The following is a 57671-nucleotide window of genomic DNA, read 5'->3' as shown; positions in this document are numbered from 1 at the left end:
AGTACGAGATAAAACGACAATGTCTTCGAGATCCACTTGCTTCTCTACGAGTGTTAAAATTTGTGCTAAAGCTCCCTTAATGGTACCGACGTCTTCGGTTACCTCAAAGTACTCGACATCATTTTCCTGTTGAGAAATAGACTTCGTGATTTCCATGGTTTGAAATTGGTTGAATTCATAAGAAAAAAAATGATTGATAAAATCTAAAACTCCAGCTGAAGAACGATAATTTTTATTTAAAAGCAAAGTAGCCGCATTTTCTTCATACTCTTTAAACTTATTAACAAAAATCTCTGATCTGGCGCCACGAAACAAATAGATGCTTTGTTGAGGATCGCCAACCAGAAAATTGGCCTTAGATTTAATAAGAGACTTTAATATTTCTTCTTGTAAGGGACTTGTGTCTTGGTACTCATCAATCATCCAAAAGTCCCATGGTTCAGAAAACTCGTCAAATATATTGGGATCTACCTTCAAATTTTCTAAAACTAAGAGTTCAATATCCTTTAAGGTCATACCTGATTCTTTTTTCTTTAATTCCCTTACTTCAGATGCAAATTCTTTTCCCAATATTTCCAAAAGGCTGATCGTCGTGTGGTATTTAACAAAAAGATTTTTTATGAGGTAACCACGCTGACTTATTAAAAGTAATTCATCGATGGCTAGAATAAAATCTGTTTGTTTTGAATACAAATCAACATCAGACTCTTTTGCCCTTCTGGGTTTATTACCCATAGAATCCAGCCACTCTTTGATCCAAATGAAGTCTAAGTTATCTGCATGGTGACTTCTCATTTTTTTAAAGGTTTCCAACCAGATTAGCCATGACTTAGAAAGCTTTTCGTTCATAAGCTGAGAACTTGAACTATCCAGTTTTTTGAGAAGCTCATTTATTCTTGAATTCACTCTGAGCGCGAATTTTTCTTGAGGGTAAAAACGACTCTGAATCTCAAGGGATAGCAAATGAAAATATTCCACACAAAATATCATCAAATCAGAAATGGAATAGAACTGAATAAGCTCACTATACGCTTCATTATTAACCAGAAGGTTTCTTAAAATCTTTTTATAAATATGATATTCTTCTTTTTCAGAAATGATTTCTAAGTCAGACTTTAAACCCAATTTATTTAGACTTTGCTTAATCACAAGATGCAACACCCCGTGAATCGTTGAAATATGTATCAAACTTTTGTTATTAACATATACAAAAAAGTCCTCGTTATTTTCTTCAATGGCTTTTTTGAGTAATCTTTCTTTAAGTTCTTGAGTGGCCTTCTTAGTAAAGGTGGTAATTACCACCTTTGGTAACTTATGATGAAGCCTTCTGAAATCATCATAAAACCGATAAAGCTCATTGACTAAGGTGGTTGTCTTCCCAGCACCGGCACCGGCTCTAATAATTTTTTTTAATTCAAGTGGGGGGCTCGACAAAGCTTGCTCCAATCACACCTCTTACATATCTCTTCTTCCTTTGGCTGTGGAATGTACTTATGTAAAAGCATTTCATTTAATAAAATGATTAATTTTTTTTCAAAGTCTAAAAATAATTCTTTTTTTTCTTCTGCAGAAATTAAGTTTTTCCTAATTTGATCAGGTTCAATAGCAAAGCCTTTTTTGATATTCCATTTATTGATAACCCAAAACTGAGCCAATTCCACTTCCCTCTTGAGGTTTTCAACCCATCCTTTTTCCACAGCTAAAACGTAAAACAACAATTGCCAATGATCTTCTTTAAGCCAGTTTTGAAAGGTCAGGGCCTGGGTTGATCCTAATTTATAATCAATTACCCAGGCTTTTTGTGTCTTTTCATCAATCAATATTCTATCAATACTTCCTTTTAATAAGAATCCCTTCTCTGGTTTTTCATTTGCCCATTTTTGGTTTTGCAGATCAAAGTAGACGGCCCATTTGGCCTCACATTGATAAGTTGAAAGACCTGGATGATTCCTTTTTAAAGTTAATTCGTGATCGATAAATTTAGTCACGGATTGGTAGTATTTTTTGCTTACGACTCTCCAAAAATCCTTGGAAACCGTAGGCGGAATCTCCTTCTCAAAATGTTGTTGCAGAAAATTTCTTCTTTGTTCATCAGAATTATTTTCTTGCCAAAAACTAAAAAAAATATTTTGATCCTCAATAATTTTTTGAAAAACATGATGATACCAGAGGCCTTTTTCTTTGCTTGAAATATCAATTTCTTCAATGTCGGTTTCGTTCAATTTGAGTTCTTTTTCCATAAAGAATTTAAAGCTGCAATCGATATACTTTTTAATGGAGGAAGGGGAAAGGCTGGTTTCGTAATTTATGCCCCCCTCATTGCTGTTTGCTTTTTTAACAAAAACGAGTGGGTCCATTTTTTGATACTGATCCCAGGTCGTTTGCTTTTGAATATCTCTATGCTTTTCTAAAATTTTATTCTCAAAGGCCATTCTTTGCCAAAGGAAACAGGGGTTGGTAATTTCCCCTAAAAGATCTCTTTGAGCATAGGAAAAAATCATTTCTTTATTTGTTTTTTCTTTAATTGTTTCAAGTTCATAGGACTTAAAATTAAATTCAGGATGATCTAAGTAATATCCCAAATCTGATGCTAAACTTAAAATATCTAAAGGTTCAATCTGATAACGATGCTGCTGACTAAAATGAGTCTCTTCAGCCCCTAGCACATAGACATAGTCTGCAGGAAAGGACTGGCTTGACATCAAGCTATCTATTTTAATACCCACAGAATTCTCTTCCATTTTCATCTCCATTTGATAGAAACTCAACTTGAGCCATTCGAACCAATCGTTTACAGGAAATAGGATTGTGGAAGAGTTTTCTGCTAATAATTGAGTGATGATAAAATCAAACTGCTCTTGGTTTAATTCAGATTCGAACAAATTTGAAAATTTATTTAGAAAATTTTCGAGGGTGACTTCTTCTTCGGGGTTCAAGTGTTGATTTGCAAAACCACTCCCCAATTCTTTTTCAATAAAACCAGGTAGATATTCAATTAACTTGGCGATCAGCTCGTTATAAGTCAAAAAAGGCGACGAAAATAAACTTCTCATCTGCTGGTATGGATATTGATTTTTTGAACTATTCAAAAAAAGAATTTTTTCTAAATCAACTGCTGTGGCCGTTTTTTGATAAAACTTTATTTTTGCCATCATTCTTTGCACTTGAGGTAACGAGACAACTGGCAACACCTTATCCTTTTTTACTGGAACTTTCTCTAACCTAAACAGTGGAGATAATTGCCGCCAGTACATTTCAATTTCTGGAGCCAAAATTTGAATTTTTTCTGGTGGGATCCCCTGATTCAGCCATTCTTTGACTTGCCCAACAACATCTCTGCATTCGGCGACCGAGTTAGAAAACTGACGGAGCTGTATGGATTTTTCACTTATTTCTTCGGTTATCTTTTTTTTAAACTCTTTGGAACATTTGGAATTTAGATACTCATAGGGTTTTAAAAGGTAATCATATCTATGATTAAAACCATAATCAGCTTCAAAGATAAGAACATCTTTAGTTTTAGAAATTTGATAAATAAGCTCTGCCTCTTTATGTGAAATTTCCGAGCCTAAATCAAAATAGAATTTAGATTGTTTAAAATAAGTTAAATCAAGAGTTTTATTTTGTAGCAAAGTCGTTACCCAGTCAAAAGGAATTGTTTTTTGATTTATCAAAATTTTGGCTATTAATTGATTCACTAACAACTCTGATTTGAGTTGAAATTTTCTTCGATCAAACACATCCATCCACTCTATAAATCTTTCGGAATTTAAATCAAATGAATCATCTAAAATCATTCCAATAAAATAATTTAAATCTTTGCATTTTTTCTGATAGTCAATGAGATCTAACTGTATTTGTGTTTTATATTTTTCGAGAATATTTTTAACTAAAATCAAGAAAGTCTCATTGGAAATGATTTTATACTCATTAAATTCCCTATGAAAAATAGAAGTCCATAAATCTCTTATGCGTAAAATTGTCGAGCTTAAATTATACCCTTTTTCCTTTAAATTCTTTTCCTGAAGTTCCGTTTTTGTTTTAAGATTGGGGATAACCCACGAATTGCTGACGGTATCCATTTCAGAAAAATGTTTTTCAACAATTTTTTTATTATTGTACTTAATTATTTCTAACATTGGACTTCAATTTTCAAGTTATCTGCGCTGCTTTAATTTTCGTTTTTTACCGTCACTGCCATAAAAATTAAAATTCGCATCCACAGAAAGGTTCATGCTTAGACCTATCATAATGCGATTTTCTGGTGTTTGGCCAGGATACTCTCCTGTTTCTACATTGTAGTAGGCCGCATCAAGATTAAGAAATAAAAAACTCAAGCCAGCTCCAAAAGTAGCATACCCCTGATTGGTACCCATTCTTAAATCAATAAATGGCAGAGCAATCTCAAGACCTGTATGAATTTTATTTCCAATTTGCACTCCCGTATCATTAATATGTTTGTATTCCAAACCCGCAGAAATATCTAATCCTGGCAAATCTAGAACGGCCCCTACACCCGCTTGAAGATTATCTTTAATTCGAGGTGGAGCATCGTTACCTGTGGTCTTTGTAAAAGCCGTCGAACCTATATCCTGCCAAACAAGGGAGAAAGAGGGTGTCAGCGGCGATGGGAGTTTCATCATTAAAGCGAGATCTCCGCCATAACCCACGCCCTTGTTTTCAAACTCATCTCTTAAAGTATTTGAGTTTCCTGCGGCGATAGTGCTTAAACCAATGGTTTGATTCCCTCCCCAGCGATTGATTCGTTTGATGGCAACCCCCATCGAAGTCAATGGTGCAATAGGAAAGGCTCCCGCGATGATAATCCCATAGTCATTCAAAAAATTCATATCAATATTGGGAAAAGCTGTATTTCTTAAAATCATCGAAATTTTCCCATCATCATAGGCTGAAATACCAAAATTTGGCATCACCGCTGACAATCTTGCATTCACTCCTAACCAGATTTTTTTTCCAAAATACTTATCGTAGTCTGAGCTTGAACTAACTCCCTGAGAGCTGCTGAAATTTTTGTAAGCATCTAAACCGTTAACTCCCAAACCTAAACTAGCCATCTCAACAGAGATTCCACTCACATATCCTAAGGCCGCTGGATTGACAGAAGGAGCATCCGTATCTTTAACAAAATTTAAATAAACATTTCCCATTCCCAATGCCCGAATAGGTCTGTTGTACTCATATAATTCCATAGCTTGAACTCTGCAAGACATTCCAAAGTTCACCACTAATAAACTCACAAACAGATTCACAAAAAAGTTCATCAACAGCCGAAATAAGAAAACAGAATGAGATGATTTTTTGTTCTTCATACGTTATTCCTCATGGACAAACCAAACATGGGAAAGTGCACCCTGAAGAAGTTTCTATCCCTTTGTCGCTAGATTTTAGAAGATTTCTAGTGACTGTGGCGTTAAAAGAAGAGCTATTTGGATCGGTAATTTCACAGGCGGAGCCACAAGTAGCTTTGATGGTATCAAGATCTGTTAATGCCGAAGAGTTTCCTGATAGAACCGCTGTCACCGCGGTTAAATTGTCCAGAACGAGTCCCATCCCAGAAATCACATGCCTTAAAGAATCGTCTGATATTTTTGTTGAATCGCAAGAATCATAAGTGGCATCGGCACTTCCATCTTGATCGGTGTCCGCACTGGCTCTAAGATAAGTACCCATCTTTGCCATTCCTAATATAGCCATAAATAAATTTTGCTCAGATGATCTTAAGGAAGCCGAAGCTCCAAAAGTCTCGATCACCTTTTGAGCCTCATAGCACTTATCAGGAACGACACTCACAGATGTAAATTTTTGCATAAAAAATAAAAAAGGGGACCCCGTAGAAGAAGCTAAAGAGTTCACAAAGGTTACAAAATTTAATCCACATTTTGAAGCATAGGCTCCTGCCAGGTCTTCCCTTGGGCAAATTTTCATTCCATCGACTTTTTCACAACGTAAATAATAAGTGCTGTCCTTTGTTTGAATTTCCAGAAGTTTAGTAATAGCCGTATCATAATCCAAGGTATTCAAAGCAGATCTGGCATCCTGATAAAGCGCTTCTGAAGTGTCCTTCTTGGCTGTCAATTTAAATAAATTACCGCCACACCCTAGGATGAAAAATAAAAAAAATATTCCAATTATTTTTGTCCCCATGAACACCTTTACCTCTTAGAGCGTTTATCATTATATATCTTATCAACCTTGTCACTATTAGAATCGAAATGTGAACTTAGCAACATTACGTCGATCTTCCTTAGGAGAACTGGAAGTTCCGATTTCTTCTCCATAGGTGGCCACTTGAAATTGAAATCTTTCGGAAGCTAATTCAAAACCACCGGTGAAATACCTTTGATTGTAACCAGCCCGCAAGAAAAATACGTCTCCGAAATTGACTTCAAAACCCGCATGATAAAGTTTCGATGGATCTTCTTCATCTTTTGCCGTGAGTACTCCTTGATATTCAATGGACCAAATGCTTCTTACATTTGGCTTATGTATGACCTGAAAGGAAAGCCCCACATCCATATCCTGGAGAGTTGTGTCTGGTTTTAAATTAGTTGTTAACCGGTTAAAATAAGTTTTATCATATTTCGTATTCCCAACATCTCTGACCACAACCCCCAGGGTGGGAAGATTATTCCAAGGAGCTGTCAATAGCATACCCACATCAGCTCCCATGCCCAGCCCTTGTTTTATTTTATCTTGAGCCACCAAGGAGGGCGTATCCAAAGATCCAGTGGAGTCCAAGGCCGTTTCTTTCAGTTCTATCCTGCTAATTAACTTACCAACAAAACCAAATTTAACTCTGCCATCCCAAAACCTAAAATCGTATCCAAGCAATAAACTGATATCATCCCGGTAAAAAGTATTTACGGACGTCGCAGACTCTGCCAAGGCATTCAAATCATATTTTGCCAAAATTCCTATACCAAAATTCTTAGCCACGAAGGATGGAAACACCTGTCCCCGGGCATGGTAATAGTCACCAGGAGTCAGTGCCACCGCTGGTAAAACATCTGAAATCGAAAAAGGATTGCTGTAACTTTTTGCTCGGTAAGTATTCATGGCGTTAGTTCCCAAATCGAGTTCAGGATCAAATATCGTACCAAAATAATTTCTTAATTTTCCTAACCCTGCAGGATTCACCACAAGCCCTGTCTCGTCATTTACCGTCGCTACCTGAGTATTTCCCATTCCTAAGGGCCTTATCCCATTATAAAACTCTACCCTTTCACTAGCTAAAGAATGAATAGAAATTGCTAAAAAAACTAAGAAAAATCCTTTTTTCATCCTTAAATTATGCCCTAATTTTGCCTAAAATTTAATTTTATTTCTTAACAAGACTCCACCTTTGATGAGTTCTTATTGAATTCTCATTGTTAGACGGGCCCTAAGGCCTGTTCCTAGAGTAATTTCTTGAATCCCTTTATTTTGTTTTTAGAATAACTTTATAACTCAAACTAGAGATATAATTTAGTGAGATCGTACTAGTCGAAATACAAATGAACGGCAGAGGTAAAAATGAAAGTATTAACAAAAGTCTTCCGAGTTTTATTTATAAGCGTTTTATTTTTTTATACTCCTTTTATTCTAAGCTCCTGCGGTTCAGAAAAGGACGTTGATAAAATCGGAAATGCCCAACAATGTTTAAACGAAGCGACCTCCAGCACTGCCATGGATTGCGTCACTAAGGTTGACGGCCTTACCTCGACAGGTTCTTACAACATACGATGTGCTGCCGCTTTTGTCAGAGAAGGATTTGCAAATCCAACTAAGTACACAACCGCTTTTGATTCCCTCAAAGGGAGTTCCGGAACTTCAGGATTTATGGGTCTAATAACCTTTTCATCAGCAAAAAGCATCGCCACGGATACCGCCAATGCGAACACCACTTTTAACGATTGTTTCAAGGCCGGGGCAAAAGGGAAAACATTAATTTCTTCCTTTGGTTATCTTTCTACAGCTCTTTTAAATTATTTCGCTTCCATTCTTGGCACTACGGAATGCTCCACACCTTCAACCTCAGGTTACGACCTTACAAGTTGTATTGCCTCGGCAAAGGCAGTGAATCCTGCTACTGATCTAGAAAAAGCTACAAAACTAGCTCTAATCGTTTCTTCTACAGAATCAGATTCCTCCGATGCTGGGAAAGTCCAAAGCAGCGTAGGTTCCGTGATCATTTCAACCTACACGATCAGTTGTTCTGGTAAAGGAGCCAATCAAGATCTTTGTGATAAACTCAGTGCCTCGATCACTGCGGGGGGTGGGACCAGCAGTCCACGCGGTGTCGCTATCTCCTTTTTTAAAACCAATTTGGGCTTAACATTTTAATGATTCAATTTAGCAAATTTAGCAATTTAGTAATCTTAGAAATCCAGAACCAAGGGCCTGTCTAAAAAAGAATGAAAATTGAAAATCTCGAGATTCAGTTTAACACGCAAAATGTAGCTCAGCTTCAAATGAGTCGCTTACAAAAAGATTATTTCGAGGTTTTACAACAAGAACGTCGCATTTCAAGTACGGTTCGATTTTATTACAAACAAGGATGGTTAGTTCACTTCAGCGATCTGTATTCTCTTATCTACAACCTCACTCAATATCGCATTATACTTAATCCAGAATTTATGGAATATTTCAAAAAATTAACGATACGCCAAGAATCTAAAAAATATCACTTGGTAGAGCCCTCAACGCCTAAAGAATTAGAATTAACTGAAATTAAAAATCTCCCTTTTTTCCGAAGTTTAAAATCAGAGGTTCGTGATTTCCTTTTAAAAAATGCAAGAATCTATTCCTATCCCACCTATACCCTTCTTATTCAGCAAAATGATCTAGATAGAGATATGTATATTCTTCTTGAGGGACAGGCTTCCATCTATAAAAAAACCAAACAAGGAGAACGCTATTGTATTGCCTCCTTGGTTCCAGGTTGCCTTTTTGGTGAATATGGATTCTTCTTAAATGAACCACGCCTTGCTGATGTCATTGCCACCTCGCCTGTTCGTGTTTTAAAGATTCCCTACCTTCCTGAAATTTTTGATCCCTGGATAAAAAAACAAGTTGCAGAGAACCTTAAACATCGTTTCTGGATCATCCATGGAATATTGAATTCAACTGTCCTTTCTCTTTTGCCTGAGGATACGGTGGATCAATTAATCCACCGTGGTATCGTTAAAGAAGTAAAAGCAAATCAAATCTTATTTAAAGAGAATACCCCAGGAACTCAATTTTATGTTGTAATTCAAGGATCCATTCAAATTCAAAAAAACTTAAAAAACTTAAATATAATGAAACAAGGTGATTGCTTTGGTGAGCTCGCCCTCTTTACCAATCAAGGCATTCGAACCGCTACCGCCATAACCAAAACTGATGGACTACTTCTTGAAATCAACGCTTCTGATTTTTTTGATCTCCTCGCGGATAATTTATTTTTAGCAAAAGAAATCGAAGCCATAGCCTACCAACGAATTCGCAACGATCAAAAGCATAAAAATAGCTGAGAGACGTCGAGTCATAGAGTTGCAAAATCTTTAATGACTCTGAATATTTACTTTAATAGCATGGTTGTGAATTATTAATCAGGAGAGATTATGAGCTTAAATTATAGCCATCAAGAAACAAATCAAATTGAAGGTCATTTAAATGGTCCTTTATTTCAAAATGCTCTGCAAACCATTGAGGAAGCCGCAAAAATTGTGAATTGCGATCGTAATGTTTTAGAAAGGCTTAAGAAGCCAAGAAGGTGCGTCACCGTTTCTGTCCCGGTAAGAATGGATGACTATTCGGTTAAGGTTTTTACTGGTTACCGCGTTCAGTATAACGCCACACTTGGTCCTTACAAAGGGGGGATTCGCTATCACCAAAACGTAGATCTTCCTGAGGTGGTTGGTCTGGCGGCTCTGATGACCTTTAAAAATTCGGTGTTAGGCTTGCCATTAGGTGGAGCTAAGGGTGGAGTTTGTGTAGACCCCACGAAATTATCTCGAACAGAAAATCAAAATTTAACACGCAGGTACGCTTCAGAAATTTCTTCTTTTATTGGTCCAACCAAGGATATTCCTGCACCCGATGTGGGTACAAATCCACAAACCATGGCTTGGTTTATGGACACCTATTCTCAAGAGCAAGGAGGCTATTCTCAGCCTGGAGTGGTTACTGGTAAACCGGTTGAAATTGGTGGTTCCTTGGGACGTCATCACGCCACAGGACTTGGAGTTGTTTTTGTTGCTGAAAAAGCTTTTGAATATTGCAGAATACCTTTTTCAGGGTCACGTGTTGTTGTCCAGGGATTTGGAAATGTGGGATCCTTTGCTGCCCTTTTTTCTTACCAACGAGGTGCCAAAGTTTTAGCTGTGAGCGATGTTACTGGAGGGATTTTTAATGGCGAGGGCTTAAATATTCCTGATCTTATTGAATATGTGAAAAACAACAAGTCCATTAAAGATTTTCCTAAATCCCAACCCATTAGCAACGAAGAACTATTGGAACTAGATTGCGAAGGCCTATTCCCTTGTGCCCTTGAAGGTCAAATTGATACTCATAATGCAGAAAAAATCAAAGCCAGAGTGATTGTTGAAGGTGCAAACGGACCTGTCTCCAGTGCTGCTACAAAAATTCTACATAAAAGAAATATTTTTATTGCACCGGATGTTGTGGCAAATGGTGGAGGAGTGATTGTTTCTTATTTTGAATGGGTTCAGGATATCATGTCCTTTTTTTGGGACGAGCATGAAATCGACGGCCGATTAAAATCAATCATAACTAAGGCTTTTGATAATATCGTTGTGTTCAAAAACGAGAAAAATGTGGATATGCGAAGTGCAGCAATGGCCGTTTCCATTCAAAGATTAGAAAAGGCCATGCTCCTCAGAGGACTTTACCCAAGATAATGATGATGCAAAATTTAGAAACAACTTTAGATAAATATAAACCGTGGATGTGGGTTCCTCCTTCAGTCTCTCATAAATGGATGGAACCACTTTTAAAAACTCTTTGTTTTATTGATGAAGATTTATCTGGCGCCTCTCAAGAGTGGAAAACTTGGAACTCTTTTGACTGGAAAGGTTTTCACTTTAGGAATCCTCTTGGCATTGCTGGGGGGGTGGATAAAACAGGATCCAATATTGCCAATTGGTGGGATTTGGGCGTTGGCTTTCTTGAAATAGGAACAGTGACCCCTTATTATCAAGCTCCTAATCCTGGGAAAATTATTGCCAGAAACGCGAAAGATTTTTGCCTTTGGAATAAGATGGGATTCCCCCATCCTGGCTATAAAGAAACCTTTGTTAATTTAGAAAAAAATTTTGAAAATCGCCAAACTCCTATACTTGTTAATATTGGAAAGAACAGATGGGTTCCTAATGAAAAAGCTCATGAGGATTATATTTTATTAATTCACCAATTACATGCCTACACTGACATTTTTGTCGTTAATATTTCGAGCCCAAACACTGTAGGATTACGGGAACTTTTCCAAAGGGACAGGCTCAAGCCCTTTCTCAGTTCTATTTATGAAACAGCTAAACTTTACTCTAAGCCTGTACTGTTAAAGCTCAGCCCCGATGAAGATTCCAGCCAACTGAACCTCATTATTGAAATTAGCTTAGCTGTAGGAATCGACGGTTTTATTGTTTCTAACACGACCCTACAGCGCGACACTCAATCCTCCTTTCCGAAAGAAGGGGGGATGTCTGGAAAATTTTTAGCGCCCCTAAGTAAAAAAATTCTCAAAATGATTGTCACGGAGCTTGGCCCACAAAAAAAAGAAAAATTAATAATTAACGCCGGCGGTATTTTTAATTTTTCCGATTTGCAAGAGAGACAAGATCTTGGCGCTGATTTATTCCAAATCTATAGCGGAATTGTTTTTAATGGGCCCTATATTTTTAAAAAAATAGCCAGAGAGTATTTCCTGAAGTATAGTCAATCTAATGAGAAAACCTAAATTAAAGAAAATTCACTGGATTCCTGTAGTAGCTGGACTTTTAAGGAAGGATCAACACATTTTGGTTGGTCAACGCCCAGAAAATCATTCACTGGCAGGACTTTGGGAATTTCCTGGTGGAAAAATTGAAATTGGCGAATCTCCAGAGGTTGCTCTCGCTCGAGAGCTGAATGAAGAACTTGGTATTACTGCTGAAATTGGAAGCTTAAAATTGGCTTGCACTCATTCTTATGGTGATGTTGGAATTATCATTCTTTTTTATGAAATTAATTACTGGAAAGGTGAACCAAAGGCCAAACATCATCTGGCTTTAGAGTGGATTTATCCTCAAGAGCTAAAATTAAGACCCATTCCTGAAGCTAATAAAAAAATATTAGCTGAAATCTTTAAAGCCTTGGGGGTCTAATGAGTCGGATTTTAATTGTAACAGAACAATTAAATTCGCCAGTTATTATCTCTCATATTGAATCTATAAAAAATCTTGGCCACGAGGCCACTGTTGTCACTTCAAAAAATCAGAAAAATTATGTTATAGACAATATGGAAACTCTTTACTTTTTTTCTAAATGGAGCTTCAAAGAATGGCTTCAGTTTTTTCCTGTGTTTTTCTCGGTCAGACCCCAGTTGATCCATTTTCTTATTGAATCCAACGAAAAACTAACAGCACAAAATCTTTTACTTGAAATTTGTCATGCTCTTGGCATTCCTATTTTCACCCATTTTTTAAATTTAACTTATATCAATCAAAAAAGTAAAAATTTAACTCTGTATGTATATAAATCAGATCTTATTACTTGTGCTCACAGACAAAGTCTTATGGGCCTCAGAGGTTTAAACACCCGAAATAAAAAACAAATTAGAGGACTTATCCCTCCCGTTCTCAACATGGATTCTGGAAAAAAACATCCCTACAGAGAATCAATTTCAATTGAAAACCTAAGCTATTTTTTAAAGAGAAATCAGAATATTCTTCTTATTCCCTTCAAAACTGAAATTTTTAACTTAAGAACCCTCTATCGAAAAATCCTCTTAAAGACCTTAGAATACAATCCTGTTATTTTTGTTGGCCCAGTGGATGAACTTTCTATTCATGAAAAAAAAGCCATTGATTCTCAACTGGTTTTAGCCAATTCACGTAACAAGCATGAATGGACTTATTTTTCAGCGAAAAGTTTTTCTGAATCTCTTGCTTTATTTCCGGCTCACTCTAAAATTTTAATTTCTGGACTGCCACTAACTATCCAAGAAGTTTCAGAAATTTTTGAACAAACTATTTTGAACAAACAAATAGTCATTATGGACGAATTTCAAGCCGAACTTTACAGCGGACTTTGGCAAGATAAGGTCAATTGTTTCGTTGTTGCCAATTACCAAACTGTCAAAAGCTTAGATCATCTATTTAAAACCCCCTATTTAGACTCTTTTGACATTAAATCTATTAATACCGATGTAATCAAATCTGAAATTATGGATGCTCCCATTAATGAATTTAACCGATTACTAAACAAGGTATTGAGTTTAAACTATGAAAAAAGATAATAAACCACCTAGAGTTTGCATCATTAGCCGACGATTTCATATTTTAAGCAGATCCTCGGACCATGGTTTTATTTGGGCCATCGCAAAAGGTCTAGCCCAACTTGGACATCAGGTAACAGTGATTTCCTATTCTAGTCCCATGAACCAATTTAAAGTAGAGCGAGATCAACTAACGGCGTATTTTCTTAATGATGAAGGTTCCAAATTCAAACGCACTTCTTTTGAAAAATCGGTCTACCAACATTTTGTTGAGATTCACAAACAACAGGCTTTTGACTTAGTCCACTCTTTGGATGCCTCAGGAAATCTTGTCGCTAAAAATAAAAAAAATTTAAAAATTGCCTTCGCCTATGATGTAGAAGCCACACAAATGTCACAAATTTTTGCCATTCTGGGAATGCGCCAAGAGACCCTGAGTGGCCTGCTCACGACAGCTTTCGCCTTAGTTTATAAATTTTTAACTACCTATTTCGGTAGCGACAGAGAGCTCTTAAAATACGCCGATGGGGTTTTTGTGACTCATCCCATGCAACGAATCATGTTGGAACGGTATTACCTCTACCCTGATTATCATATTTATTCTGTACCCTATGGTATTGAAGTCGGAGACCTCACTCCAAAGGAAAAATCTTTGGAGTTAAAAAGAATTTTAAATCTACCCGAAAACTCTCATATTGCAGTTACTATTTCTGATATGAGTGATTTTATGGAAATTAAAAATATTCTCTATGCCTTTGAAACCGTAGCCATTAAAAAACCAAATGCTTATTTGGTTATCATTGGAAACGGCCCTTCTTTTCAAAAAATTGAATTTCTGATTCTTTCTCTGGCTCTTGGCAGTAGGGTGATCCTCACTGGGGCACTTAAAGATCATGAGCTTTTAGATTATATCATTATCAGTGATACTTATGTTAATTTAAGCTCTCGATCCACCGGGTTTGAACCTACACAAATTGAAGCCATGGCCCAGAAAAAAGTTATTATTGGTTCTGAAGTAAGTCCTATTTCTAATGTTGTTGAAGATGGTATTGATGGTTTTTTAATTCGTCCCGCTGATACAGACTCTCTGGCTAATCTACTCATTGAAATTTTTTCGGGCTCTCTCCCAACGGAAGAAATTGGTGAAAAGGCAAGGCAAAAAGTACTGGAAATGTTTGATACCCAAAAGATGATTTTGACAGTAAACAGCTCTTATCAGAAAATAATTCAAAATAAACGGTCGTAATGCAGTTTGTCCAGGCAGAATCTTCTTTTCCATTTGAAAAAGTTTTATATAATCAATTAGTTATAAAATTGCGCCTAAAAAAATTGAACAGAGGAAGTCACTATGGCATTAACAAAATCTGATTTAATCAACATTATTTCTGAAAAAGCTGGGATCACCAGAGTAAAGGCAGAAACCGTAGTCAATACTATTTTTGATACAATGATCGAATCTTTAATGAAAGATGATCGCATTGAAATCAGAGGCTTTGGTTCTTTTGTAAATAGAAAATATAATGCCTATAAAGCTAGAAACCCAAGGACAAGACAAATCATTGATGTTGGAGAAAAGAAAATTCCCTTTTTTAAAGTGGGTAAAGAGCTAAAAGAAGACATCAATACCCAAACAAAAAAAGAAAAGCCTTAAAACGCAAACTCGCCTTTAAAGATCTTTAAGTACCTCAGCTTTAATTTGCTCAATATTTCCCAAGCCTGACACTTTCTTATATTTAGGAGCATGGTCCTCTTTACGTTGAGACCAACTTAAATAGTAATCAATTAGGGGCTTTGTTTGGTGGTGATAGATATCCAAGCGTTTTTTTACGGTTTCTTCATTGTCATCTTCTCTCTGAACCAGATCTTCCCCAGTGATATCATCTTTTCCTGAAACTTTTGGAGGATTGAATTTAACATGATAGGTTCTTCCAGAAGCAAGGTGAACTCTTCGCCCACTCATTCTAGTAATGATTTCTTCATCGGGAACATGAATTTCCAGAACAGCATCAATATGAATTCCAGCTAATTTTAACGCCTCTGCTTGGGGAATTGTTCGTGGAAATCCATCAAATAAAAACCCATTCCGACATTCAGGAGTTTTAATTTTATCTGCAACAATTTGAATAATAATCTCATCAGGTACTAGCTGCCCTGAATCCACCAAAGATTTTAATTTGAGCCCCATGGGACTTTGCGCTTTAATCTCCGCTCGCAGGATTTCACCAGTTGAAATTTGAGGAATATTGTATTTCTCTTTGATGAACTGTGCTTGTGTCCCTTTTCCTGCACCAGGGGGACCTAATAAAATCAACCGCATAATCTTTCCTTTAAAATATTTCTAATAGACTTCTTTCATAACTGAACCGAAATATCATAGATTAACTTCACCCAACCTGTCTATAGATCCTTTGTAATAATTACTTTTTCCCAAGAGAGTCAAAACTCCAAGAATTTCTAAAAATTAGAAATGTCAAATGCAAGACAGTCCTGTTTTTTTTTCATGTTCATAAAATTCATCTTCATTTTAAGCTCAAATCAGCTGGCACTCAATTTGTTATAGAGACAGTAGTGACTTGTGGGGAGGACATCATGTTTAATTGGGGAACTTTATTTTTTTTATCATTAATGATGACATTACTGATTCATTCACCAAATGCGAGTGCGAAGGAAAAATCAAAATCAATTTATACTTCCAACTCTCAATTAAGAGGATTTAACTCAAATTATTATTGCAAAGAGTTTAGCATCAACCCTCCCACTAGAAAAAATTGGCGTGACTATATGATGGCGGAACTTTCCCCTGAGAAATACCCCCTATTTTTTGAAGATAATCCCGCTGATGGCGCTCCTTCGGACTTAATTAAGTTCTGTCCAAATTATCCCAACTTGAATGTAGATCAAAAGAAAATCATCCTCCTGCGATTGTTCGATGGCATGGTATTCTTTGAAAGCACTTGCAATGAAACAGCAAAAGGACGAGGCCCCAATGGTATCGCCAATGGCGTTCTTCAACTCCACCTAGGCAGAGAAGATGACTACGCAAGGGGTTGCAGACAATACGACTCCAGAGATCCCAAACGATCTTTTTCATGCAGTCTTAAGATGCTTCATGATCAGGTGAATAACAGCAATAGGATATTTTCTAGTGGATCCTATTGGGAAGTCTTAAGACCTCTCGGCCGTTCAAAAAAAGCCTCGGCCATTGCCAACCATTTATGGTACTATCCACTTTGTCACAAAATGCCTAAAGACTAAATATTGATAAAACTAGAATTGAAAAATTACCAGACACAGAAAAATCATAGAAAAAAGCTGGATGATGTGTGCGAAAACACTTGAAATTTTAAACCGATGACATTTATTGTCTTAGTGTAAAAATCTCTACAGGTGAAAAACTTAAAGTAAAACGTTATACAAGTATTTAATTAGACTAGAGCTGTGGCATCATGGGAAATAAATCCCAACACTTTTGCTATCTATATCTATTATGATCAGGTGAAATATGAAAAAAATGAATTTAGTTTTAAAACCCGTAATTTTAACAAAGTCCGTACTTTTTTTATGGCTTTCTTTTATATCTGTTACAAATAAAACTTTTGCCAACTCCGCCAATTCCAAATGTTCTTATTTTTATTTATCGTTATTACAACAAACTCAATCTAACCATGGCCATTTTGTGGATGGGGGCCAAATTGTTGATCAGAAAATATCAAATATCTATATTGAATCCAAGAATTCTGGTTCCTTAAATCAACCACCTAAAGGTAAAAATGTAGAAAGAGTTCAGGAAAACGATATCTCGGTTGACTTAACTAAGTTGTCACCAATGTCATCTTTAGACTTAAAAAAAAGAGCTAAAGAAATGGCCCCATCGCTTTACTATGTCACCAGTGGAGCTGGTTTGTGGTCACGCGGCGCTGGACAAGTTAAGGCCTTAGTTCCCTTCAACCTCAAAGAAGTCTTATCCCTTGAAAAAGTTAACTTACTGGAAAAATTTTCATTAATTGCAACAGCCAGTTCTCCAGACGCCGCAATTAAAGCTGCTGGAAAAGAAATTCCAAATGAAGAATTAGAAAAAGCAAATTATGCAGAAAGACTTGTTTCAGATGCAAAAAATCAAATTAACAAACTTCTCAAAGAAGCACGTGAAGATAAAAGGGCCCTAACACCTCTTGATATGAAATTAGCTAATGTGGCCTTACTTAGCGAATTTGCGGAAACTTATGTACCATTTGATATCTGGACAAGTCAACAAACTCACCAGGATATCGCTCAATATTTAAATGAGTTTAATCAAAACTTTCATACCAAGACTTTTCATGCTGATTTAACCACTAATGAAAAAATAATTTCTGCACTTAGAAAATATATAAATGATTCTAAAAAACGTAATGAAACTCATCTCTTTGGAATGCAAATTGGAGTTCATGCTTTAAATCCAAGTACAGGAGATCCTTTAATTGATACGGTTGCCATTGGTGAAGGGGCCGGTATGCTAAAAACCTATTTAGATAAGTCAGGACGAACACAACAATTACAAAAAATGGGTAAACAAAACTTACTATTTGATAATATTGAAGTTGTTACCGATTTAGAATCTGTTATAGCCGCGCACTCTATATCAAAAACACCCACATCCGTCGTTGTTGTCGAGCAGCGTTCTGGCTATTCTGGTGGTAACCCTTTTAAAGTTACAAAAGAAGATGGCAGTACCTCAATCGAACTACATGAACAATCAGCATTGCCAACTGAATTTGCAACGGGCAATTCATATTTTAACTCAAATACGATTGTTATGAGTTTAGATACAGCTCCATTTTATACGCTTGGATTTGAGACTAAAACCGATAAAGGTCATAAAATTGTGCGCGTGAAATTAAATGCCGGTGACGTCACAAAAACAACCAAAACAGCGGCCATTCTGGGTCGAATCGGAATCGACTATGAAAACTTCAAAAACTATATTGAATATGCAACTAATGGCGGAAGCTTGATTCAGGCCTTTCAAAATATTTGGGTGAGAGCCCTAAATACAGTAAGCACCCCATGAACTCTATTTTTCTGGGAGAGCTTTGACCGCTAGTACAATGATTTACCCTTAACACGTAAATCATTTCTGCATTAGTAAAACTCGAGGAAAAAATCTGAACTAAAATTGAAATATTGCCAGATACAGAAAAACCATAGAAAAAAGCTTTAAATCATTAATGTTTTTAAAACCAAACAAAGCCATAAACAATCTCTCAAGACCCAGAGCAATCCCCGCACAGGGAGGGAGACCTGTACTTAAGTGAAAAATAAATTCTTCGTCTACTGTAATTTGGGCTAAGGAATTTTGTTTTTTGAGTTCATTATCTAAATGAAATCGATTCAGCTGTTCTTGCATATCGTTTAACTCAAAAAAAGCATTGGCTAGCTCATATCCCTGCCAATAAACCTCAAATCTTTCCGCCCAACCCTGTTCATTTGTCCGAGCTAAGGCTGCTGCATAAGGAGGATATTTTTCTAAGAATGTAATCGCTTGAGGATTCAGTTTGGTTTCAATTTTTTCAAAGGTAATCATTGAAAACAAATCCTCAATAGTTCGAACTCCCAAATAATTTAAATGATGATTCTTACAAAAGAGTTCCAACTCTGATTGGTTTGTCGCGGGATTAAATGAAAAATGATAATACTCTGAAAATATCTCTTGAAAACTTACTGACTTAAATTCCAGTTCCTTCTTACTCACAACAAGAGGCAAGTTTGTTTGTATAAAACCGATTAAGTCTTGAACATCTTTTTTGATTTCTTCTAAATTTGAAAAATTTCGATACCACTCCAGAATCCAAAATTCAGGACTGTGCTTTTCTGAAGATTCATTATTTCTAAAACTTTTTGTAATTTCAAAAATCTTTGGAACACCCGTGGTCAGAACTTTCTTAAGATGAAGTTCAGGACTGGTGGGCAAATATTTCTTAAAACTTTTATTTCCTAATTTTAAGTTGATCTCAAAAGGTTCTAAACTAGGTTCCGATCCTGGATGATTCACGATCAGGGGCGTGGATAACTCGATAAATTTTTTTTCTTTAAAAAAACTCCTGACTAAATGAAGATATTCAGACCACAATTGAAATATTTCCCATTTTTCATGGGGGATAAATTCCTTGTATTTTGTCGGGGCCAAATAGGGAGTTAGCAAGGTTATATCCAGTTGTTCATTTTTTTCATTGATTTCGATAATATCTCCGCTAATCAAAATTTCTTTCCAAAACTGGAGATTTTTAATAGGGAATACCACCAAATTTTGATTCTTGAAGAAATGTTCTTCTTGAAAGCTTTTTAGTTCTATTTTCTGGCTGGCCTCATCATCCAATATTCCAAGGAAGCGTCCCCAATATTTAGCTTGAGGATTAAACCTTGGATAAGGAGACCATTGAGTTTGTAAAAACACATTTCTTTTTGATTTTTCATCCATAAAATAAGTTAATACCAAGATGGTTTTTCAAAGGGTAGAATATTTAATTGCAAGGGTCCCAGTTGTTTTTTTTGTGAATGTTGCAGAAGCAGTTGGATGATTTCCTGGGAAGTCAAATTTGGGAATTGAAGCATCCATTTTGCAACGATTCGAGCCACGATAGGCGATGACATGCTGGTTCCCGAAATTCTTTTCTTTATATCCTTTTTCAAACAATCACGATGAAGGGTGTTTTTCATGTTTGAAATTTCGGACAAGGTAAGTCCAGAAGTTTCTAATTGATTCAAATCAGAAGTTTGACACATTTGAGAAGGAAACAAAGAGTTTACTTCCACACCCAAAGTAACCACAAAAGTGCCCTCGCTCAATACAAGGTTCGAAAAAGAAGCTAAGTTTTGATGTTCATCCAAAGCGCCAACACAAACTAAATTTAACGCACTAATTCCACATGGAATTTGTAAATTAACTTTATCATCAACCCATTTTCCGTCATTTCCAGCAGCGGCTACAAAAATAACATTGCTGTTTTTTTCCATGAAAGTCTTTACTTGTGCCATCCATAGCTTGTAGTTATCTTCGCCAGAAATAAGTTGATCGAACAAACTCGCTGTTTCAGATTTTTTTAGAGCCAAGGAAAGATTAATAACCCGAGATCCTTCCTTTATCGCCATGGACATCGCTGATAATATGTTTTTAAAAACCATTTCCGTTGAATTTTGTGAAAAATCTTTTTTCCCTTGTTTATATTTTACATTCATTGGTAGCACTCTGTAGCCGATAATTCCAATTTGAGGCTCATCATAAACCATTAATCCTGCCACATGAGTCCCATGGTACGCGCCTGAGTCTATTTCTTGTTGGATATTTCTTGAGGGATCCAAATAAATCCCTAAAGCCTGATCTGATTTTACAACCTCTTCAGCCATCAGCCGACCTCTGCGAGTGGATTCAGTGTCTTTTAATTTCACCTCAGGATTTAAATCCAAGGTGCGAGCAACATAAGGCGACGGCCAGTAATCCTGTCCAACAAAATCATAACCAAATCCTATTGGTTTACCCTGACTATCTAAATTAAAATGAATATTGTTTTTTAAAAGTGGGTGATTGTAATCGATCCCACTATCTATCTCAGCGACGAGTATTTTATGATTTTGATTATTTAAAATAAAATTTCTATTTTCGGGCTTTGGATTGGCGGCTTGCCATTCTTTACCCTTCGCAATCGTTTGATCGTCAATCTCTTCACAGCCTATTAACAGGCCTACTAAAAATAAAACAAGGGACCTAAACAAATTAGATTTTTTGACTCTTAATTTCCTCATAGAGTGGGAAGATATTTGATAACTATACAACTGGACAAGGGATAAATTAGGACTTATAAGGTTAATTCGTTGCAGGGTGTTGTCATTTAGGTAGTAAAAAAAACCCTTGTATGATACTAAGTAAAGCAAAATTTACACTTTAAAAAAGGATGCATTATGGAAAATTGGCTTTTAGGTTTAAAACAAAAAATTTCAACACAGATTTCACAAAATAAAAATACGAAAATGTTAGTTTCCGAATTAGAAAAAATTCGCAAAGAATTAAAAACAAAAAGCACTGAGTTAAATACCTATTTGAATAGTGAAAAAGATAAAACAGTGAAAAGTGCTGAAGGTAAGTACCATTCATTACTCAAGCAAGTATCGACAACCCAAAAACTTCTAGACAAAGAAGTTAAAAAAGCTCTTTCACAAATTAAAGATTCGGCAAAAAAAGTAGAAAAAACTTTTTTCACTACTAAGAAAAAAGCAACGGGCAAAACAAGATCTAGAACCTCAACGAAAAAAACCTCGGCCAAAGCAACGGCCACCAAGAAGATGGATAAATCCACCACTAAAAAAGCGGCAGCAAGAAAGAGTTCTCCTGTTAAATCTACTAAAGCGGCCGCTAAATAATTTCAGGTAACACCCTTATGACTAAACAAAGACAAACCTCAGACTATTTAAATCTTTCCCTTCAAGAGCTTTCGACTCAAAATGAATTCATTCCCAGACACCTTGGTCCTTCCGACAGAGATGTGCAATCAATGCTTCAAGAGCTGGGATTTTCCTCTTTAGATGATCTTGCTACCCAAGTGGTGCCAAAAAGCATTTTGAATACCCAAGAAATGGATGTCGGAAAGGGAGTCTCTGAGGCTGATATTCTGATCAAACTCAAAACCATGATGGGTCAGAATAAAGTAAATAAGTCATTAATAGGTCAAGGGTACTATGGAACTTACACACCCACCATAATTCAAAGAAATATTCTTGAAAATCCCGTTTGGTACACCGCTTACACTCCCTATCAAGCGGAAATCTCCCAAGGGCGCATGGAATCCTTACTTAATTTTCAAACTTTAGTAAAAGATTTAACCGCCATGGAAATTGCTAACGCCTCCCTATTGGATGAGGGCACCGCGGCCGCAGAGGCCATGAACATGGCTTTGGGCTTATCTAAGAACCCGACGACTCAACACTTTTTCGTTTCGGATAAGCTTCATCCCCAAGTGATTGAAGTTTTAAAAACAAGGTCAGAGCCGCTGAATTTAAAAATGATTATCGGCAAAGCTGAAAATTTTGATTTTAAGACTCCTATTTTTGCCTTTTTTGTTCAGTATCCCGATACCGAAGGAACCCTTACTGATTGGCAACAGCTAACTAAGAAAATTCAAGAGAATCAGGCGTTCATGGTTGTCGGTACCGATTTGCTAGCTTTGACATTATTGACTCCTCCAGGCGAATGGGGTGCTGACATCGTGTATGGGAACTCCCAACGCTTTGGTGTTCCTTTGGGGTTCGGCGGTCCTCATGCGGCTTTCATGGCATGTAAAGAAAACTTCAAACGGCAACTTCCAGGAAGAATTATTGGGGTTTCTAAGGATTCTCAAAATCAACCTGCATTAAGGTTGGCCTTACAGACCAGAGAACAGCATATTCGCAGGGAAAAAGCGACTTCCAATATTTGCACAGCTCAAGTTTTGCTTGCCAACATGGCGTCCATGTACGCTGTTTATCACGGTCCTGAGGGATTAAAAAAAATTGCAGCAAAGACCCACAAATTAACTCAAATTTTAAAACTTGGATTAGAGCAACTGGGCGTGGCTGTCTTAAACCAAACGAGTTTTGATACTTTAATTTTTGAATCATCAAGAGCTCATGAAGTCTATGCAAAAGCTCTTCATGGAAATTATAACTTTAGAAAATACTCAGAGACTAAATTGGGAATTTCTCTAGACGAGACTTGTTCTGAGAAGAACCTAGAAGAAATTTTCTCTTTTTTCACAACGGAAAAAATTTCTCTATTTGAACTTGATAAAAATACCTTTTCTAAAAACTCAAACTTGATTCCTCTGAATTTACAAAGAAAATCCTCATTTTTAACTCATCCCGTTTTTAACTCTTACCATAGCGAAACAGAGTTATTAAGGTACATTCATAAATTGCAGAACAAAGATTTTACCTTGACCCACTCGATGATCCCCCTTGGTTCTTGCACCATGAAACTCAATGCCACCACAGAACTAGTTCCTGTTTCTTGGCCCGAAGTCAATCAGATCCATCCTTTTGCTCCGATTTCCCAAGTCAAAGGTTATCTTGATTTGATCCATGATCTCGAGAGAAAACTTTGTGGGATTACAGGCTTTGCAGCCGTTTCTTTGCAGCCCAATGCCGGCTCCCAGGGCGAGTATGCTGGCTTATTGGTCATCAGAAAATATTTTATCTCTAAGGGGGAGCCGCAAAGAAATATTTGTTTGATCCCCAGTTCTGCCCATGGCACTAACCCTGCCTCAGCGGTGATGTGTGGTATGGAAGTGGTTGTGGTTAAATGTGATGAGCATGGGAATGTCGACCTTGTGGATTTAAGATCTAAGGCCGAACAATATAAAAATAACTTAGCGGCTTTAATGGTTACCTACCCTTCGACCCATGGTGTTTTTGAAGAAGGCATTACCGAAATTTGCAAGATCATTCATGATCATGGCGGCCAAGTCTATATGGACGGTGCCAACCTTAATGCCCTTGTCGGCCTCGCTCGGCCAGGTGAATTTGGTCCCGATGTTTCTCATATGAATTTGCATAAAACTTTTGCCATTCCCCATGGTGGTGGTGGTCCCGGAGTGGGCCCCATAGGTGTAAAATCTCATTTGAAAGAATTCCTCCCTCGATTATCCCTTGTTCCTGAAAGTGGTCCTAGCAGTGGAATTACGTCCACCACCTCAGCCCCTTGGGGAAGTGCTAGCATCTTGCCTATTTCTTGGATCTACATTACTTTGATGGGATCGGAAGGCTTAAAAAAAGCCACCCTTGTAAGTATTCTCAATGCGAACTACATGGCTAAAAAACTAAACCCTTACTTTCCCGTACTCTACAAAGGCCGTGAAGGACTGGTTGCCCACGAATGTATTATTGATCTCCGACCAGCGAAGAAAACAAGTGGCGTGGATGTCACCGATGTCGCGAAAAGACTTATGGACTATGGCTTTCACGCACCTACGATGAGCTGGCCTGTTGCTGGAACTTTGATGATTGAACCGACGGAAAGTGAATCTAAAGCCGAGCTCGATCGATTTATTCATTCAATGATTCAAATTCATAATGAAATCCAAGCTGTTGAAAAGGGAAAATACAAACTTGAACAAAGTCCCCTCACCCAAGCTCCCCATACAGCCATGAGAGTTCTTGGTACTGAATGGAATTTTAGTTACACTCGTGAAGAAGCTGCTTATCCCTTGCCTTGGATTAAAGAAAATAAAATTTGGCCAGCTGTAGGACGCGTGGATAATGCTTACGGCGATCGAAATTTAGTTTGTGCCTGCCCTAGCATCGAATCCTATGAGTGAAACCAAATCTCTTGAAAAAATTTTATTTATTCGATTAGATAAAATTGGAGATTTGGTTTGCACTTTACCCTGCGATGAACATCCTCTTATTCCCAAAAATGTAGAAACATTTTGGATTCTGAGCAAAGGGAATGAATTTATAGCTTTGAATTCAGACCCCCCAAGAAGCTTTTTAAGTCTTGATAAGAAGACTCCTTGGCAGAGCTTTAAAGCTCTTTCTACTTTTCTGCGACAGCATCGATTTGATGCTGTTTTTTCATTTCAATCTCCATGGTGGGTCCATTTGGCTCTTTGGAATTCTTCGATTCCACTTCGTTTTGGAGTGTTAAGCCAATGGCACTCCTTTTTGTTTTTAAATAAAGGAACCAGACAAAAAAGAAGCCTCGCCGAAAAACACGAGGCTGATTATAATTTTGAAATTGTAGATAGCGCTTTAAAAAAAGAGTTAGTTATAAACTATAAAACGAAATTAAATACGGAACCCGTTATAAACTTTGCTGATAATCATCGTCACTTTCATACACCTACCTTAAAATTAACAGCCCCTTACAATGATTCTTTATTTGAAAAATTTGATTTAATCAAAAAAGAATATCTAGTGGTTCATCCCGGAATGTTTGGAAGCGCCCTAAACTGGAAACAAATTCAATACATTGAATTTATTGAAGGCTATTTGAGCCTACCTGTATCAACCACAAGTCATAAAAAAGTAGTTCTTACAGGAACTACTACTGATGAGATCTACTTAAACCAAATCAAAGAACACTTTAGCCATCACCCTCAGGTTCTTATTTTACAAAATAAAATTTCCCAATCGGAGCTTCTAACTATACTCCAAAATGCAAAAGCACTCGTGGCGCCAAGTACAGGAGTTCTTCATCTTGGCGCCAGTCTTGGAATTCCTGTCTATGGGATTTATTCTCCTATCCTCGTTCAACACCCCACTCGATGGAAAGCCCGAGGTCCTTTGGCGAAAATATTCCTTCCCACGGTAGATTGTCCTGCCACAAACCACTGCCTTAATGAGAAATGTCCACATTTTAATTGCATGGATTCCATTAAACCTACAGAAGTGACAGAAAATCTTTCAAGAAAATAAAGCTACCACCTAATTGGATCAAAGTGAATTAGTTCATTTCTAAAAAAGTATTTTCTAAAATAGCTTCGGGAATTACATTGCTAGAAAGGATTTCATCTTTCATGACTTCAAACATGACAAATGATTCAACAGCTGAAGAATAAGGAAAAACCTGATCTTTTTTATCTGAAAAATGCAATATTGTTTTAGTTCTTGCAATAGGATTAGTTCCTAAGAGACTCAGAAGCAATGGATCAGACTTATCGCTAAATTCTATTATATCTAAAGTTGGAATTTCTAAATTATATACGACTGTGATTTTAGTAGGGCTTTCTTTTTGAAATGTCAGTTGAGCTAACATACTTTCATACTTATGTGTTTTGAAAGAAACCAGTGCTCCAATAAGAGGGTGTTCCGTAACTGACATAAACGTAAAAGGTTTACGAGTTTTTCCTACCAATATTTGTTTAATGTGGGAAAGAAGCTCCTCAGGATAATGAAATTGATCGTTAATGATATCTATTTGACTTAAATTCAATGGTCTTATTCCATTTTGAGAAAGAAAATTAAATTCTTCTTTAGTTATAGTCATAGCCCTACTAACGATCCTATGTTTTAATTCTTTACTAAAAAGTTCCCGAGCAATCCATGGATCAGTAGGTAATTGTCCATTGTTTTTTAACTTTTTCGCAAAGTTAATAAATTCTTCAAACCGCGAAATAATACTCAAATCAAAAAGCAAATCAATATAATTTGATTCTATGGCTTCAATTCTATTAATGGCTTCTCTCAAGGCATTTTCAGTCGTTTCAAAAAGTCTTATTTTTCCTAATTTGTAATTTTCAATATTAGAATATAAAAAATATAAGCCCTCTTTTTTAGTCATTCCTTGATCCTGAAATTGCTTTATCAAATCCTTAATCCTTTGAGTTCTTACTGCAGATCCAAGGTTTGATTTAAGGTTCTCACGATTTGCCACCTTTAAATCAAAAGTTCTATTTGTATTTCTATTTTGATATGTCTCTAAACATAAATTGACACTAGAGAAAGCTGCTGAGCCTATGAAGATTGATAAAATACTTATTTTCATTAGAGTACAATCTTATCCTGATCAATCAACAGTTTCACCTGTAGAAATTTAGTCACTTTAACAATTTTCGTACAACTTTGTAACAAAACAAGCGACAATTAAGGCCCAATCTGTACAACTTTCTACAGGTGAAATTCTTTCAGTAAAACAATATATTATCATCAGATAACCAATTTCAACCTTTTGAAAAGGCATTTTGCAAATTAAATTATGGCTAATAATAGATTTTTATTACCTTTATTCATAATGATTTATTTCTTCGCAGATTCAGATTCGGCTTTGGCTTTTGAATGTGATTCTTATTATGTCCAGAATAGAATGGAATCTAAATTAAAGAACCATCTTTTTTCAGAAATGGAATATTTAAATGACCCTCTTGTTTGGCAGAATTTTAGACACCCCAGTTTTATTGAAAAAATATTAGTTTATGGAGATCCTGTCATCTTCGACGGAAGTGTTATTGTCAATGGAAGTAACTCTCGACTTATTAACTCTATCTCAGCAAGTGAACGAGTGGTTATACAATATCAAACAAGTTCTGGTATGATAACAGATATAGGAAATTTATCTCTTGAAAATGGAAAAGGTTTTGATTTTAAAACTTCGAATATTGAGTTTAAGTCGTTAACTAAATACCCTTCAAATTATATTTCTTTGAATATGAGAGATCTTTTTAAAATAATGGCTGTTCCTAAAAATAATAATCATTTCAAACTCTTTTCAACAGAAAAAAACTTATGATCAAGCTGTGTATCAACTTCATCTTGGAGAGCTAGGGTGTCCATTCCTGTAACAGGCATTTTAGATAAAAATGGAATTCAAGAAATTTATTCTAGATTTCCACATTTGAATCATTCAAAGCAAAATCAATGCCTCTCTGCGGATTGGGCCATCGTCATGGATTGGATTCCTGAAGGATGGAATCCTAAACCAGAAGGAAACCGATTGGATAGGATACCTGAAATTCCGTGGTTTGCAAAGAATTGGGACTCTAAAGAAATTATAGCTAACTTAGACAGGGTGGATGAAGCTATGTACCGGACTTTTTCTTTCAAGAAAGAATTCTTGAAGGTTTTACAACCGAAGAACTTCAATGACTTGCCTTAGAGACAATCAGAAAAAACAGTATTTTGACTTCAGATTTAAGAAATACTGCTCAATGCAAAATTAACTATTTTAAATTCACAGAAAATTTAAATAAATTTATGCTTCAAACTCAGTCTTTTTCAATCAATCAGGCGCCAGCATTTCAACAACGGCCAACAGTTAAAGAGGCCATTGAGTTTGCCCTCCTTACTTTCACTAACCCATATTACGATTTACAATTTAGAGAGTTTCTTTCTCATGCTGAAACTCCATAAAGCATTTCTGAAAAACCTTAAGCAAATTTAATCAAATCTTTTTCTATATGATTTTTAAAAGTGTCATCAGTTTCTGACCAAATTATGAGATCTACTTTGTATGGCAAATCAGACTCCTCAAAATGATCCTGAATTTTCCTTAAACTGGTCTTATCAATTGTGGTTTTGATAACTAAATCTAAATCAGAATATTTTTTTGCAGTTCCTTTTGCTCTCGACCCAAATACGTAGGTAAAATTCAAGTGGGGGCCTAAAATGCCTTTGATAATTTCTAAATGTTTCGGATCTATTTGAATTTCTTTCATTTAAGTGCTTTTAAATGGGAAATAAGTTTACCCATTTCTTTATCAAATAAATGCAGGTCATTAAAGATAGAATTTGCGATGGCTTTATTATAGGTGTGAACAGTTTCATTTCTGTCTTTTGTAAAATCAAACCACAGCTCAGGATCATCAATCAATTTCTCCAAAGCAGCCTCGCGAAAAATAGGTTTGGGACTATTTAGTTCTTTGCCTCTAGCGCTTAAAATTCTTTTTAAGGTTTTCCAGGCTAATTCATAAGTAAACTCAAAATATTGAATTGTTCCAGCTTTTTCCAAATCAGTTTTGGCAATTTTAAGAGCCTCATTAAACTGACCATAAGCATTCAAAAGGGGTTCAATTTCTATATTTGATTCTATAATAAAAGATTTTTTATTGATTTTATTTTCCGACATTACAGAACTATATATCTGCGAGTCTTAATAAGACAACCGTAGACATAAAAAAATAAATATAATTTTATATTACATGTCACACATTTAGCAGTGCTACCAAACTTTTCCAAAAAGTCGTTTTTTTGGACGGAAATAGCATACTATTCTGTTGAGTTTTATCCTAGAATGAATGAAAACCATCTGATGGAAAAACGAATCTACAGCCTCCCCGAATCCTTTACCACATTGATTGAAGAAAAATTAAAGAGATATAATTTGAGTCTATCGAATTCAAAAAAAATTGCCGATGCGGTTCTTTTTATGTCAGATTTTTATATCAACAATCCCCAGTTGGCAACTCCCTGGAACGAGAGATATACTTGGATCGCTCAATTAGCTTATTATTTTCCACTCAATTACTTACGAAATCATGCCGTCATTCAAGAAATGAAAAGACACTTCCATATTCAAAACTTTTCAAAAATTGTTGATTATGGTTCGGGCTTGGGAACCAGCTCCTGGTGCTTTCAAAATGAAAAACTGAATTCACCTATTTTTCAATTTGAAACTGAAATCAAACTTAAAAACTATTGGGATACAGCGCCTTTTTATTGGTTACCAAACAGTGAATCTTTGCTTCTGAAAATTGATCGAAATACGCTCGGGGTTTTTTCCTATTCCTTAACTGAAGTGAACGATAGTCTATCCTTACTTGAGAAATTTAATTACTTAATGATCCTAGAGCCCTCAACTCAAAGTGATGGGCGAAAATTGATGCAATTAAGAAAAGAACTGATTCAAAAAGGTTATCATATAGCGGCCCCCTGTGTGCATCAGGAGGATTGTCCACTTTTAGAGAAATCTAAAAAAGATTGGTGTCATGATCGCATTCATTTTCAAAAACCAGATTGGTTCCAAAAGCTAGAGAACCAGCTTCCCATTAAAAACGAAACCATTACTTTTTCCTATCTAATAGCCTATAAAAAAAATCAAAGAGGAAAAATCGTAAAGTCACCTACCCCTTCAACACATTTATTTGCTCCTTCTGGGACAAAAAGTGAGCCTTCGGATTTACAACTTGCCAGATTAACTGGCGATTTGCTCAATGAAAAAGGGAAAAGCAGGCAGCTGGTGTGCTACAATTCAGATCGAATGTTTTTCACATGGCTTCATAAACAAATCAAACCTCAGGAAATAGGTCGTGGGACTTTAGTTTCTATCCCAAAGGATGTGACGTTCCTGTCGAATGAGCTGAGGCTTCATCCAGACTCAAAAATTGAAGTTACTTGAGTTTCCAAAATAAATATTAATATCTCCCTAAACAATTTCTTATTTTTGCACGCCGTTGTTTTACAAATTATTTCTGAGATTAACCTTGCCTTTTCACCTAAGGCTAAGGAGTATCTATAGCGTTAATATAAGGGGCAGTGAAAATATATCCACTGAAATAAAATGAAAAAAATTTTTTTATTTGTGTTTTTTTCTTCGATCTTGGTTTTTGCTAACTATTCTTCCAAACGAACCCATGAAGGCTATTTTGTCTACGGTAAAGAAAATATAAAATACCTTTCACCCTACAACACTCTCTCTATTGATCACGTTTCGGCCTATGGATTTGAAGTCTATGGTCCTCCAGGATTAGGAAATTACCTTCAACGTATTCAAGTTAGATTTGTGGTTTTACCGACGGGAGCTCCTCCCTTCAGAGCTCCCTATGCCACACCTGAACAAGTCGGTGATCGCCTAAAAACAGTCGCGACGAATTACCCCAATTTAGTTAAGATGTTTTCCATAGGAAAATCTGTTAAAGGAAGAGACCTTTGGGTTTTAAAATTGGCTCAGAATGTTCAAAATGATGATCAGAGGCCTGAATTTAAATTTATTGCTAATATGCACGGAGATGAAATTGTTGGAAGAGAATTGATGGTGCTTCTTATTGAAGACTTGGCACAAAACTACGGGAAAGACCCTTTCATAACAGATCTGATGAATAAAACTCAAATTTATATTATGCCCTCAATGAATCCAGATGGAGCAAAAAATGTGAGTAGAGGAAATGCCGACTATGTGGATTTAAACCGAGACTTCCCAGATTTTTCAACTGATGACAATCAAAATAAGCTTGACGGCAGAGCCATTGAAACTCAGGCCGTGATGAAATGGCAAGCTCAAAGAAAATTTGTATTATCCGCAAACTTTCATGGAGGGGCTGAGGTCGTCAGCTACCCTTGGGATACCATTCCAGATAAATTTCCTTTTTATGATCTTATTAAAAATATCAGTACCGAATATGCTTTGAATGCACCCTATATCGCGGCCTCAAAGTCTTTCAAACAGGGAATCACTAATGGTTACGAATGGTACGAGATCAATGGAGGAATGCAAGACTGGTCGTGGTACTGGCATAAGGACATGCAAGTGACCGTTGAACTTTCAAACGTAAAGTATCCCGATCCTTCAAAGACACCTTACTATTATCAACAAAATAGAAAGGCCTTACTTACCTATATTTCAAGAGTTCACACGATCAATCAATCTAGATGGGTGAGACATTAAGAGAATCAACTATACATAATGCAATATCTAAATCAAAAAAGGATTTTAAATGAGTCGTCAAATAATTAAATTTCTTATACTGACTTTTTGTTCATATTCATTCAGCGCTACTTTTGTAGATCCCATTTTACTTAACTTTATAAATAGTCGCAGCACCCAAAGCACTAAGATTGTGGCCTTGCTTAAATATGATCAAAGAGGTCTCCCGGCTCCTTCTAGATATCAAGCGGCTGGAGTCAAAAGATATTTAATGTCCCTGTACAAACAATCAGCCAAAAATGTGTTCCAAGTTATTTCCCGAAACCCTCAGGATATTAGAATTGAAAATCAGTTTTGGATTAATAACTCGTTGGGCCTAGTCGTCACTCCTCTAGGATTAAGAAAGCTCACTGAACTTCCAGAAATTGAAAAAATTTACTCCAATCGAAATATCAACTATGTTAAACCTGTCGCCGGAAGACTGGCTCCAACTCGTGGTGATGCAAGCTATCCCTATGACCTCGTAGATCTTGGTATCGATGAGCTGATGAAAACAAATCCCGAAATACAAGGACAGGGTGTTTCTGTTGGAGTTGTCGACACCGGAGTTGACGGAACACATCCCATTCTTGCTGGAAAAGTAGCTCTTTTTTATGACTCTGTTGCCAAAAAAATTACACCACCTATTGATCGAGATAAACATGGAACCCATGTTTCGGGCACTATTGCTGGTGGAGATAGGGCCTCCAATAAAATTGGCGTTGCTCCTGGAGCTAAAATCATAGGAGCTGCCGCTCTGGATGGCTATGATAATATGTTGGAATCCATGCAGTTCATGTTGGATCCAGATGGCAATCCTGACACGCAAGATTCTCCGCGTTTAGTCAGCAATTCTTGGAATGCCGGTGGCGCTCCTGATATTGAACTCTTCTACCGCGCTATCAATGCATGGGAGGCTGCAGGCATCCTACCCGTATTTTCTGCTGGCAATGCTGGCCCTGGAGCAGGTTCTATCACCACTCCTCACGAGCACCCTTCTGTTCTTGCTGTAGGAGCTACAGGCAAAGATCAAAAAGTTGCTAGATTTTCTTCAAGGGGACCTGCAAAGTTTCAAGGTAAGTTAATTGAAAAACCAGATTTTACAGCCCCTGGTGTTGACATTGTCTCTTCCATTCCAGGAGGCAGCATGGCTTCTTTTTCTGGAACCTCCATGGCCTGCCCACATGTTTCAGGTGTCGCAGCCTTGTTGTACCAGGTAAATAAAAACTTCACTCCTGGTCAGATAAAGGAAATTATAATGAAAACCCTTCGTTATGTGGATGGCTCTGGAAATCCAATAGCAGCTCCCAAATGGGATGCTGCCTACGGTTTTGGCCGAGTCAATGCCTTCGCCGCTGTGAAAGCCGCCTTGAGTTTAATTGGGAGAAATCGCTTTCAAGTCTCTGTTCAATCTTTTGCACCTGCTTTAGCTCCAAACACAGCGACATCTTATTACCCAACAAACCTGATGGCTCCTAACTTTTCGGTCTCCGATTTAACAGCCCCTTACCCAACAGAAACAAGACAATGGCTGGTGGTAAATCATTAAGATAATTTTGATATCTCTTGAGATAGGTTAAATAGAAATGAAAAAGGATTTCTCGAATCATCTGAGTCGAAGAAAAGTTTTATTTACAGCTAAGAAAAAAATTAGTTTGGCGTTGATGTTTAGCATTTCAAAACCTCTTTTCGCTTTTGAAAAACTGTCTAAAATTGTACTGAAAAAAAATACTAAAGATAATAAAAATAGCAGTTTTAATGCAGTTGGTTTTGGCAGAAAGCCTAGTTATAATTATAATAGACCTCAACCTGAACTTATTTTCCATACTTCTGAAATTGTCCTAATTACCAATCAGCAAAAATACTATTCTATAAAAGTTTCCTTTTTACCTCACTCTATTATTCAGAATCTCAAAAAACCCAACATTGTAACTATTGTTCCGAAATGGGGGCATAAAGCTGTTGAATATAATTTATTTACAAAAAAAATAACATCAACATGCGAACTTGAAAAATATTCACTTTTTTTTGGACATGGTTTTTATAATCCTGATGGGAATAGTATCTATTTAAGCGAACATAGCGAGTCTACCTCAGAATCATACATAAGCCAATGGAAATTAGACACCAGCACTGCAAAAAGAATAAAGAATATTAGAACAGGAGGACTACGAGTTCACGATTGTCAACTTTCATTAGATGGGAAATATATTATCGCAGCAAATTCTTCATTCAGTCAAGATTCAAAAATAAAACCTTCACTTGCATGGATTGATATTAAAACCAATAAAATTGAAACTCAACTTTATTTTGAAACCTTTGGACCTACTCACTTCTATCAAACGACTGATGGATATTTTATATACGGTGGTGGGGCTAGTCTACCAGGTAGCGAAAAATTAGAGGCCATTTTGGGAGTAGTCACTCCTGAAAAAAAAATAGTCCCCTTGAAGGTTCCACAAGAAATGAAGGCTTTTTTTTATGGTGAAGCTTTAAGTCTAATAGCTAATGAACCCAACAATATTGCTTATGCATCCTTACCGTCGTCTGATTCTGTATTTGCTTTTAATTATTTGACAGGTAAATTTATAAAACGTCTAAATATTAAGGCTGCCCAAGGGCTTTCTCTTTCGGATGATAGGTCAATTCTGATGGTATCCTCCGTTGAAAATTATTCTGAACTTTATAAGTTCAACTCTGTTAGCTTCGAACAACTTCCTATGACAATTACGCCCAAAAAATTAAATGAATACGAATATAACTGGGGCTCCCATATCTTTAAATTAAAATATTTAGAAATTTAAATTCTTCTTAAATTAAAACAATATTGAGAATATCTTAGCTATGAAGACGTTTTTTGTTGTGTAATTAAACTGATGTTCAGTATATTACCTTAAATGAGAAATTTACAAAATAAATTTTTACGTTTGCTTTCTACTTTTTCAAAAATAGAATTACTCGTTGGTGGCATTTCTGTTTTTATATTAGTCGTTTTTTTATTTAACTATTTAAACAATAGAGAAAAAAGCAATCAGATCGTATCAAAACCACTTATTAAAAAGTTTATTAAGCAACCTATCCAGTCAAAAGAAAAGTTTCAACTTAGTGAACCAGTTGAAACTAACTTTTTTAATCAAAATTCTGCTTTAAAAGCACCCATTTTTTATAAAGAAAATGACTCTTTATGTTTAAATATTAAAGACAACATTTTTTTTCTCCCAAGACAATTGGCCCCCGCTATTACGAAAGATAGAAATTATATTTTTTTCTTACCTACCGAATACTCTAAGTGTCTTAAACCAGGGAATATAAAATTTTGGGTTATTGAATATGACTCTCACTCGCAATTTCCATATAGATTTTACTTTGAGATGGAAGCAATTATCAATGAGGTAAATATATATAAAGCGAGTGATTATCATGAAAACAATGCCTTTATTGAAACAAAACTCAACATGTTAAATTCTCTTTTTCCACATTTTAATTTGAAATCAATATCAAGAATTAGAATTTCAGAACCAACAGTCACCAAAAAAAACTTCAGCCTAAATAATAGTTTCGTTTTACTTGGAACGGCTTTAAAAGAAGATCCTGGTTCAAATGGTGTTCTTGTAGATGAAAAAAATATCCCAAACTCCATGACTAGGGATACTTATGTTTCCCCAACTAATATCCATATGCTTGAAAAAATAAACGCCTGGAAGGAAAGTACAAATGTTTTTATAAGTGATTCTTCTAGTGATCTTAGTATTTTGAACTTAGAAATTGCTTACTTTTTCAAATTTAAGAAACGTCCATTTTTATATTTTAGAAATAAAAAAATAAAAATATTAAATAGTTCATTGAAAGAAATTCATGCGAATTTTATTCTAAATGCTAACTCAAATTACCTTTTCGTAGACTTAAGACCCTTAAAAGCAGCTAAAAATTTCAATTTATCAAATCAGATAAAAATTAATGCAAAGTTAAATGGAGCCGCTTATTACGGGGCAGTATTATACAAACTAGAACGATATCCTGAAATCCAAAAAGAAACAATCGAGTTCTTCTTGAAGAGCATTAAAGAAAATTTAGATCTTTTTAATTCAAAGTATTTAGTCTTGATTGGACTAACTGAAAATGATCCTTTAGTTGAGTTATTTTATGAACTCTTATCTGATTTTCAAAAATCAAATGCTTATGTTTTAAAAGAAGGATATTTCGATTTAATTTTGAGAAATTATTTTTTTAGACCAAAATATTTCTTAAATAAAGAAGATGAAAATATTTTTCTTAATGAAGAACTAATAGCGCCCTATTTACTTTTTAGACCTTAAATTTGAAAAACAAACCCACGTGAACATGCCAACCCAAAGAAGCAGATAAAAACTATAAAAATAATTGTATCGGTTTAGAATGAAGGTTTGAATTGAGGTATTCTCAATGACTCTATCTTTAAATATAATACTATTCATAGCTTGCATTTGGAATGTTTGATTACCCGTTACTGCGTTATGCTTTGGATAACCAACTAATTTATCACTTTGATTTTTTATCCATTTATTTTCACCAAATAAAGAAAACTTTAATTCACATGCATTAACTTCATTTACAATTTCGTAAAATGGATTTCCATTAATAGATTGATACAATATCCATTCTACTTGAGTACTTGTATTTTTCTCACACTGTATCTTTATTCTTTCAAGTATTAATCGAGGGCTACATCTATGCATTGAGCTCGTATTTTGCTCTATTTGTTCTTGCCGAAGACCATTAATTATTTTAGTTGTTTTATTAACGCATTGAAAATTTGCATCAATCATATTATAAGCATATCCTTCAAATCTTAAAGTTCTTTTTTGATCTTCACTGTATAATAATGGGATCACCTGAAAAAAAATAACTACCCCGAAGAAGAGAATAGATAAGGGTGAAATTTTCAAAAATTTCTTTTCTTCAGACAGTTTGCCTAAGAATAAAGAATACAAAATAAGTATACAACGTGTAGGATAATAATACCCAACCAAAACTACAGAATAGACATGAAAAAAAGTCCATAAAACTAAACTCATTTTTCGATACTTTTCACTTAATAGTCCCCAACTTAGAAAAATTTCAAAAATAATTACTGATTGAGTTAAAAATGGAATAAAAATTTTAGGCACCAGTGGAAGTCCAAGAGAAAGAGAAGAAAAATAACTACCAACAATCCATGATTCATGAATCTTTACAAATGCCGCTAAAAAGTAACAAATGGCCCAAGATACTTGCGCACCCCAAATTCTATCTTTTTTATTTATTAAAAAGGCAAAAGTAGGAATAAGATGAAATAACTCAAAATTGTGCATTCCTGAAAAATGCCAAACAAATTGATAAAAAAACTTAAATAACGTTAAAATCCACAAAGAACCAAAATAATATTTTTCTTTACCTTTCAAAACTCCAAAAATTCCAAAAATAATTACTGCAAATAAAATTGCAAATAAAATATTGATTTCATAAGAGTCTGGTAAGGATTTTAAATTTAAAAACGCGCGACATTGTTCCCAATGAGGCCAGCAAATTCTTGAATCTGCCTTTATAGATAAGGAATAGCTCCTGAAATCAAATAAAAATATAAAAAGAGTACACAGCGAAAATATTCTCTCATTGATTTTAATATTAGAAGATCCACTCTGCATTTTCTACCATTAGTTTAAATCAATTGCCACAGTCTCCGCCGCCATCACCACAATCACCACCACCGCCAAGTACGGAAGTTGTAAATCCTGAATTCAGATCAGTATTAAATCCAGTTGGTGGAGTTAGATTACTACTTCCATCGACTGGACACGCTCCAGCAATTCCTAAACATAGAAGAGTCCCATCTGGATTAACTCCCTTTGCATATGTGTTAGCTGGGCATTCAAAATCTATAAGCGGTTCGCAGATAATAGTACCATTTGCATTAATTCCAACAACAATATTTCCTTGAGGGCAGGTTTGATTTGCACTTGGCAAAAAACAGTGATTTGTAGCACTATCATATGAGCCACCTAAACTCTGACAATTCATAACAGCATTATTTGAAATAGTTCCCCTAATAAAATTAAAATCATATTTATTTGGGTACGGAACTAATTCTGATATGCCAGGATTAACTTGCAATGTTCCAATTACTTTAATTAGTGGGCTCATACAGGTAGCAGCCGATTCACAAATTGGACTCCACGATATTAAAAATCTAAAATCACAATTAGCACCTGAAAAAACACATGAGTTCAAATATCGATCTGTACCAAAATCATTTGCACTAGAATCAGTTAATTTAATATTATTGGAATCAAATACAGCAATCTCATGCGTTCCACTTGCGCAGGAAATCCCAGCAGATTGTAAACAAGTTAGACCATTATTGGCAATAATCCTAGTCCAAGAATTTCTTGCATTTAATAGTTCTATTATTTTTTCTTTTTGACTCACTATTGAGCTGTCTATATCTCTAATTGTTTTTTGCGTGTAAAATGCACTCAGCGCAGAAAGAAGACCAGATGAAGCAACAGCTATCAATACAGCTGCAACTAGAACCTCAACTAAGGTTGCTCCTTTCCTATTTAACAACTTGCCAAACAAATTAACCTCCTATAACTAAAAAACATCACAAACGGGATGATCATTAAAAAAACCAGTCATTGCTGAGCCTGAATTACATTTGAATGGAAATGTTCCATCCCCAAATGCTGTTGGATTTTCACACTCAACATGACCACCCTTAAGTTTTTTAACCATATGACGAGAATGCAAAGATCGACAATTTTCTGCAGAAGGCGGATTAAATCTACAATGTAAACCGCCGGCATTCATTTCTGCAGAAATACTCTCGCAAAATGCCTTTAGTCCCCCTTGATTTCCTCCCCTTACAAAGTCTAAATCTTTATGATTTAGACTTATTTCTCCTGAATTTAAATCAGTTGAAGAATTAAATACATATTCAATTTTTATTTTTATTTTTGGACTTTTGGCAATCAAATCGGCAGCTGATTTAACAGAAACACAACTTCCACTATCACATTTCCAGAATAATTTTGCCTTATAAACACATTTTGAATCTGGTGCTACTGAACTATAATTGGAGCATCTGAACCCATAACGATCAAAACCCAAACTTCCACTATTCTGTGTATAAATAGTGTTATCCGGCAAATATAATGTTAATGGTAGATAGGCTGACGAACAGTTCCCCCCATTAACTAATAAACAATTTAAATTAGCATCGTTAACAACCGTTTTATACCAAGAAGCCTCATTTTCGATAACTGATGACACTTGCTCTGCTATCAATGACACAGTGGCACCATCAAAAAGTACCCCCTCACTTCTATTATTTAAACGTGATAAATTATAAAAAATCCCCCCTGTGATAACTAAAATTAAAACAACAAGACCCATAACATAAACTAAAACTGACCCTCGAGAATTTAATCGTAAATAGTTCATAATTAATTTCCTCCATCCATCGGAAGTGGTAATGGTAATGGTGGTGGCAACGGCGGTGGAGGCGGTGGAGGCGGTGGTGGAGGCGGTGGAGGAGGCGGTGGTGGTGGTGGTGGCGGAACACTTGCTCCTGGGTTTATACTAAAACCAGAAATAGCTCCCAAGGGAACAATACCCTGCATACTACTCCAGCCCACAGTTGTTGGACAATTAGTCGCACCAGTCCACATATTATAGAAACAATTTAAACCAGCCAAATAACAGCCACTTCGACAATAAAAATTTCCAGAGGAATCCACTTTATAAACAACTGATCCTAATGGACATTTAAGATTCGCAGCAATACTTACACATATTTTTGTATTTACAGAATTAATTCCAACAAAAAAACTTCCCGCCGGACAATCATTTGCCATACCAACCGTACATTGTTTTGTAGATGGGTCCCAAACTCCACTCATGGAAGCACACAAAAATTGTGTTTGCTCACCTTCAGAAGTTTTTACAATTTTAAAATTTAATAAATTTGAATTTAAAGGCGGGCCTTTGTAAAAAGCGGAAACTTGAAAATTAGCATTAATCTCATAATCTGGAGAACGACACCGCGAAACATCGATCCCACACCGTGGCGACCAACTAAGAGAATATCTTAATGGACAATCTGATGAAGGGTAAGTATTACAAGATATCCCATTCTGAGTGAATCCGCGACCTGCAGTCTGTTGAAATTTTGAAATCACTTGTGTTGCGGCTGGATTTGTTGAAGAGTCAAAAACGTCAAAAGAATATACACCGGCCGTACAATTCGAAACAGTATAAAGACAAAGCATAGATGCATTATTTGAAAGAGTATTTATAATTGCTTGCTTGTTATTTAGAAAACTCGCCAATTCATTTTTAAGTTCCTTTATAGAATTGGCAGATTCAATATTTTTATTCGTTTCTGAAGTTAATTTTAGAAGCGCACTTCCAGCTAATAGTATAACAAAAGAAAGACCTAGCGAAACAACAATTTCCATCAAAGCGAAACCCTTCTTAGGAAATTTTCTTATGACATTTTTAATTACTATTGACACAAACTACCTCACCATTTGATTATAACGGAAGGGGCTATTATGTGCACTATATTTATGTTATTTTTTTTTATTTCTGGAATTAGCTTTGCTGAACCTGCACAGATAACTATTGAATGGTCCTATAAAGATACAAAGGATCTAAAAATGCAAATATACCATGTCGACGAAAGCAAGGTAAGATTATGGGATACTAAGAATATTTCGTCTCTAAATGATACAGGACTAAAGGACATAATTAAGGACAACACCATAACCATTGAACCAAATCGAAGAAAAAAATTTGCTTTGGTCACTTATAATAACACTGATAAACCAATTTATTTCTTTGCAGCACCACATTCAACAACACCAGAAGAACTTTCTTTAGGATTGAGATTTAAATGTTTATGTGTAAATCACGCATTTAAAATTGAACCAAAAAATTACTGGATGAGGGTTGTTGAACTTAGATTGGATTCAGGATACAACGCAAAAAAAATGAGAATAAAGCACACAATAATTAAAATCAAAAAAGAAAAGGCCGAAAATATCAATCACGATCAAATTCCAGAAGAGAAGCATTGAACATAGAATTCTTTAATATCACTCATCATTTGAAATTAATTTTCTTAATTTTTCATTTGATATTGTCTGATTTAGACCAATGCCTAGATGAGCTAGCACATCAATTCTAATTTGTTTTATCCCTGGTTGAATCCTTACCCCTCCCAATTCCATTTTATCTGCCCCTATTTTACTAAAATTTTCTGACCGAATTTGCTGCTTGAGAGTACATTTAGAAAACCCATAAACCAACTTTTTAAAAACAGGACTAGCAGAAATTGATTCGTATTTAGAAAAAAATGATAATCCCTCTAAAATTAAACCAGAATGATGATCAAAATTAAACGAACTCCCTTTTCCTTCCATTGATTTATTGTAAAAACAACCTCTAAAAAAAAGAGGAGTTTCAAATGGGTAATAAAATTGCGTCAATATTATATTTAATACGTGTTTTACCTTATTTTCTATTTCCAATTGATTATTCCTATCCGAAATATTTTTATACTCATTGGCTAGTATTGAGAGAAGCCATCTAACGCTATAAACTTCATGTTTTTTATCAAAATAGAAAAAATATTTATCTATCTCTTCATTCAGCCACGATAAACTAATGCTTGATTTTTTATATGATAGATACGAAAGAGCCTCTCCAACTGCAAAAACATATTCGCGTTCTGTTAATAACTCATCTTTCTTTTGGGCGCTCCCATACCAAAAACGAAAATAAGTATCAAAGTGTTCCGAAACCAATATAGGAAGTCTAGAAAAAAGTTTATTATGTTTACTATTAATCTTGTCAATTTCAGAACTACTCAATTGCTCCTCAATTAGTCCGAGTATTGATTTACTTCCTAAATCCCATTTCTCTATTTCTGAAAAATCATATTTCTCTAAAATACTAAAACAGTAGTGATGATTTTGTGGGATCATACAAAGATATAAAACACCAAGAAGCCTCCGTGGCCTACCAACATTTTCTTTTGGTATAAGCTCATCAAGAATGTAAAATAACTCATTTGGATTTTTTTTTAATTCTAGTTCAAATAGTTGATTGATATGATGCAAGAAATCAGAAGGTTTTGTATAAAGAAGATTCTTCTCAGCTAAGATCCATTTATCCTCAATCCTATAAAAAGGGTATTCATAAAAATATTCGGCTTTATGTTCTAATCTAACTGTTTTTGATTTAAAAAAAAAATTCTCACTACCGACAATGATTTTTTTAACATTATCAAAAAGTGCAAAATGGCCTAGACTGAATGGAATCAGTGGAAAGGTGCTATCCTCTTCTGGGATAGGTATAAAAATATCGACTTGATTCTTATTAATGGTTCTTTTTAAGAATGAATTTGAACAGCGATTAAATAAAAGACAGTCTTCGGCTAAAGACTTGTTCTGATCATAGCCATTAAAAGAACTCCTTGGATCTCGAAACTCAAAAAAAGTAAAAAATTCATCGGTATAGAGCGGGACTAATGGCCACTTTTTTTCTCTGTATATTTTTAAAAATTTGCTATTATTATCTATTAATAAGAATCGTGAATTAAAACTTGAAAAGAAATACGTTAGGTGGGTAATATCCACATCATCCAAGTGGTATCTTAAGAAATTATAAGATTTCACAAGATCTTCATTTTTTCTGTAGATGAACATTGAAAATCCAGGTTCTGATTTTGTAAACTGGTCATAATAAAACAGAGAACTCCAGTACTCCCACTTGAAGTTTACGAACCTTTGTTGACTATATTTTGATTGCTGATACCATTCAATAAATTTTATGGGCTTGAATATAGTTTGTGAATCTCCCTTAAATGACTCAACTGATTTCGGGTAATAATAAACAAACCCTAAAAGCAAAAACAAAGAAACCAAATATTTACCTTTTGAGTTCAAACTATGAGTTAAAAATTCAATAAAACAAAGAAAGATGAAAAAGAAATAAACATACTCAAATCGAACAATTTTAATACTTAAGAGCAATAACAATAAACTGCTCATTTGGAAAATTCGTAATTTTGTCGTTTGCCAACGCTCTGGGACAAACAACGACATAAATAGAAAAGCCGTTAAAATCAAATGTTGATACTTCCACTCTTTAGCTCCTGCCCACTCTGTTATAAACTTTTCATCAACTAAATTGTGTTTAAGAAGTGTGATCACGTAATCGGTTTTTGCTAATCCGAACGGGAATACAAATAAGGAAATAAGAATAGCGCTTAAACTTGCAATTAAATAATCCTTACGTTTAGCTCCAAAAAAATAATCAACAAAACTCAATCCTATTACCCATATTCCGGTTTCAAAAGAAACAAGACTAAACCCAAGGGAAGCAAGAAACAAAACCGCTTTGTTTTTTCTTTTCCCTAAATTATATAAATAATATACAAAAACAAATAAGTTCAGAAACTGAGGGCGTTCCCAAAAAAGACGTTTAAAGGAATAAAATTGAAAAAAAAGGAAAAAAAGAAAAGAAGAAAAAATCAACATTGAATTAGAAAAATTTTCAGAACGAATCAATTGAAACAAGGTAAGACTTAAAAAAAGACAGGTAAGCATCTTGATCGCCAATTCAGGGTTGTAAACCAAATTTGAGATCCAAACTAAAAAATGAAAGCCAATGTGTTGATCCACATACCCATTGTGAAATTGACTTTGTTGTAAAATCCCAGAATGGTCTAAAAAATTACTAAAAAGATTTGAACCAAAAACCGAATGATAATAAGCATTTTGGCTCGCAAATGGGACAATATCTTTAACTAGTAACAATATGAAAACTAAAAAAGTTATGACTAAAATTAATTTATAAAAATAATGTCCATTCTTATTGAGAAATTCTTTACTCATATGGAACAACCTAGAACCTTTTGATTTTTAATTTTTATTGGTTGATTATTCGTAATTTCAGAAAGAGCTTCCTTTAGATACAACTTATTTGATTTATTAAAATCCACATTATTACTAATTCCCCCACTGTAGAGAAGTTGCAATTTTTTATCTAAAACATAAACGCTCGGAGTCTTTGTTGCATTTAAATCCAACGCTATTTTTTCATTTCTAACAATTGGGAAAGAAATATTTTTCTTTTTGAAAAAAGATACGGCCTCACCTATATCTTCCTCTTCATTTGCAAGGATCCCAATAAACTTAAAATCCTGTCTATACTCCTCATTTAATTTTTCAAGATGTGCTAGATGCGATTCTGTACATCCACAGGAAACACTCAGAAAAAGAATAACTATTCCTTTACTTTGCTTTTCAACTTGCAAAGTCACACGCTCGCCATTTAACAAATTTTTTTCATCTATGTTCAACTCAGCAAAGGAGCTAACACTAAGAAACAGTGCTATCAAAATGCTTCCTATAGTTATTGGAATAGACACAGCCATCCTCTAATAGTAAGGGCTCTAAGTATTAATTTTCAAAGAAAACTTTGAGACCCTCCGCGTCTTTCAAAATTCTTATATTCTCACTTACAATATTCTCATGGATTTAATTAAAAAATATTCTTTTCTTTCTTCTTTTTCCTTTCTTATTCTTCTCTTTTGCTGGAACACGGAGGCCAAAGTTGTTTCGTCTACAGTGTTTATTCAAAATGATTTCAACCTCGCCCTTGGTCGAGCTAAGTCTGAAAATAAACCACTGATGATCTACTTTTATGGTATCTGGTGTCCCCCATGCAATATTTTAAAAGAAACTTATTTTGCAAGCTCTCGGTTTCTTGAATTCAGTAAAAAGATAGTACTGCTCGAAATGGATGGCGATCTTGAAGCATCAAGCAAACTCAAATTGAATTTCAAGATCAAAGAATACCCGACTTTAATTTTCACAAACAGTCAGGGCGATGAAATCAGCAGAATAAAAGGTCTTCCTACGAAGGAACTTTTATTCAATACACTCTCTTCTCTAAAAGAAAACAAACAAATTTCCTTAATAGAATCCATTGCAAAATTCGAAAAGAAACCGACGACAGAAATTGCTTGGAAACTCATAAATTATTATTATTCAAAGAACGAATATGCTCATTCTTTAAAATATTTTCCCACAGCTATTGCAGCTCCCCTTCTGACAACACAACAACGAGATTTAATTAGCTTGATACCTCTTTTAAATCTTTATGAAGAAGACTTAATAAGCGAAAATTTGATTTCTGCGTTTAAAAACTCTATTATCACTTTCCCTAAAGAAAGCACCGTTTTAATGAAACTTGAAACCCTTGGTAACATTGGTGAGACGACTAATAATCTCGCTTTAAAAAAATGGACCCATGAATATGGTCTTGTCGTCAGTGATTTAAATTTGAAGACTCATTCATCCAGTAGTGATTTTTACTTTTTAAAAGCGGATTCATTGGCTGGTCTTGAAAAAAATGAAGAATCAAAAAAAGTTTATTTAGATACTCTGATTTGGATTGATTCAAAAATTAAGAAATCCACTTTAGATTCTAAATACAATCGTGGTTATAATTTGGAAAAAGCCTATGCCCTACAAAAGTTGGGACGCTTTTCTGAGGCTCATCAAATTTATAAAGACCTGATTTCCAAATTTCCAGAGGAGTTTACTTTCTATCACAATTATTCACGATCTTTATTTAGTGAAGGAAATTTTCAAGAGGCTTTAGAGAAGGGGCAGAAAGCACTCCAGCTATCCTATGGTGACAACAATTTAAAGGTGTCCGCCCATGTGATTGATGTCCTTGTAAAGCTAAATAGAGTTTCCGAAGCCAAAAAATTAATTCAAGAAACTCTCCTCATTTTAGAACAGAGAGAAATTAAATCCCGCCGGATTCTAAATTACATTAAAAAATTGACGACTCTCAATAGTAAATTGAAGAATTAATTAAATTTCCAATTGAACCTCCTCTTGAGAATTCCACATGGCAAGGATACTTTATGAACCATGTCCCGATTGAAAAAAACATTGAATCTACAAAAATTATTTTCTTCGACGGCTATTGCCAACTTTGTAATAAGGCCATTGACTGGCTTCTGAGAAGAGATGCGAAGAACCAATTCTTTTTTGCCTCACTTCAAGGTCAGACGGCTCAGAAATTCTTAACTGGAATTTACAAATCTGATTTTATTGAAAAGGACACCCTCATCTACTTAAGAAATCAGGTGCCACTTGAAAAGTCCACAGCTATTCTCATGATTTTAATTGATATAGGAGGGCTGTGGAAAGCCATGGGAATACTTTTTATTATTCCAAGGCCCCTGCGTGATTTGATTTACTTTTTCATTGCAAAAAATCGTTATCGTTTTTTTAAGAAAAGAACCCACTGTCGGCTACCTTCGCCTGACGAATCGAAAAAACTACTTCCTTAGTACGGAAGGAAGGAAAGAGAACACCCACTTAGTAAAAAGAACACACTCTTAGTAAATTTCAACAAAGAACTTAAAATTAGTTTCTGTTCTCATCTTTTCAATTATATCTGGATTAGTAATAACTATCGTCGCGGCACTCGCACTGAAATCAGTTGGATTCAATTGGACATACTTTCCTTTAGTCGCCCAAGATGAAAACCAGACTCTAGTGATCTCTTTCCCCGGAGCCACATCTGAGACGAGAAAGGTACTTTTTAATTGCGCCGTTACTTTTTCACCAAGAAACTTAAGAGCATCTCCATATTCATTGCTAGAAGCTTTGATATCTCTCACCACACCGTTGACAGATCTGGCTAAATTATCATAATCACTTCCCTTAGGCTTCCCAAGGTAGTTTATCTCTTGAGAGCTAAATGAAGCCATGGAAACGAAGCCATCTCCAAAAACATCATTAAATGAATTCGCAATATAAGTATCAAGTCCAGATTGATTTTCTTTTATATGAACCACTTCATTTTTTCCATTGGGCATGGAGGCACTGTAATAAGCTTCATAGTACTTATTCTTGATATATTTATTTACAAGTAAGGGACCAAAAGGATTCGTGCAGGCCGTATCCACTTCCGCTTTTGTGGCCTTGCCTTCAATATTATCCTCAGTCGCTCGAATCACTCTGCAACTAGAAACCTTGGCTGCATCTAAACCATTTAAGCCTGCAACAAATTGTTTGATGGTTTTATCTGAGACATCCACGGGGCTATTTGCCAGCGCCTTACATAAACCAGTCTGTTTACAGGTCAGCTCACAAACATCGGCATTATTATTATACGTGGCCAAATCTCTTGCCATTTCACCCAAATTAATTTTAGCCAATGATCTTCTAGATAGCTGAGTACTCACAGTGTAACTCGGATTGACGGTGCATTTAGTTCCATAAAACTCATTCATCGTCAGAGGCCTGGTGACGCCGCTCTCGGTAACTGTCATAGGAACAACATCCCTGGATCCAGTTTTGGCTTGGCATTTTTCAGAAGTACAAACTTCATTGCATGAAATGGGATCATTGATATTTTTCGTAATGATAATATCTGATAATATACTATCATAAACGATATCAAAAGATTTTGAAGCATTTACGGATTTGTTATTGCAAACTTCATAATCCTTTCTTGAATCTGATGGACCAACATAGTCAATAAGTTTATCTGGAGCACAGGCAATAGCTAAGGCATCGGGATCAGAAACCGTCTTATCAGAATAAGATATTTTTTTAATATTTGCCCAAAGTGTATTGTCGTTACCTGCGTAGGTTTTCTTAAAATACGCCTCCACTGTCAGTGCATTGTTTGAAGGATCCGCACCACAAGCCTGATAAACTTCCTCGCAGGTTAAGTTTAATAAGTTTAACGTGGTATTCATTCCACCAATTGTTACCTGAATGGGTTCAAACCCAAACCAGTGTAATTCCTTTTTAAGGGAATCAAATTCGGGAGCTCTTAATACATAATTTCTGCTTTCTGCCTTGTAAGCGGCATAAGGAACAAAAGCGATGAGATTATTCAGACACCCAAGTTTTCCCGTTGGATTATTAGATGCCCCTACCGCGCAGTGAGAAGCAATGGGAGTCTCACAAATAGCGCTGGTAGTGCCAATCTTGACAGCCGCTTCAGCATTGACAAGTGAAATAATATTATTACTTTCAACTGTTGCCGAGACAAGATCGGCATTTGAAACGATACAAGAGCTTACTTCCAGAACATTCCCATCAGGAATCATCGAAGGACTAGCTGCAGATTCATTACTTAAAATGGTACCTTGCTCACTAGCAGTACAAGATCTTGATGCTGAAAGTGAAGAATCATAGTTTAATAATAAATTCCCAAAAGAACCATCGTACTTGATTGTTTTTCCACTTCTTGTCAATTGATAGGTGACCGGAGAATTATCAAAACAAGAAACATTATAGTAAACCAAACTTGTCCCAACACCTAAAGACGGAGGAGACGGATCTTTTGCGGCTGCATACGCACTGTCACAAACTCCAGGTTTTTTTCCATCAATCGAAGCACTTTGCAAACCTGTAGAGTTTTCATAAGTAGGGTTATTTACATAGCCAGCGCCAACAAGAGTGTAGTCCGTCGTTGCCACTGACTTATTACCGTCTTTAACTCTGATATAAGTTAATAAGGTGGGATCGTTAGTGTAGCTGTACTGACCTGAAATGTTAGAAATATTTTGGTTTGAATTTGTAGTATTTGTAGCTACTACTGAACAATTTACATAACTTGTATAGGCTGGATTTGACTCAAGACTGGCAATACTTGTTTCACAAGCAGTACCGCCATAAACACCTAACTCCGTCCTTGTTTGCGCTAGAGTTGTAGAGTTGGTATCCACACAGTTTTTGTGAGCATAAGTGGTGTTTGTTCGATTGCCATCCTGAACGGCGATTTCAGAATCCAAATTGGAAACTAAACTGCAGCTTCCTGCCAAATTTATGATTTGCGCACCGATATCCGTGGTGTTCGCCGCGCTACAATTTGGATTTTCATAGCTCAAAACTTGGCCAATAGAGGCATTCACAACCGGTTTGGTAGAATCGTTTGAATTCGCATAGCTCGCATCACAACTGCTAACGGCACTCACGTTGCCGGCAATATCCTCTGACACAAAGGAATAGTTAACTACATTAACTGCTTTTTGTGAACATTGATAAGAATCATAAACATAGGAATCATTTGATTGCATCACAGACTTTAGAAAAACAGATTCCACAAAATTAATATCGCAGGTTGTGGGAGATATTCCAGAGTAATCTTGATTGAAGCTTTCATTTTTAGTTACATTAGCTACAGCACAAGATGAAACTTCGTATTGATAACTTTCAGAAGCACTGGCCAAGGCTGGCTCCAAAGATTTAATTTCACTTCGAGCAGCTATCCAACTTGGTGTGCAAGCAGAAGGATCGATATTCACTCCTGGGATATCGAAAGTCAATGGCCCTGTTCGTCCTGTTTCTACAATTTTATTACCTTCCTTTGTAAGCATTGTTTTTCTGATATAATTGACCCTTTGATATTTCGAGATAAGTCTTCTAGCTGCCGATACATTGAATATAGGAGTGACTAATTTTCTATTTGCAGCCACCCGGTGTTTTAAACTAGTTCTATCAAAAACAAATTTGTGCTTTAAGGAAACTCTATCAAAGGTATACTTGTGTTGTTTATTAATACGATTAAAACTTAAATTGTGAGACCAAGATCGAACAACTGTATTTCCTCCACGATCAACCACTTTACGAGAAAAAATAACTTTATGTGAGTTTTTATTTACCTTCAACCGAGCATGGGTCTGTTTGAATTTAACTCCACACTGACCGTCTACCTTCAAGATCTCACCGTTGATGTGCTCTTGGGCTTGTCGGATATTTTTAACATAGGGTTTTTGTACTTGAAGCTTCCAATCTCTTTTGTCGGGAGTTTCATAACTGACATTGGCTTCATTGTCTGCACAAATTCCCCTATAATAAGTTCCAGGCAAAGGCTGTTGATATTTAAATTTCTTGATGCATTCGGCGCCCACAAGATCATGTTCTTCCTCATCCGAAACCAAAATAAAGGTGGCTAACTCCCCTTTTTTAATCAGTGATTCCGTTGGGTTATTTTTTGCTTCATGAATGATTCGACCTAAGGCGCACATTCCACTTTCTTTTTCTACGACATCTGACAAAGGAGTGTTGTCCAAACTCTTACCATCAATGGCTATGGATTTAGCAAGAATTTGGTTATCAGGATTAAGTAACTCAACACGTTCCTTCAAACGACTTACAAGCTCCGCGACAGACCCACCTTTATTGAATTTAACAGATAGAATGGAAGGCTGATTAAACTGTGAAAGAAAAGCAGGGTAAAAATTAACCTCGAAAGCATCATAAATGGGAGCCACAGAAGACGGAGTCCTTACCTGCTTTGAATAGAAACCAACCATATCGCCAGCAAGTAAACCATTGGTTTTGATGACACCACTTTGAAGCGGTCTCAGAAAAGACAATAATGAATTTATAGCATTTGAGGTTTGCACGGAATAAAGATTTTCTAAAATTTTTTGATAGTCATTTTTAAAATCAATGGATGTTTTAAAAAGTTTATTATCTATATTATTTAATTGGCCTGTTGTTAAAATAAATATCTCAGAATTGTAATCTCTTAAGCCTTCACCATTTTCAGAAAACATTTTTTCAATATTACTAACTAAATTGACTTGGCTAACCCTCATTGAATCTGAATTATCAAGTACTAAAAAGATTTTTAAATCGGGAACTTGGGGTTGTTTGACATCAATATACCTGTACTCCTCAACTCTTCCAACGGCGGCTGTGTTATTACAAATTGGATGACTTGGATTGACTTGGCAGATATCGTCTGTTTCGCCGACGATCTTGGCAGGGTCGGCCTCAAGAGAGATACTTCCTTGCTGACCACAGTTTTGAAAGAATATGATACTCGCGACACTTAATACCATCCAGACCATTAGCTGTATTTTTAATTTCATATTTATCCCCAATTCCTTACAGTTAAATACTAACATCAATTTGTTTTTTGGGAATCTTTCTCAGAGAAAAACGATCATAATGATATAGAAAAAAATCATTTGTTATAAAGATTGACATCATTTTGACAAAATAATTAATCTCTGTCATAGAATTTGACATAAAGAGGAAATATGACAAATACATCTGAAGTAAAATGCCAAAGAACTCCCTTATATAAGGAACATTTATCTCTTAAGGCCAAAATGGTTGAATTTGCTGGCTGGGAAATGCCTATTCAGTATTCTCAATTAAAAGAAGAACATCTCAATGTTCGAAAAAATGTGGGCCTGTTTGATGTTTCACACATGGGTGAAATCAGAGTCAAGGGTCCAAAATCCCTGGAATCCCTTCAATGGTTAACCACTAACGACGTTTCCAAATTAAATTCTGGAGAGGCCCAGTACTCCTTACTTCCTAATTTTGAAGGAGGCTTAGTTGATGATATCATCATTTATTGCCTTGAAAAAAATGCGAATTATCTTGTCTGTGTGAACGCCTCCAATAAAGATAAAGATTTTTCTTGGATGATAAAAAATAATAAAGGTGCGGACATCACTGATGAAAGTCATTTGTGGGGGCAAATTGCAGTTCAAGGACCAAAAGCCATTTCCCTTTTAACTGAAGTCTTCCATTTTGATGTTTCTGCCCTGGTGGCATTCAAGTTTAAAATTCTAGATTACCACTCCTCGCCACTGATACTAGCCACTACCGGGTACACGGGTGAAAAAGGGGCTGAAATTTTCGTCCCTGCGGCTCTGACTTCCCAGCTTTGGCTGGAGCTTTTAACTAAAGGAGAAAAGTACGGTGTTTTACCCATTGGCCTAGGAGCCCGAGACACCCTTAGAACCGAAATGAAGTACTCCCTCTATGGACATGAGATAGACGATCAAACAAACCCTTATGCTGCGGAGCTAGGATGGGTTATTAAACCTCAGGCAAAGGATTTTATAGGAAAAGACCTCCTTCTTAAGGGAAAAGAAAAGGGCCTAGAAAAAAAACTTGTTGGCTTTAAAATGAAAGACAAAGGGATTCCCAGACAAGGATATGAATTGTACTCTCCCAAAAATGAACCCATTGGAAAAGTCACCAGCGGCACTCACTCGCCAAGTTTAGATGAGCCCATTGGCATAGGTTATGTGCGCTCCGAGTTTTCAGGCCTTGGCCAAGAATTTTATGTCGATATTAGAGGCAGAAAAGTATTGGCTCAAGTTGTAAAAACACCTTTCCTCGAAAAATAACAAAATTTTGCGATCAAATCTGACTATCGACGAACACAAAAAAATTGTTGTCGAAAATTTGATTTAAGCATATAAACTCATTCAATTAACTTAGAGGTGGCTATGGCATTTAGAATTCCAGAAGATTATTATTACACTAAAGAACACGAATGGGCTCAAGTCGATGAAAACATCGTTACTGTTGGTGTTACTGAGTTTGCTCAAAGTCAACTGGGTGAAGTTGTTTATGTGGAACTTCCAGAAGAAGGACAAAAAGTTTCTCAGAATCAATCCTTTGGAGTTGTCGAAAGTGTTAAAGCCGTTAGTGATTTATTTTCTCCCGTATCAGGAACAGTTATTGAGGTGAATAATACCTTAACGGATGATCCTGCCTCCTTAAACGATGACCCCATGAATGATGGCTGGTTAGTTCGAATCGAGATGGATAGCGAAAAAGAATTAGCAAATTTAATGAGAGCTCCTGAGTATAAAAAACTCATTGCAGATAAGTAATTTTAATATTATAGTGAATCTAATTTTTTTGCCCCGCTGGTGAAATTGGCAGACACGCTAGACTTAGGATCTAGTGCCGCAAGGCGTGGGGGTTCAAGTCCCTCGCGGGGCACCAATTATTTCAAATTGCTGAATAAATTCAATAAGTTAAATCGATAAGCTGGAATCAAAAAGTTCCGGCTTTTTTTGCATTTTCCAAATCCACGGTTGGATTATGGTTGGGCGAAATAAAATCTAGAAGATCGGCACACTTTTGGGGCTGAAATTTAATAAGCTCTGTTTTACGTGTAAGATGTTTTGGGCACAGATGCGCGTACCTCATGGTGGTTTCAACGTCTGAATGACCAAGTAGCGCCATTAAATCATAAATGCTGTCGTTTAAGTTAACCAGCTTTAACTTTCATTGCTTTTTCAAGCTTCTCGAGTCGTTTCTCGATCGAGTTTCCTACCTGAATTGTTAACCCAGAAATAAATGGGTGGCACTGTTCAAACATTGGTAACGTTTTTTATGAAGCCATTCGCATGTGAGGAACCTGAAATAGAGTAACCTAAATACCAAACAGGAAAATTCATATTAAAAGTTTTCCTCTCAAGAAAATTGTTTTTGTAATAGACGATAATAAATTCCTGATTTGTCTTTTGCTAGTTCTTCATGGGTTCCATTTTGAACAACTTGTCCATTATCTATTACGAAAATTTTATCTGCGTTAACAATGGTGGATAACCTGTGCGCGATCACTAGGCTAGTGCGTCCTTCCATTAATCGATTTAAGGCTTCCTGCACTAAAGCTTCGCTTTCTGTATCTAAGCTTGAAGTCGCCTCATCTAAAATTAAAATTTTTGGATTTTTCAATAAAGCTCTTGCGATGGCGACACGTTGTTTTTGTCCTGCAGATAATTGCAAACCTTTTTCGCCGACTTTGGTTTGCATACCCTCAGGAAATCTTTCGATAAACTCTAGGGCATTTGCAGATCTTGCGGCCTCTGTAATATTTTTGCCCGAAGTATTTTCTTTGCCGTATTTTATATTTTCTTCGATGGTTGAAGAAATTAGAACTGGTTCTTGGGAAACAATACCAATTTGTTCACGTAGCCAGCATACATCCAACAAAGAGATTTCAATCCCGTCAATTTCGATATGGCCAGAATCTGCTGGATAAAAACCGGGTATAAGGGTTGCGATAGTTGATTTACCTGCGCCTGAAGAGCCAACGAAAGCTACATTTTGACCCGGACTTACCGAGAACGATAAATTTTTAATGACTTTGATATCTTTTCGACTTGGATAGCTGAAATTAACATTTGTGAATTCAATTTTACCAAAAATTTTTTCTGGTTTTTGCCCTGAGGTTAATTCCAGACTTTGCTTTTCTAAAATTTCAAAAATTCTTTCAGAAGCCCCAAGTCCTGCCGCGAAATCACCCCACAAGCTGCCAAGACTGCCAACGCCAATTGCAACTAACATTAAATACAATAAAAACTGAGTGAGATCACCAACGGACATGGCACCTTGAATGACTTGATAGCCACCATAAGCAAGCACAATACAAACCGCAGTAAAACCAACAGTCATTGCAACAATCATAAAAATCATAATGGCAGTAATGCGTGATTTAACAAAACCCAGGGCGTGATCTAAAGCCATTGTGTAGCGGTTAACTTCAAAATTTTCTTTTACAAACGACTTAACAGTTTTAATTCCAGATAAGGTTTCTTCAGCTACGATGCTGGAACTCGAGATAGCATCTTGGAGTTGACGAGAGTGAATGCGAATTTTTTTTCCATAGATAGCTGCAAACCAAGCGATGGGAGGAATTAATACGAACATAATCGCTGTTAGCTGCCAAGAGGTATAAAACATAAAACCAAGGCCACCTAATACTTGTCCTAAATTTCTTAATCCCTGGGAGACATTGGCACTGACAGTATTTTGTAATGTTGTGCAATCAGAGGCCAGCCGGCTCATCAAATCACCAGTGCGATGGAAGTCAAAAAAGGAAACCTCTTGGGCCATTAGATTTTTGAACAATTTTTGCCTTAATTTTAAAACAATACGTTCACCACTTAAAGAAAACAAATAGTATCGAACCGAAGAGGCAATCCCTTGAAGAATAAAAACAATAAATAGAATTCCGACAGCTAACCAAAGATTATCTAGTCGTTTTACTTGTAAAACATTGTCCACCATCCAACGTATGACCTGCGGATATGCTAAAGCCGAAATACTAGAGATAATTAAAAAAAATAACCCCCATATTAATGTTTTGAGTTCGGGTTTGGCGACACTAATTAATCGTTGGATAGATTTATTTTTATTCATTTCTTTATAGTGAGTGGAAAAAATCAGAATGACAAATTTTATAATTATTCTTTATTAAAATCTCTAGTTGTTAGAAGTCACCCACCAGGTTCGGCTTGTTCTATCTGAAACAAGCAATAACCAATCGAAGTAAAAAGTACTTCATTTTTTGTGGCCACGGCCGACCCTGATAGATCATCGACGTTGGCTGAATTTTGAGGTTATCGGCAGTAAAAAGAACTGGAAATCCAGGTGACCAGTTACACTTCAGATTCTTCAACAGGCTTTGCCCGATTAGGTTTCTTAGTTCCATGGGTGTAAAAGAGGCGAGATATGAATTCCGAGTTTCATTAAAAAACTTCATCCCCACCGGAAGATCATATTTGTTCGAAAACCAATCCAGGGTGTTTTCAAGCTTGAATCTCACTAAATCTACAAAAAAAAAGTTGCCATCAGGCTTTAAAAGTTCTGATATAGCATTTAAAATCGATACAAATTGCTCATCCGACGCACAATAATGGGCCGCAAAGTTCCAAGAAATAAAATCAAACTCTTGTTTCTGAAAGTATTTTGAGAGTTGATTCATATCGCCTAATTCGAGCCGAATATTTGCAACTTTCTCTCTTTCAAGGTCTCGACGAGCGATATTTAACATTTCTTGAGAAGCATCTATTCCATAAAAGGAAACTTCTGGATACATTTTCGCCATTTCTAAAAGCAAGCATCCAGGCCCACAGGCAACATCCAAGAATTTTCCCTGATTCGGAATATTTACCTTAATTTTTTCGTGAATAAAGGCATTTAAAATCTCAAAGTCGCTTGTTTTCTGGGAGCTTGAATACCGTTCACAAAATTCTTTTTCGTAAATACTCGTTTGCGTCCGAGGTTTTCGAGGTTGTATCCAAGATTTTCTGCTTTCAATGAAAAAGTGAAATACTTCAGCAATCATTCGAATCCATCCCCAAGGCTAAATAATTTAGTCGATTCATCAATATAAGCACAGTCCTTTTAGGTAAGACAAATAAATTAAAAATGACAATTGTTTTTGACTAGAGAAAATTGTAAGATCACCAGTGGTGCGCCCCTTAAAAAGGGAGCCCTTTTTCAAAGGCTTTTTGATGAAAGCATTTTGTTGTCGCACCGATGTGCCAAGAGTCGAAGATGAAACTTGCAATAAAAAGTACGGTTTAAAAACAAATAATATGCCGACGACCACCCCAAATATGAGAGAGCCCTGCACCGCAAAACAAATCCGATAACATTGGTTTTTTTCAATGCTTTACAACTTAACATTTCATAGAGCATCTTTTTACTTTTTATCATTTTATTTTTAAAAATACTTTTTGAACTAAAGTCTCTAGCAATAGATTAAATTTTGGATTAGTTTCAATGAGACTCATGAAATCTAACTGTTTTAAGTCATTTATCTGGAAATTAAACCCACTTAACCTTAAATAAAAAATACTGGTCACCATTCTAAATCTTGGATTTAATGCAAAAGTAATTTTAGCAATAGCTCTTAAACTTTTTATTTTCTTGCCATCTTTTATGAGTGCTTCAAATTCATTTTTATTTTTCACCATGTTTTTTAATACTTTTTCAAAACGATTATCGTCCAATTTTTCACAAAGAAAATTACTATGCAAATAGCACAAAATTAAAAACTTCAGAGCAAATTCAAAACCAAAAACAGCAATCAAGTTTTTTAAATGAACGCGGTCATCATACATAAAGATATACGAATTAATTTCAAAAAACAATTTATGAACTGGATCTTCCACATCCACTATTGAAACAAGCTCACACGCATTGGCGAAGGATTCTTCAATCATTAGTTGCAAAATCTTATTTTCCGATTTTTCTTCTTTTTCAAAAATTTTAGCTGATTCTGACCTTGCAACAGCATGACAAGACTCATGAAAAAGATGATTCCTTTTTAAATTATCAGTAACCTCATCCCAAAGTGTTGAATTGGGAATTTTCTTTTCTATTTCTTGAAGGATACTAACATTATCGAAATAAGGGATTTTTTTATTCTTTAAAAAAACATCCAATTGACTCAGAGGTAATGCCACATATGCTGGAGTTAACTCCGTTGTATAGCCAAACCCGTTGGCAAGTGTCAGTACTCTGATGCTTCGATAAAGTTTGTTTTCATTTAGTAGATAACAATCACCTAGATTTTTTATTAAGCAATTTTCATTTATTTGTAGGTGCGATTTTTCTAGCAATCTATTGATTTTCATATGCCGAAATTCAACCACAGTCTCATCAATCGGGGCAACTCAAAAAACAAATCAATCAATTCTGTGAATTTTCGGAATTTAATTTGGCAGTTCTAGGTAAAATTCAAAGCCATCTGGCCCTATCCAGTTTCCATCAATACAAGTTTTAACAAGGTCAGATTGTCGCTATTATTTATAATAACGAAAATTATTCGTTTAGGATATTTAGAACCGAATAAATTGACGCCATTCAATTGGCCAGATCTGGCGATATCAATTATGCTATTTAGGCAGAAAGTGTCGAATTCACCATTTTGAATCCACTAAGAGATTATTAAATTCTCCAATGTTTTTCCATACAATGATCCAGATGGCCTAACTTAACTTGTTCAACTTTTAGATAATCGTTTATTCTTTAACTACCATGACCTTCAGAAAACTAATTTACCTTCAACTTGCCGCAATTTGGCCATTTATGGTCTGTAGTTTTGAAATACAACGGCAAGGAACTCTTGTCTTTGTAAAATCTAATGAATGCAAGGAGGTTCAGAGTATTTCCCAATCCATTCTTTCTTGGAAACAAAAAACCGATGCCATTACTTGCAAGTTAAATCTTGTCGAACAAAACAAACAGTGCTCGATAGAAGTTTCTCAATGTCTTCCTGAAAACATTAAGAACTATTTTGGCAAAAACTCCTCCGAAGGTGGCCCAAATTGTCATAACGCAGGATTAGTCTACATGCGAATACTACCAAACTTGCGCTACACAACCAGTGAAGAAATCAGTTTCTACATGAATTCAGATCTATGCAAAAAACGAGGTCTAAAGGAAAAACCAT

The 57671-nt window shown here is 35.7% G+C and carries 48 protein-coding genes and 1 tRNA gene (2 of these 49 cut by a window edge); 28 read left to right on the top strand and 21 right to left on the bottom strand.

Annotation, left to right across the window (positions count from 1 at the left end):
• The 5 genes in view from J0M15_11475 to J0M15_11455 are tightly spaced (at most 57 nt apart) and all read right to left on the bottom strand, a layout consistent with a single transcriptional unit that may run on beyond the window.
• Window positions 1–1446, bottom strand: partial view of a UvrD-helicase domain-containing protein gene (locus tag J0M15_11475; GenBank protein MBN8537664.1) — the 5' portion only. Its footprint begins 1569 nt before the window's first position; 1446 of the gene's 3015 nt are visible here — the first part of the coding sequence; it begins with the start codon at window positions 1444–1446; its stop codon lies beyond the left edge, outside the window.
• On the bottom strand, window positions 1410–4139 hold the full coding sequence (locus J0M15_11470; GenBank protein ID MBN8537663.1) for a PD-(D/E)XK nuclease family protein: 2730 nt from the start codon (window positions 4137–4139) through the stop codon (window positions 1410–1412). Before J0M15_11470 ends, J0M15_11475 begins: the two co-directional genes overlap by 37 nt.
• Before the next feature lie 18 nt (window positions 4140–4157).
• Window positions 4158–5330: a hypothetical protein gene (locus J0M15_11465; GenBank protein MBN8537662.1), complete on the bottom strand. Its 1173-nt coding sequence runs from the start codon at window positions 5328–5330 to the stop codon at window positions 4158–4160.
• 10 nt (window positions 5331–5340) lie between these two features.
• On the bottom strand, window positions 5341–6165 hold the full coding sequence (locus J0M15_11460) for a hypothetical protein (protein ID MBN8537661.1): 825 nt from the start codon (window positions 6163–6165) through the stop codon (window positions 5341–5343).
• 57 nt (window positions 6166–6222) lie between these two features.
• Window positions 6223–7269, bottom strand: a complete 1047-nt coding sequence (locus J0M15_11455) for a hypothetical protein (GenBank protein MBN8537660.1) — start codon at window positions 7267–7269, stop codon at window positions 6223–6225.
• Window positions 7270–7533: 264 nt separating this feature from the next.
• On the opposite strand from J0M15_11455, the gene J0M15_11450 reads away from it, so the two are divergent.
• From J0M15_11450 to J0M15_11415, 8 genes are all read left to right on the top strand, one after another.
• Entirely contained in the window at window positions 7534–8343 is an 810-nt protein-coding gene (locus J0M15_11450; GenBank protein ID MBN8537659.1) for a hypothetical protein, read from the top strand.
• Between the two features lie 71 nt (window positions 8344–8414).
• Window positions 8415–9512, top strand: coding sequence for a cyclic nucleotide-binding domain-containing protein (locus J0M15_11445; protein MBN8537658.1), 1098 nt, complete (start codon window positions 8415–8417; stop codon window positions 9510–9512).
• A gap of 90 nt (window positions 9513–9602) precedes the next feature.
• Entirely contained in the window at window positions 9603–10901 is a 1299-nt protein-coding gene (locus tag J0M15_11440) for a Glu/Leu/Phe/Val dehydrogenase (protein MBN8537657.1), read from the top strand.
• Window positions 10901–11956 (top strand): quinone-dependent dihydroorotate dehydrogenase, encoded by a 1056-nt coding sequence (locus tag J0M15_11435; protein MBN8537656.1) that lies wholly within the window; start codon window positions 10901–10903, stop codon window positions 11954–11956. The genes J0M15_11440 and J0M15_11435 overlap by 1 nt, the downstream gene beginning before the upstream one ends.
• A complete protein-coding gene (locus J0M15_11430) occupies window positions 11943–12362 on the top strand; it encodes a (deoxy)nucleoside triphosphate pyrophosphohydrolase (protein MBN8537655.1) in 420 nt (139 codons plus the stop codon). Before J0M15_11435 ends, J0M15_11430 begins: the two co-directional genes overlap by 14 nt.
• Window positions 12362–13495 (top strand): hypothetical protein, encoded by a 1134-nt coding sequence (locus J0M15_11425; protein ID MBN8537654.1) that lies wholly within the window; start codon window positions 12362–12364, stop codon window positions 13493–13495. The genes J0M15_11430 and J0M15_11425 overlap by 1 nt, the downstream gene beginning before the upstream one ends.
• A complete protein-coding gene (locus J0M15_11420; protein MBN8537653.1) occupies window positions 13482–14720 on the top strand; it encodes a glycosyltransferase family 4 protein in 1239 nt (412 codons plus the stop codon). Before J0M15_11425 ends, J0M15_11420 begins: the two co-directional genes overlap by 14 nt.
• 102 nt (window positions 14721–14822) lie before the next feature.
• Window positions 14823–15125: an integration host factor subunit beta gene (locus J0M15_11415; GenBank protein MBN8537652.1), complete on the top strand. Its 303-nt coding sequence runs from the start codon at window positions 14823–14825 to the stop codon at window positions 15123–15125.
• A gap of 15 nt (window positions 15126–15140) precedes the next feature.
• On the opposite strand, the gene adk is transcribed toward J0M15_11415, so the two are convergent.
• Window positions 15141–15791 (bottom strand): adenylate kinase, encoded by a 651-nt coding sequence (gene adk / locus J0M15_11410; GenBank protein MBN8537651.1) that lies wholly within the window; start codon window positions 15789–15791, stop codon window positions 15141–15143.
• A gap of 272 nt (window positions 15792–16063) precedes the next feature.
• Here adk and J0M15_11405 point away from each other — a divergent pair, with 272 nt between their 5' ends.
• Entirely contained in the window at window positions 16064–16729 is a 666-nt protein-coding gene (locus J0M15_11405) for a hypothetical protein (GenBank protein MBN8537650.1), read from the top strand.
• Window positions 16730–16976: 247 nt separating this feature from the next.
• Complete coding sequence (locus J0M15_11400) at window positions 16977–18524, top strand: hypothetical protein (protein MBN8537649.1); 1548 nt, start codon at window positions 16977–16979, stop codon at window positions 18522–18524.
• 99 nt (window positions 18525–18623) lie between these two features.
• Here the strand turns inward: J0M15_11400 and genX are convergent, their stop codons facing one another.
• Window positions 18624–19931 carry an EF-P lysine aminoacylase GenX gene (gene genX / locus J0M15_11395; GenBank protein MBN8537648.1) on the bottom strand — a complete coding sequence of 436 codons (1308 nt, stop codon included), beginning with the start codon at window positions 19929–19931 and terminating at the stop codon, window positions 18624–18626.
• A gap of 8 nt (window positions 19932–19939) precedes the next feature.
• On the bottom strand, window positions 19940–21253 hold the full coding sequence (locus J0M15_11390; GenBank protein MBN8537647.1) for a S8 family serine peptidase: 1314 nt from the start codon (window positions 21251–21253) through the stop codon (window positions 19940–19942).
• A 156-nt stretch (window positions 21254–21409) separates the two neighbouring features.
• Between J0M15_11390 and J0M15_11385 the strand changes: the two genes are divergently transcribed.
• From J0M15_11385 to J0M15_11375, 3 genes are read left to right on the top strand one after another with little or no spacing between them, the layout of a single operon-like run.
• Window positions 21410–21868 carry a hypothetical protein gene (locus J0M15_11385; protein ID MBN8537646.1) on the top strand — a complete coding sequence of 153 codons (459 nt, stop codon included), beginning with the start codon at window positions 21410–21412 and terminating at the stop codon, window positions 21866–21868.
• 17 nt (window positions 21869–21885) lie between these two features.
• Window positions 21886–24795: an aminomethyl-transferring glycine dehydrogenase gene (gene gcvP / locus J0M15_11380; protein ID MBN8537645.1), complete on the top strand. Its 2910-nt coding sequence runs from the start codon at window positions 21886–21888 to the stop codon at window positions 24793–24795.
• Window positions 24788–25894, top strand: a complete 1107-nt coding sequence (locus J0M15_11375) for a glycosyltransferase family 9 protein (protein ID MBN8537644.1) — start codon at window positions 24788–24790, stop codon at window positions 25892–25894. Before gcvP ends, J0M15_11375 begins: the two co-directional genes overlap by 8 nt.
• 28 nt (window positions 25895–25922) lie before the next feature.
• On the opposite strand, the gene J0M15_11370 is transcribed toward J0M15_11375, so the two are convergent.
• Window positions 25923–26963 carry a hypothetical protein gene (locus J0M15_11370; GenBank protein MBN8537643.1) on the bottom strand — a complete coding sequence of 347 codons (1041 nt, stop codon included), beginning with the start codon at window positions 26961–26963 and terminating at the stop codon, window positions 25923–25925.
• A 210-nt stretch (window positions 26964–27173) separates the two neighbouring features.
• On the opposite strand from J0M15_11370, the gene J0M15_11365 reads away from it, so the two are divergent.
• Window positions 27174–27704: a hypothetical protein gene (locus tag J0M15_11365; protein ID MBN8537642.1), complete on the top strand. Its 531-nt coding sequence runs from the start codon at window positions 27174–27176 to the stop codon at window positions 27702–27704.
• A 36-nt stretch (window positions 27705–27740) separates the two neighbouring features.
• The gene (locus tag J0M15_11360) at window positions 27741–28070 is read left to right on the top strand and encodes a hypothetical protein (GenBank protein ID MBN8537641.1); all 330 of its coding nucleotides are present in this window, start codon (window positions 27741–27743) and stop codon (window positions 28068–28070) included.
• Between the two features lie 271 nt (window positions 28071–28341).
• On the opposite strand, the gene J0M15_11355 is transcribed toward J0M15_11360, so the two are convergent.
• Together J0M15_11355 and J0M15_11350 are read right to left on the bottom strand one after the other, a co-directional pair.
• The gene (locus J0M15_11355; protein MBN8537640.1) at window positions 28342–28629 is read right to left on the bottom strand and encodes a nucleotidyltransferase domain-containing protein; all 288 of its coding nucleotides are present in this window, start codon (window positions 28627–28629) and stop codon (window positions 28342–28344) included.
• The gene (locus tag J0M15_11350) at window positions 28626–29039 is read right to left on the bottom strand and encodes a nucleotidyltransferase substrate binding protein (protein ID MBN8537639.1); all 414 of its coding nucleotides are present in this window, start codon (window positions 29037–29039) and stop codon (window positions 28626–28628) included. The genes J0M15_11355 and J0M15_11350 overlap by 4 nt, the downstream gene beginning before the upstream one ends.
• A gap of 165 nt (window positions 29040–29204) precedes the next feature.
• On the opposite strand from J0M15_11350, the gene J0M15_11345 reads away from it, so the two are divergent.
• From J0M15_11345 to J0M15_11325, 5 genes are all read left to right on the top strand, one after another.
• Window positions 29205–30308: a hypothetical protein gene (locus J0M15_11345; protein MBN8537638.1), complete on the top strand. Its 1104-nt coding sequence runs from the start codon at window positions 29205–29207 to the stop codon at window positions 30306–30308.
• Between the two features lie 162 nt (window positions 30309–30470).
• Entirely contained in the window at window positions 30471–31574 is a 1104-nt protein-coding gene (locus J0M15_11340; protein MBN8537637.1) for a DUF2817 domain-containing protein, read from the top strand.
• A gap of 49 nt (window positions 31575–31623) precedes the next feature.
• On the top strand, window positions 31624–33141 hold the full coding sequence (locus tag J0M15_11335) for a S8 family serine peptidase (GenBank protein MBN8537636.1): 1518 nt from the start codon (window positions 31624–31626) through the stop codon (window positions 33139–33141).
• Window positions 33142–33178: 37 nt separating this feature from the next.
• Complete coding sequence (locus J0M15_11330) at window positions 33179–34396, top strand: DUF1513 domain-containing protein (protein ID MBN8537635.1); 1218 nt, start codon at window positions 33179–33181, stop codon at window positions 34394–34396.
• Window positions 34397–34489: 93 nt separating this feature from the next.
• Window positions 34490–35908 carry a hypothetical protein gene (locus J0M15_11325; GenBank protein MBN8537634.1) on the top strand — a complete coding sequence of 473 codons (1419 nt, stop codon included), beginning with the start codon at window positions 34490–34492 and terminating at the stop codon, window positions 35906–35908.
• On the opposite strand, the gene J0M15_11320 is transcribed toward J0M15_11325, so the two are convergent.
• The 4 genes from J0M15_11320 to J0M15_11305 all read right to left on the bottom strand — a co-directional run bounded on the left by J0M15_11320 (window position 35891) and on the right by J0M15_11305 (window position 40123).
• Complete coding sequence (locus tag J0M15_11320) at window positions 35891–37012, bottom strand: hypothetical protein (protein ID MBN8537633.1); 1122 nt, start codon at window positions 37010–37012, stop codon at window positions 35891–35893. The genes J0M15_11325 and J0M15_11320 overlap by 18 nt on opposite strands.
• Window positions 37013–37274: 262 nt before the next feature.
• Window positions 37275–38186: a prepilin-type N-terminal cleavage/methylation domain-containing protein gene (locus tag J0M15_11315; protein MBN8537632.1), complete on the bottom strand. Its 912-nt coding sequence runs from the start codon at window positions 38184–38186 to the stop codon at window positions 37275–37277.
• A 15-nt stretch (window positions 38187–38201) separates the two neighbouring features.
• Window positions 38202–39050: a hypothetical protein gene (locus J0M15_11310; GenBank protein MBN8537631.1), complete on the bottom strand. Its 849-nt coding sequence runs from the start codon at window positions 39048–39050 to the stop codon at window positions 38202–38204.
• Window positions 39051–39052: 2 nt separating this feature from the next.
• Complete coding sequence (locus J0M15_11305) at window positions 39053–40123, bottom strand: hypothetical protein (GenBank protein MBN8537630.1); 1071 nt, start codon at window positions 40121–40123, stop codon at window positions 39053–39055.
• Window positions 40124–40162: 39 nt separating this feature from the next.
• On the opposite strand from J0M15_11305, the gene J0M15_11300 reads away from it, so the two are divergent.
• The gene (locus J0M15_11300; protein MBN8537629.1) at window positions 40163–40687 is read left to right on the top strand and encodes a hypothetical protein; all 525 of its coding nucleotides are present in this window, start codon (window positions 40163–40165) and stop codon (window positions 40685–40687) included.
• 18 nt (window positions 40688–40705) lie between these two features.
• Here J0M15_11300 and J0M15_11295 read toward each other — a convergent pair whose 3' ends face one another.
• Complete coding sequence (locus J0M15_11295; protein ID MBN8537628.1) at window positions 40706–43510, bottom strand: hypothetical protein; 2805 nt, start codon at window positions 43508–43510, stop codon at window positions 40706–40708.
• The gene (locus J0M15_11290; protein MBN8537627.1) at window positions 43507–44016 is read right to left on the bottom strand and encodes a redoxin domain-containing protein; all 510 of its coding nucleotides are present in this window, start codon (window positions 44014–44016) and stop codon (window positions 43507–43509) included. Before J0M15_11290 ends, J0M15_11295 begins: the two co-directional genes overlap by 4 nt.
• Before the next feature lie 133 nt (window positions 44017–44149).
• Between J0M15_11290 and J0M15_11285 the strand changes: the two genes are divergently transcribed.
• Both J0M15_11285 and J0M15_11280 read left to right on the top strand, forming a co-directional pair.
• Window positions 44150–45502: a thioredoxin family protein gene (locus tag J0M15_11285; GenBank protein ID MBN8537626.1), complete on the top strand. Its 1353-nt coding sequence runs from the start codon at window positions 44150–44152 to the stop codon at window positions 45500–45502.
• 53 nt (window positions 45503–45555) lie between these two features.
• Complete coding sequence (locus tag J0M15_11280) at window positions 45556–45987, top strand: DUF393 domain-containing protein (GenBank protein ID MBN8537625.1); 432 nt, start codon at window positions 45556–45558, stop codon at window positions 45985–45987.
• Between the two features lie 48 nt (window positions 45988–46035).
• Here J0M15_11280 and J0M15_11275 read toward each other — a convergent pair whose 3' ends face one another.
• Entirely contained in the window at window positions 46036–50538 is a 4503-nt protein-coding gene (locus tag J0M15_11275; GenBank protein ID MBN8537624.1) for a hypothetical protein, read from the bottom strand.
• A gap of 171 nt (window positions 50539–50709) precedes the next feature.
• On the opposite strand from J0M15_11275, the gene gcvT reads away from it, so the two are divergent.
• The 3 genes from gcvT to J0M15_11260 all read left to right on the top strand — a co-directional run bounded on the left by gcvT (window position 50710) and on the right by J0M15_11260 (window position 52423).
• Window positions 50710–51816, top strand: a complete 1107-nt coding sequence (gene gcvT, locus J0M15_11270) for a glycine cleavage system aminomethyltransferase GcvT (GenBank protein ID MBN8537623.1) — start codon at window positions 50710–50712, stop codon at window positions 51814–51816.
• 102 nt (window positions 51817–51918) lie between these two features.
• Complete coding sequence (gene gcvH / locus J0M15_11265) at window positions 51919–52308, top strand: glycine cleavage system protein GcvH (GenBank protein ID MBN8537622.1); 390 nt, start codon at window positions 51919–51921, stop codon at window positions 52306–52308.
• A 30-nt stretch (window positions 52309–52338) separates the two neighbouring features.
• Window positions 52339–52423, top strand: a tRNA-Leu gene (locus tag J0M15_11260).
• 474 nt (window positions 52424–52897) lie between these two features.
• On the opposite strand, the gene J0M15_11255 is transcribed toward J0M15_11260, so the two are convergent.
• Entirely contained in the window at window positions 52898–54628 is a 1731-nt protein-coding gene (locus J0M15_11255) for an ATP-binding cassette domain-containing protein (GenBank protein ID MBN8537621.1), read from the bottom strand.
• Window positions 54629–54728: 100 nt separating this feature from the next.
• On the bottom strand, window positions 54729–55556 hold the full coding sequence (locus J0M15_11250) for a class I SAM-dependent methyltransferase (protein ID MBN8537620.1): 828 nt from the start codon (window positions 55554–55556) through the stop codon (window positions 54729–54731).
• A gap of 169 nt (window positions 55557–55725) precedes the next feature.
• Between J0M15_11250 and J0M15_11245 the strand changes: the two genes are divergently transcribed.
• Entirely contained in the window at window positions 55726–55866 is a 141-nt protein-coding gene (locus tag J0M15_11245) for a hypothetical protein (GenBank protein ID MBN8537619.1), read from the top strand.
• 60 nt (window positions 55867–55926) lie between these two features.
• On the opposite strand, the gene J0M15_11240 is transcribed toward J0M15_11245, so the two are convergent.
• A complete protein-coding gene (locus J0M15_11240; protein MBN8537618.1) occupies window positions 55927–56853 on the bottom strand; it encodes a hypothetical protein in 927 nt (308 codons plus the stop codon).
• Between the two features lie 454 nt (window positions 56854–57307).
• Here J0M15_11240 and J0M15_11235 point away from each other — a divergent pair, with 454 nt between their 5' ends.
• Window positions 57308–57671, top strand: partial view of a hypothetical protein gene (locus J0M15_11235; protein MBN8537617.1) — the 5' end (the start) only. 605 nt of this gene lie beyond the right edge of the window; 364 of the gene's 969 nt are visible here — the first part of the coding sequence; it begins with the start codon at window positions 57308–57310; the stop codon falls past the right edge of the window.

The sequence above is a fragment of the Deltaproteobacteria bacterium genome (genome assembly GCA_017302835.1).
GTDB lineage: Bacteria > Bdellovibrionota > Bdellovibrionia > Bdellovibrionales > Bdellovibrionaceae > UBA2316.
Note: the sequence above shows the minus strand (reverse complement) of the source record. Positions and strands in the feature narration are given on the sequence as shown.

Excerpts from the sequence above, each read along its gene's own strand:
- J0M15_11365 (MBN8537642.1), top strand. The coding sequence starts at position 27,174 with ATGGCTAATAATAGATTTTTATTACCTTTATTCATAATGATTTATTTC.
- J0M15_11280 (MBN8537625.1), top strand. The coding sequence starts at position 45,556 with ATGAACCATGTCCCGATTGAAAAAAACATTGAATCTACAAAAATTATT.
- adk (MBN8537651.1), bottom strand. The coding sequence starts at position 15,791 with ATGCGGTTGATTTTATTAGGTCCCCCTGGTGCAGGAAAAGGGACACAA.
- J0M15_11370 (MBN8537643.1), bottom strand. The coding sequence starts at position 26,963 with ATGAAAATAAGTATTTTATCAATCTTCATAGGCTCAGCAGCTTTCTCT.
- J0M15_11425 (MBN8537654.1), top strand. The coding sequence starts at position 12,362 with ATGAGTCGGATTTTAATTGTAACAGAACAATTAAATTCGCCAGTTATT.
- J0M15_11415 (MBN8537652.1), top strand. The coding sequence starts at position 14,823 with ATGGCATTAACAAAATCTGATTTAATCAACATTATTTCTGAAAAAGCT.
- J0M15_11240 (MBN8537618.1), bottom strand. The coding sequence starts at position 56,853 with ATGAAAATCAATAGATTGCTAGAAAAATCGCACCTACAAATAAATGAA.
- J0M15_11445 (MBN8537658.1), top strand. The coding sequence starts at position 8,415 with ATGAAAATTGAAAATCTCGAGATTCAGTTTAACACGCAAAATGTAGCT.
- J0M15_11350 (MBN8537639.1), bottom strand. The coding sequence starts at position 29,039 with ATGTCGGAAAATAAAATCAATAAAAAATCTTTTATTATAGAATCAAAT.
- J0M15_11430 (MBN8537655.1), top strand. The coding sequence starts at position 11,943 with ATGAGAAAACCTAAATTAAAGAAAATTCACTGGATTCCTGTAGTAGCT.
- J0M15_11275 (MBN8537624.1), bottom strand. The coding sequence starts at position 50,538 with ATGAAATTAAAAATACAGCTAATGGTCTGGATGGTATTAAGTGTCGCG.
- J0M15_11385 (MBN8537646.1), top strand. The coding sequence starts at position 21,410 with ATGGAAAATTGGCTTTTAGGTTTAAAACAAAAAATTTCAACACAGATT.
- J0M15_11255 (MBN8537621.1), bottom strand. The coding sequence starts at position 54,628 with ATGAATAAAAATAAATCTATCCAACGATTAATTAGTGTCGCCAAACCC.
- J0M15_11460 (MBN8537661.1), bottom strand. The coding sequence starts at position 6,165 with ATGGGGACAAAAATAATTGGAATATTTTTTTTATTTTTCATCCTAGGG.
- J0M15_11345 (MBN8537638.1), top strand. The coding sequence starts at position 29,205 with ATGAATGAAAACCATCTGATGGAAAAACGAATCTACAGCCTCCCCGAA.
- gcvP (MBN8537645.1), top strand. The coding sequence starts at position 21,886 with ATGACTAAACAAAGACAAACCTCAGACTATTTAAATCTTTCCCTTCAA.
- J0M15_11435 (MBN8537656.1), top strand. The coding sequence starts at position 10,901 with ATGATGATGCAAAATTTAGAAACAACTTTAGATAAATATAAACCGTGG.
- J0M15_11295 (MBN8537628.1), bottom strand. The coding sequence starts at position 43,510 with ATGAGTAAAGAATTTCTCAATAAGAATGGACATTATTTTTATAAATTA.
- J0M15_11465 (MBN8537662.1), bottom strand. The coding sequence starts at position 5,330 with ATGAAGAACAAAAAATCATCTCATTCTGTTTTCTTATTTCGGCTGTTG.
- gcvH (MBN8537622.1), top strand. The coding sequence starts at position 51,919 with ATGGCATTTAGAATTCCAGAAGATTATTATTACACTAAAGAACACGAA.
- J0M15_11355 (MBN8537640.1), bottom strand. The coding sequence starts at position 28,629 with ATGAAAGAAATTCAAATAGATCCGAAACATTTAGAAATTATCAAAGGC.
- J0M15_11450 (MBN8537659.1), top strand. The coding sequence starts at position 7,534 with ATGAAAGTATTAACAAAAGTCTTCCGAGTTTTATTTATAAGCGTTTTA.
- J0M15_11245 (MBN8537619.1), top strand. The coding sequence starts at position 55,726 with ATGAAAGCATTTTGTTGTCGCACCGATGTGCCAAGAGTCGAAGATGAA.
- J0M15_11285 (MBN8537626.1), top strand. The coding sequence starts at position 44,150 with ATGGATTTAATTAAAAAATATTCTTTTCTTTCTTCTTTTTCCTTTCTT.
- J0M15_11340 (MBN8537637.1), top strand. The coding sequence starts at position 30,471 with ATGAAAAAAATTTTTTTATTTGTGTTTTTTTCTTCGATCTTGGTTTTT.
- J0M15_11300 (MBN8537629.1), top strand. The coding sequence starts at position 40,163 with ATGTGCACTATATTTATGTTATTTTTTTTTATTTCTGGAATTAGCTTT.
- J0M15_11325 (MBN8537634.1), top strand. The coding sequence starts at position 34,490 with ATGAGAAATTTACAAAATAAATTTTTACGTTTGCTTTCTACTTTTTCA.
- gcvT (MBN8537623.1), top strand. The coding sequence starts at position 50,710 with ATGACAAATACATCTGAAGTAAAATGCCAAAGAACTCCCTTATATAAG.
- J0M15_11440 (MBN8537657.1), top strand. The coding sequence starts at position 9,603 with ATGAGCTTAAATTATAGCCATCAAGAAACAAATCAAATTGAAGGTCAT.
- J0M15_11400 (MBN8537649.1), top strand. The coding sequence starts at position 16,977 with ATGAAAAAAATGAATTTAGTTTTAAAACCCGTAATTTTAACAAAGTCC.
- J0M15_11335 (MBN8537636.1), top strand. The coding sequence starts at position 31,624 with ATGAGTCGTCAAATAATTAAATTTCTTATACTGACTTTTTGTTCATAT.
- genX (MBN8537648.1), bottom strand. The coding sequence starts at position 19,931 with ATGGATGAAAAATCAAAAAGAAATGTGTTTTTACAAACTCAATGGTCT.
- J0M15_11420 (MBN8537653.1), top strand. The coding sequence starts at position 13,482 with ATGAAAAAAGATAATAAACCACCTAGAGTTTGCATCATTAGCCGACGA.
- J0M15_11310 (MBN8537631.1), bottom strand. The coding sequence starts at position 39,050 with ATGAACTATTTACGATTAAATTCTCGAGGGTCAGTTTTAGTTTATGTT.
- J0M15_11405 (MBN8537650.1), top strand. The coding sequence starts at position 16,064 with ATGTTTAATTGGGGAACTTTATTTTTTTTATCATTAATGATGACATTA.
- J0M15_11390 (MBN8537647.1), bottom strand. The coding sequence starts at position 21,253 with ATGAGGAAATTAAGAGTCAAAAAATCTAATTTGTTTAGGTCCCTTGTT.
- J0M15_11250 (MBN8537620.1), bottom strand. The coding sequence starts at position 55,556 with ATGATTGCTGAAGTATTTCACTTTTTCATTGAAAGCAGAAAATCTTGG.
- J0M15_11375 (MBN8537644.1), top strand. The coding sequence starts at position 24,788 with ATGAGTGAAACCAAATCTCTTGAAAAAATTTTATTTATTCGATTAGAT.
- J0M15_11330 (MBN8537635.1), top strand. The coding sequence starts at position 33,179 with ATGAAAAAGGATTTCTCGAATCATCTGAGTCGAAGAAAAGTTTTATTT.
- J0M15_11470 (MBN8537663.1), bottom strand. The coding sequence starts at position 4,139 with ATGTTAGAAATAATTAAGTACAATAATAAAAAAATTGTTGAAAAACAT.